Source organism: Amycolatopsis sp. NPDC045836 (assembly GCF_056431745.1).
Genome location: NZ_JBWKKF010000011.1, coordinates 283708 through 324609, shown reverse-complemented (window position 1 = coordinate 324609; position 40902 = coordinate 283708). Strand labels below are relative to the sequence as shown.

Annotated in this window: 44 protein-coding genes (1 of these 44 only partly in view); 23 read left to right on the top strand and 21 right to left on the bottom strand. The window is 70.8% G+C overall.

All coding sequences use genetic code 11. The features are described 5' to 3' along the window. From AC07EG_RS23085 to AC07EG_RS23045, 9 genes are all read right to left on the bottom strand, one after another. The coding region (locus AC07EG_RS23085; protein ID WP_478255228.1) for an ATP-binding cassette domain-containing protein at positions 1–152 on the bottom strand (152 nt) is incomplete at its 3' end. Positions 153–331: 179 nt separating this feature from the next. After that, complete coding sequence (locus tag AC07EG_RS23080; protein WP_478255217.1) at positions 332–1069, bottom strand: TetR/AcrR family transcriptional regulator C-terminal domain-containing protein; 738 nt, start codon at positions 1067–1069, stop codon at positions 332–334. Positions 1070–1396: 327 nt separating this feature from the next. After that, the gene (locus AC07EG_RS23075; protein ID WP_478255216.1) at positions 1397–1624 is read right to left on the bottom strand and encodes a hypothetical protein; all 228 of its coding nucleotides are present in this window, start codon (positions 1622–1624) and stop codon (positions 1397–1399) included. Next, on the bottom strand, positions 1618–2160 hold the full coding sequence (locus AC07EG_RS23070) for a hypothetical protein (RefSeq protein WP_478255215.1): 543 nt from the start codon (positions 2158–2160) through the stop codon (positions 1618–1620). Before AC07EG_RS23070 ends, AC07EG_RS23075 begins: the two co-directional genes overlap by 7 nt. Positions 2161–2276: 116 nt before the next feature. Continuing rightward, complete coding sequence (locus AC07EG_RS23065) at positions 2277–2444, bottom strand: hypothetical protein (protein ID WP_478255214.1); 168 nt, start codon at positions 2442–2444, stop codon at positions 2277–2279. A 340-nt stretch (positions 2445–2784) separates the two neighbouring features. Then, complete coding sequence (locus AC07EG_RS23060) at positions 2785–5259, bottom strand: Tn3 family transposase (protein WP_478255213.1); 2475 nt, start codon at positions 5257–5259, stop codon at positions 2785–2787. Further along, positions 5217–5414 carry a DUF4158 domain-containing protein gene (locus AC07EG_RS23055; protein ID WP_478255212.1) on the bottom strand — a complete coding sequence of 66 codons (198 nt, stop codon included), beginning with the start codon at positions 5412–5414 and terminating at the stop codon, positions 5217–5219. The genes AC07EG_RS23060 and AC07EG_RS23055 overlap by 43 nt, the downstream gene beginning before the upstream one ends. Before the next feature lie 188 nt (positions 5415–5602). Next, complete coding sequence (locus AC07EG_RS23050; RefSeq protein WP_478255211.1) at positions 5603–6823, bottom strand: tyrosine-type recombinase/integrase; 1221 nt, start codon at positions 6821–6823, stop codon at positions 5603–5605. A 199-nt stretch (positions 6824–7022) separates the two neighbouring features. Further along, entirely contained in the window at positions 7023–7484 is a 462-nt protein-coding gene (locus AC07EG_RS23045; RefSeq protein WP_478255210.1) for an ester cyclase, read from the bottom strand. A gap of 87 nt (positions 7485–7571) precedes the next feature. On the opposite strand from AC07EG_RS23045, the gene AC07EG_RS23040 reads away from it, so the two are divergent. The 13 genes from AC07EG_RS23040 (at position 7572) to AC07EG_RS22980 (ending at position 20231) form a co-directional block, all read left to right on the top strand. Further along, complete coding sequence (locus AC07EG_RS23040) at positions 7572–8039, top strand: MarR family winged helix-turn-helix transcriptional regulator (protein WP_478255209.1); 468 nt, start codon at positions 7572–7574, stop codon at positions 8037–8039. A gap of 335 nt (positions 8040–8374) precedes the next feature. Next, positions 8375–8932, top strand: a complete 558-nt coding sequence (locus AC07EG_RS23035) for a peptidase inhibitor family I36 protein (RefSeq protein ID WP_478255208.1) — start codon at positions 8375–8377, stop codon at positions 8930–8932. 192 nt (positions 8933–9124) lie between these two features. Continuing rightward, a complete protein-coding gene (locus tag AC07EG_RS23030; protein WP_478255207.1) occupies positions 9125–9520 on the top strand; it encodes a MerR family transcriptional regulator in 396 nt (131 codons plus the stop codon). Between the two features lie 106 nt (positions 9521–9626). Continuing rightward, positions 9627–10550 (top strand): NADP-dependent oxidoreductase, encoded by a 924-nt coding sequence (locus AC07EG_RS23025; RefSeq protein WP_478255206.1) that lies wholly within the window; start codon positions 9627–9629, stop codon positions 10548–10550. A 493-nt stretch (positions 10551–11043) separates the two neighbouring features. Further along, a complete protein-coding gene (locus tag AC07EG_RS23020; protein WP_478255205.1) occupies positions 11044–11979 on the top strand; it encodes a response regulator receiver protein in 936 nt (311 codons plus the stop codon). Between the two features lie 660 nt (positions 11980–12639). Beyond that, positions 12640–14088 carry a class II 3-deoxy-7-phosphoheptulonate synthase gene (locus AC07EG_RS23015; protein WP_478255227.1) on the top strand — a complete coding sequence of 483 codons (1449 nt, stop codon included), beginning with the start codon at positions 12640–12642 and terminating at the stop codon, positions 14086–14088. Continuing rightward, a complete protein-coding gene (locus AC07EG_RS23010; protein ID WP_478255204.1) occupies positions 14085–14381 on the top strand; it encodes a Dabb family protein in 297 nt (98 codons plus the stop codon). Before AC07EG_RS23015 ends, AC07EG_RS23010 begins: the two co-directional genes overlap by 4 nt. Positions 14382–14412: 31 nt before the next feature. Further along, complete coding sequence (locus AC07EG_RS23005; RefSeq protein ID WP_478255203.1) at positions 14413–15846, top strand: phenylacetate--CoA ligase family protein; 1434 nt, start codon at positions 14413–14415, stop codon at positions 15844–15846. Next, positions 15843–16856 (top strand): aminotransferase class IV, encoded by a 1014-nt coding sequence (locus tag AC07EG_RS23000; protein ID WP_478255202.1) that lies wholly within the window; start codon positions 15843–15845, stop codon positions 16854–16856. The genes AC07EG_RS23005 and AC07EG_RS23000 overlap by 4 nt, the downstream gene beginning before the upstream one ends. Beyond that, the gene (locus tag AC07EG_RS22995; protein ID WP_478255201.1) at positions 16856–17509 is read left to right on the top strand and encodes a hypothetical protein; all 654 of its coding nucleotides are present in this window, start codon (positions 16856–16858) and stop codon (positions 17507–17509) included. The genes AC07EG_RS23000 and AC07EG_RS22995 overlap by 1 nt, the downstream gene beginning before the upstream one ends. Continuing rightward, positions 17509–18501 carry an ornithine cyclodeaminase family protein gene (locus AC07EG_RS22990; RefSeq protein WP_478255200.1) on the top strand — a complete coding sequence of 331 codons (993 nt, stop codon included), beginning with the start codon at positions 17509–17511 and terminating at the stop codon, positions 18499–18501. The genes AC07EG_RS22995 and AC07EG_RS22990 overlap by 1 nt, the downstream gene beginning before the upstream one ends. Continuing rightward, positions 18498–18932 carry a DUF1330 domain-containing protein gene (locus AC07EG_RS22985; RefSeq protein ID WP_478255199.1) on the top strand — a complete coding sequence of 145 codons (435 nt, stop codon included), beginning with the start codon at positions 18498–18500 and terminating at the stop codon, positions 18930–18932. The genes AC07EG_RS22990 and AC07EG_RS22985 overlap by 4 nt, the downstream gene beginning before the upstream one ends. A gap of 36 nt (positions 18933–18968) precedes the next feature. After that, the gene (locus tag AC07EG_RS22980; RefSeq protein ID WP_478255198.1) at positions 18969–20231 is read left to right on the top strand and encodes a glycine cleavage T C-terminal barrel domain-containing protein; all 1263 of its coding nucleotides are present in this window, start codon (positions 18969–18971) and stop codon (positions 20229–20231) included. Between the two features lie 63 nt (positions 20232–20294). On the opposite strand, the gene AC07EG_RS22975 is transcribed toward AC07EG_RS22980, so the two are convergent. Next, the gene (locus AC07EG_RS22975; protein ID WP_478255197.1) at positions 20295–20936 is read right to left on the bottom strand and encodes a putative GNAT family N-acetyltransferase; all 642 of its coding nucleotides are present in this window, start codon (positions 20934–20936) and stop codon (positions 20295–20297) included. Between the two features lie 117 nt (positions 20937–21053). Further along, on the bottom strand, positions 21054–21278 hold the full coding sequence (locus AC07EG_RS22970; RefSeq protein ID WP_478255196.1) for a hypothetical protein: 225 nt from the start codon (positions 21276–21278) through the stop codon (positions 21054–21056). Between the two features lie 452 nt (positions 21279–21730). Here AC07EG_RS22970 and AC07EG_RS22965 point away from each other — a divergent pair, with 452 nt between their 5' ends. Further along, positions 21731–22309 carry a hypothetical protein gene (locus tag AC07EG_RS22965; protein ID WP_478255195.1) on the top strand — a complete coding sequence of 193 codons (579 nt, stop codon included), beginning with the start codon at positions 21731–21733 and terminating at the stop codon, positions 22307–22309. Next, a complete protein-coding gene (locus tag AC07EG_RS22960; RefSeq protein WP_478255194.1) occupies positions 22306–22851 on the top strand; it encodes a CGNR zinc finger domain-containing protein in 546 nt (181 codons plus the stop codon). The genes AC07EG_RS22965 and AC07EG_RS22960 overlap by 4 nt, the downstream gene beginning before the upstream one ends. Before the next feature lie 4 nt (positions 22852–22855). On the opposite strand, the gene AC07EG_RS22955 is transcribed toward AC07EG_RS22960, so the two are convergent. The 5 genes from AC07EG_RS22955 to AC07EG_RS22935 all read right to left on the bottom strand — a co-directional run bounded on the left by AC07EG_RS22955 (position 22856) and on the right by AC07EG_RS22935 (position 27543). Continuing rightward, entirely contained in the window at positions 22856–23101 is a 246-nt protein-coding gene (locus AC07EG_RS22955) for an HAD hydrolase-like protein (protein ID WP_478255226.1), read from the bottom strand. Positions 23102–23494: 393 nt separating this feature from the next. Continuing rightward, on the bottom strand, positions 23495–24667 hold the full coding sequence (gene yidD / locus AC07EG_RS22950; RefSeq protein WP_478255193.1) for a membrane protein insertion efficiency factor YidD: 1173 nt from the start codon (positions 24665–24667) through the stop codon (positions 23495–23497). Then, positions 24664–24987: a hypothetical protein gene (locus AC07EG_RS22945; protein WP_478255192.1), complete on the bottom strand. Its 324-nt coding sequence runs from the start codon at positions 24985–24987 to the stop codon at positions 24664–24666. Before AC07EG_RS22945 ends, yidD begins: the two co-directional genes overlap by 4 nt. Positions 24988–25795: 808 nt before the next feature. Then, entirely contained in the window at positions 25796–26713 is a 918-nt protein-coding gene (locus AC07EG_RS22940; protein ID WP_478255191.1) for a hypothetical protein, read from the bottom strand. Between the two features lie 485 nt (positions 26714–27198). Next, positions 27199–27543, bottom strand: a complete 345-nt coding sequence (locus AC07EG_RS22935; RefSeq protein WP_478255190.1) for a VOC family protein — start codon at positions 27541–27543, stop codon at positions 27199–27201. 184 nt (positions 27544–27727) lie between these two features. Here AC07EG_RS22935 and AC07EG_RS22930 point away from each other — a divergent pair, with 184 nt between their 5' ends. The 5 genes from AC07EG_RS22930 to ligA all read left to right on the top strand — a co-directional run bounded on the left by AC07EG_RS22930 (position 27728) and on the right by ligA (position 33927). Beyond that, positions 27728–28621, top strand: a complete 894-nt coding sequence (locus AC07EG_RS22930) for a LysR family transcriptional regulator (protein WP_478255189.1) — start codon at positions 27728–27730, stop codon at positions 28619–28621. Between the two features lie 91 nt (positions 28622–28712). Continuing rightward, positions 28713–30725 carry an FGLLP motif-containing membrane protein gene (locus AC07EG_RS22925; RefSeq protein WP_478255188.1) on the top strand — a complete coding sequence of 671 codons (2013 nt, stop codon included), beginning with the start codon at positions 28713–28715 and terminating at the stop codon, positions 30723–30725. Between the two features lie 143 nt (positions 30726–30868). After that, positions 30869–31357 (top strand): pentapeptide repeat-containing protein, encoded by a 489-nt coding sequence (locus AC07EG_RS22920; protein WP_478255225.1) that lies wholly within the window; start codon positions 30869–30871, stop codon positions 31355–31357. A gap of 159 nt (positions 31358–31516) precedes the next feature. Then, the gene (locus tag AC07EG_RS22915; protein WP_478255224.1) at positions 31517–31894 is read left to right on the top strand and encodes a hypothetical protein; all 378 of its coding nucleotides are present in this window, start codon (positions 31517–31519) and stop codon (positions 31892–31894) included. A gap of 47 nt (positions 31895–31941) precedes the next feature. Further along, positions 31942–33927 carry an NAD-dependent DNA ligase LigA gene (gene ligA, locus AC07EG_RS22910; RefSeq protein WP_478255187.1) on the top strand — a complete coding sequence of 662 codons (1986 nt, stop codon included), beginning with the start codon at positions 31942–31944 and terminating at the stop codon, positions 33925–33927. Here the strand turns inward: ligA and AC07EG_RS22905 are convergent. Together AC07EG_RS22905 and AC07EG_RS22900 are read right to left on the bottom strand one after the other, a co-directional pair. After that, positions 33924–35777 (bottom strand): DUF6541 family protein, encoded by a 1854-nt coding sequence (locus tag AC07EG_RS22905; protein ID WP_478255186.1) that lies wholly within the window; start codon positions 35775–35777, stop codon positions 33924–33926. The genes ligA and AC07EG_RS22905 overlap by 4 nt on opposite strands. 86 nt (positions 35778–35863) lie before the next feature. Next, the gene (locus AC07EG_RS22900) at positions 35864–36238 is read right to left on the bottom strand and encodes a VOC family protein (protein WP_478255185.1); all 375 of its coding nucleotides are present in this window, start codon (positions 36236–36238) and stop codon (positions 35864–35866) included. Between the two features lie 80 nt (positions 36239–36318). Between AC07EG_RS22900 and AC07EG_RS22895 the strand changes: the two genes are divergently transcribed. Then, a complete protein-coding gene (locus tag AC07EG_RS22895; RefSeq protein WP_478255184.1) occupies positions 36319–36777 on the top strand; it encodes a MarR family winged helix-turn-helix transcriptional regulator in 459 nt (152 codons plus the stop codon). On the opposite strand, the gene AC07EG_RS22890 is transcribed toward AC07EG_RS22895, so the two are convergent. From AC07EG_RS22890 to AC07EG_RS22880, 3 genes are read right to left on the bottom strand one after another with little or no spacing between them, the layout of a single operon-like run. Continuing rightward, positions 36774–37007 (bottom strand): hypothetical protein, encoded by a 234-nt coding sequence (locus AC07EG_RS22890; RefSeq protein WP_478255183.1) that lies wholly within the window; start codon positions 37005–37007, stop codon positions 36774–36776. The genes AC07EG_RS22895 and AC07EG_RS22890 overlap by 4 nt on opposite strands. Positions 37008–37044: 37 nt before the next feature. Beyond that, positions 37045–37686, bottom strand: a complete 642-nt coding sequence (locus AC07EG_RS22885) for an 8-oxoguanine DNA glycosylase OGG fold protein (RefSeq protein WP_478255182.1) — start codon at positions 37684–37686, stop codon at positions 37045–37047. 36 nt (positions 37687–37722) lie between these two features. Beyond that, on the bottom strand, positions 37723–39099 hold the full coding sequence (locus AC07EG_RS22880) for an APC family permease (RefSeq protein WP_478255181.1): 1377 nt from the start codon (positions 39097–39099) through the stop codon (positions 37723–37725). Between the two features lie 130 nt (positions 39100–39229). Here AC07EG_RS22880 and AC07EG_RS22875 point away from each other — a divergent pair, with 130 nt between their 5' ends. Beyond that, complete coding sequence (locus AC07EG_RS22875; RefSeq protein WP_478255180.1) at positions 39230–39841, top strand: TetR/AcrR family transcriptional regulator; 612 nt, start codon at positions 39230–39232, stop codon at positions 39839–39841. Then, a protein-coding gene (locus AC07EG_RS22870; RefSeq protein WP_478255179.1) for a DmpA family aminopeptidase crosses the window boundary here: on the top strand, positions 39838–40902 show its 5' portion. Its footprint extends 18 nt past the window's final position; the window shows 1065 of its 1083 coding nt (coding positions 1–1065); its start codon is at positions 39838–39840; its stop codon lies beyond the right edge, outside the window. The genes AC07EG_RS22875 and AC07EG_RS22870 overlap by 4 nt, the downstream gene beginning before the upstream one ends.

Below are 40902 nucleotides of genomic sequence, written 5' to 3'. Positions count from 1 at the left end.
GCCGCGCAGTGCAGCAGCGTGCTCTTGCCCGAGCCGGACGGGCCCATCACCGCGGTGAAGGACCCCTTCGGCAGTTCCAGGCTGACCCCGGCCAGCGCCGTCACCGCCCCGGGCCCGGTCCCGTAGGTCTTGCCCACCTGCTCCAGCACCACCGGCGCCGGTGTGCTCGATGTCGTCGCTGTGGTCGATGTCGCCGCGGTCACGCCGCCTCCCCGATCTGTTCATACCATGAACAGTTATTACTGTACACAGATGCCGTGGATGGCGGTAGCCAGGTGACCGGAAGGTCGAAATCCGACTGCGGGGCCGCAGGGCTGCGCGGGATGCGGGGTCAGCCGCCGGGAGCGCGGGCGGCCAGTTGTTCGAGGCCGGCCAGGATGCCGCTCAGCCCGAACTCGAAGTCCTCGTCGGCCACGGATTGGTGCTGCTGGTACAAGCCCGCGGAGAACAAGGAGGCCACCCGAGGCAGCCGGGCGGTGAACCGCTCGGTCCCGACCAGCTCGACCAGGGCCGCCGGCGCGGGGAAGATGCTGTCGGGCCGGGTCAGCTCACGTGCGGCGCCCGCCCGCGTGCGCACGAACCCGTCGAGCAGGCCGGCGGCCTGCAGCTGCTGCCGCTCCTCCAGCCCGCTGGGCGCCAGCCGGTCCAGCAGTTGCTCGAGCCACGCCAGCGAGTTCGGCGCGAACGGCACCCGCAGCCGCATTTCGCTGAGCCAGGGATGGCGCTCGTACCGGCACCTCAGGGCGCGGCACCAGGCCGCGGCCGCCTCTGTCCAGTCCTGCCCGGCGTCGATTCCGGCGGGCGCTCCGAGAGCATGGTCGTGCACGATGACATCGAGGTCGTCACGGGAATCGACGTAACGGTACAGCGCGTTGGGCGTGACCCCCAGCCGCTGGGCGATCCGCCCGAGCGACAGCGCCTTCACCCCTTCGGCATCGGCCAGCGCCACCGCCGAGGCGGCAATGCCCGCCAGGCTCAGCATCGCCTTCGGCCCCGGCCTGCTCACAGCGGCTTCGCCGCCCCACATCTGGCGCACTCCCCGCGGCAGCGAGGCGTCCGGAACCTCCATGTCCCTACCCTACCGCCACCGATAAGGATTGTGCAGATAAGGAACTGTTCATGAAGCCCACAGATACGGGCGTAACATCGGCGGACAAACTGGGGGATCTGATGGACTTGCGCGAGGTGAGCACCTTCCTGGTGCTGCCGAGGAGCTGTGCTTCGGGAATATCGCGGCGCGGCTGCACCTGACCCCCGGCCGGGTGAGCCAGACGCTCTGGGCGCTCGAACGCGAGGCGGTTTGCGCCATTCCGGCAGATTCGGGGGCGAACGGGGTAAGTGATCAGTTCACAATGAGTCGCTCGCAGTTGCGGCCCCTCGCCGGCGAACTGCAGGCCTACCTCTTCGGTGGAATCCCCGCCGCTTCCCGCAACCGGGCTTCGTCGTACCGGCGCAGCATCGCCTGCGGGACGATCACTTCGCGAAGCCAGAGGAAACCGGCAACGTCGGCATTGGCCACCAGCGACCGCGTCCGAGGCCCGCCGTACGGTGCGATCATCTCCTCTAGCTCGGCGGTGGCCGGATCCTGCAACAGCGTCCGGCGCCACGACACTGCCGTCAGCAACTGCCCGGCCTCGTTCGCCAGCGGACCCAGCGTCGCGTGGTCGCGCCGGGCCCGGTGCTCGTGGGGCCAGTACGGCGCGCCCGTGTCGGACAAAACAGGTCGATGTCGGCCGCCTGCAGCAGCGGCGGCGCCTCGATCACGAAGTGCTGCCCGATCTCTTTCGAGATGCTCGGCTGCGGGCCGGACGGCAGGCCAGCCTGGAATGTGCTCCAGGGAAAGCGAATCCGTGCAAGGTGACGCACGCCGGTGGTGACCTCGGCGCCGGGAAACCAGCCCATCTGCGCGCCATCATGGAAGTGCCACGCGACGGTGTCCTGGACCAGCGAGACCGCATGGCCGTCCAAGCCGTACTTGAAACCGGACTCCACGTGTTCGGCATCCGGCCCGTGCACGCTGATCTTCACCCCGAGATTGATGTCGCGGTGCTTGAGGTAGAAGGACCTTCCGCTCGCCCAGACCCGGTAGCCGTAGCTGGCCACCCGAGTGTTCCTGTCGAACACCACGAACGCGATCGCGTTGTCCTTGGCACGTCCCATCTTCCCAGCCTACGAACGCGACCGCCGTGCTTCGCCGAAGCCGGGTGGCCGAAACCGACTCGGCAAGGCCTCCGCCGTGGAGCGGGTGCTCCGAAGGATGTTCACCGCGCGCTGTTTCACTCGCTCCCACACACCGCGGTCAGGTATTGCAGGACTTCCTCCCGGGCGGGGCAGCTGGCGCTCGCGCGCTCGGCGCTCAACGTCCGCAGCGCGTCCAGGTCGGCCGCAGTCACTGCGTTGACCAGGTGAATGCTGGCGGATCGCACTTCGTGGAACGTCGTCATGGGCGGTTCCCTTGGCGTGTCAGCGGCCGCGCCGGTCCGGGCGGGTGTAGTCGGTTGCGTCGAGCAGGCGGGCTACCAAGGCCGGCGGCGGACCGTACTCGCTGTAGCGCTCGAACAGCGTGGAGGCGCTCCTGCGCCTGGTCGAACACGCTCTTCGGAGCGCGAAGCGCTGAGTACGACCCACGCCACCGCTGCGTGATCGCGGCCCGACCAACCGCCGAGCTACCGCGACGCGACGGCGTGGAACCGCGCCGTGACGTCCACACCGAGCCCGAGACCGGTGGTGATCCTGATCAGGCGCCCGTTGATGTGCGCGGAGTACCGGCCGGCCGTTTCGAGTTCAGCGGCCGGTACTCCGCGCGCCTGGAGCAGCGTGTAGGTGGTGCTGTCGAAGGTGAGTAGCACGGCGATGTCGAAGTCGAAGGAGCGGAACGCCGAGAACACCGCGCCCGCCCGAAGCGGTGGCGTGCCCGAACTTCAGCGACCCGGCCAGCCGCAGCAGGTCGTCCCAGTGCTCGGCGATCAGGTCGGTGTTCAGCTCGCGGGTCAGCAGCGGCCCGGTCAGCGGGAACGCCGACTCGGCCGCCGATTTCGGGCTTGTCCGGTACAGGGTGATCTTGCCCAGGTCCCGGATACGCGGCGACAGCTGAAGCCCGAGCAGGTCGAACAACCCGAAATTGACCAGCGTGACCCCGTGCGTGTCGGTTGCGTGCTCGGTGATCGGAATGTCGGTGGCGTTGCCGAGGATCTCGTCCAGGACGTAATGCGCCTCGCGTTTCGTCGCGACGATGATCTTCGTGCCGTAGGTGGTGTGCTGGTCGGTCACGTGCGTGTACGTCGACAGGCCCTCGTGCGCGAAATACCTGATCAACGCCCTAGCGGTGACCGACTTCCCGCGCGTCGGGAACCGCTGGCCGTCTGAAGAGGACAGGGTGCCGGTGCCGAAGACCGGGGTCAGCGGCAGGCGCTGGTGGTGGCCGATGAGCGCGAGGTTCGCCGCCCGCAACGTCTCCTCCCGCACGTACCACTCGGCGGTCCAGGCCAAGATGTCGTAAGAGATCCCGCACGCATCCGCCATCCGCGTCAAGCCGAGGTTGGTGGACTGGGCGAGCAGCACCGCGATCAGGTTCCGCTTCAACTCGCTCGTGCGGGCCTGCTTTCCGCCAGCGTGGTTGAAACAGTCCAGGAACCCGGTGCGCTTGTCCATCTCGATCAGCAGCGACACGATCGGCGCGAACGGCAGCATCTCGATCAGCTCCGCCTTCAACGCCAGCGCCTCGCCTGGCACGTCCTCAGCTGACAGCGGGGAGATCACCAGATCCCCGTCGGCGTCCAGGCGGACCGGGCCGTCGCCGTGGGCGAGCGTGGCCTCCAGCTCGCCCAGCGCGGCGTGCAACTCGCCTTCCGCGTCGGCCAGGCCCTGGTCGGCGTCGGCGGGTTTTCCGACCAGGCGGCAGAATTCCGCTCGTTGGTTGGCCCACTTGTCCTCGGTGAGCAGGTAGGCGGCCGGGTCGGAGTAGCGGCGGCTTCCCGGCACGAACACGTCGCCGGTGCGCAGCCCGTCCCGCAACGCCAGCAGCACAACCAGCTCCCAGTAGTGCCGGTACGCCGTCGCGCTGCCGTTCGCGGCCGAGGTCTCCAGGTAGCCGCGCCAGCGCGCCGGGACGAACCCGGTCGGCGCGTCGTCGGGGACCTTGCGGGCGCCGGTGGCGTTCAGCTCCCGCAGGATCGTCACGGCTTCCAACAGCTCGGCCGCGGCGGTGCCGCCGGCGAAGGTCACCGCGTCGAGGACCTGCGGGGTGAACTGGCGCAGGTACCCGTACGAGCCGTCCAAAGCGGCGAGGTGGCCGTGATCGCGCGGCAGCGGCGGCAACGCCGACGATTGGGCAGAGCGCAGCCGGTCCCAGCCGATCCGTTCGCCGCGGATCAGGCCGCCGACGTCCTCGTCCGGCACCGCGGGGTCGGCGACGATGGCCAGGATCGCGTCCAACAGCTCCTGGCGGTTCTCCCCGGACTTCGCGCGTTCGGCCAGGTAGTCCCGCATCTTGTGCGCGGCCTTGCTCTCCCGCGCCGAGACCGCCTGGTCGAACAGCTGCACCACCTCGTCCAGGACCTCCGTCGCCGACTGCGCCAGCAGCGTCAGCAGGATTGGATACCGGCGCTCCGGCTCCCGCCGCTGCAACGCCTGCGCGGTCAGGCGGCGGCCCACCGTGGCCAGGAACCGACGCCGTTCCGCCGGCAGCACCGACAGGTCCAGGGTGTGCGCGTCCATGCCCCGCAGGAACTCCAGCTTCGCGATCTCGGCCTTCACCGCCGCGGGCGAGGCCTCCACAGGACCCTTCCCCAGCCACCGCAGCCGGGTCATCCCGATCTCGGAATCGGTCACCAGCAGCCCGTCCAGCCCGGCGCGGCGGGCGTCGGTGAACTCGTGCGCCAGCCGGTCGAAGGTCTCCTGCCGCGCGACCTCGCGGGCGTGGGCGACCCGCTGGACCACCGTCACCGGGCCCGGCCGGATCACCCGCGCCGAGATCAGGAACTCGCACGCCAGCCGGAACAGCAGCGTCGGCGAGTCGTGCTCCAGCGCCCGCGCCAGCAGGAACTCGTCCAGCTCCTTCAGCTCCATCGTGGTTGGCGCCCGCCATCCCAGATACTGCGCCGCCAGCCGAAGATGCTCGGTGCGGGTCTTCGCCCGACGCCCGTACGAGCGGATCGCGGCCGGATCCACTTTCAGCTGCTCAGCCAGCCGCACCAACGCCGCCTGCGGCGCGGCCGTTACCTCGTCCGGCACGAACCCCAGCCACGGCAACGAGCACACCGCCACCGCCAGGCCGAGCCGGTCCGCCGCGCCACGGCCCGACCAGGGTCGACGAACGCAACGTCCGCCGGGGCGAGCGTGAAGAACCGGAACAAGTCCTCCCGGCCGATCTCCGGAAACCGCCGCAGCCCCTCCAGCTCCTCGTCCGTGAACACCGGAGCAACCACCCGGCAACTCCCACCAGAGCCTCAAGATCCCCTGGTCAGGAGCCTACTCAGCCATATCCGCCCGAAATGTCCCGGATACCACGGCGACCCCTACTACCGCCGCGACGAGGCGAACATCGCCCGTCTCCTGGAGACCCTGCGCGACGTGTTCTAGTTCTCCCGGCAACCAGCCGTGGTCAGCCGCTGGCCGGGTACCAGGCGTCGGCGACCAGGTCGACCGCGCTGCGCGCCGGGTCGCGGGCGGCGTGGTCGTAGACACCGCTGGTGGTGTCGATGCTGGCGTGGCCGACGTCGGCCTGCACGTGTTCGAGCGAGGCGCCCGCCTCCACCGCGGCCGTCACGTAGAAGTGGCGCAGCGCGTGCGGGTGCATCATCTCGGCCACCCCGGCCAGTTCCGCACCGGCACCGGCCGCGACCCGGCGCAGCAGCTGCCAGATCGCCTGCCGGGCGAACCGGCGGCCGCTGCGGGTCACCAGCAGCGGCGCGTCCGACGGCGAGCCACCGCGGCTGGTGCCCGCGATGACCGCGGTTCCCGTCCCGTTCGCGCGCAGCGCGAGGTACTGCAGCAGGGCGTTTTCCGCCGGCACGCTCAGGTACACGACGCGGACCTTCCCGCCCTTGCCCCGCACCCGCAACGCCCGCCGCCCCCGGGTGACGTGCAGATCCGCATCATCCAGCCCGCACAGCTCGCTGACCCGCAACCCCAGGGTGAACAGGGTGACGATCGCGGCGGCACGGGCGGTGTCGCAGGCGCTGGCACCCCGTCGCGGCGCGGCCGCCGCCCGGTGCAGGGCCGCGACCTGGCGGGTGGTCAAGGTGATCGTCGCCGACGTGCTCGCCGCGGCGGCCGTCAGCCCCAGCCGGCGCCGGTCGAGCGCCGCCGGATTCGCCGCCACGATGCCCGCATCGGCCAGGGAGGCGTACATCGTTTTCACCGTGGCGAGCATCCGGTCCCGCGTCGAGGGCGCGGCGCCCGCCTCCGCCAACTCCTGCAACCAGGTCTTGACGTGGGCCGAGGAAGCTGCCGCCGGATCCACTCCACGGGCGGCGCACCAGCGCAGCCAGTGCCAGTCCCGCAACCGGCCACGCCCCGCCGGCGGCGGCCCCGCCCGCCCGGGCGGATCGGACGCGGGTTTCACCATCACGGCCTCGGCGTAACGGGCCAGTGCCTCCGCCCACCGATCCCGGCCGGGCCCGGGGGAGCCCGGCGGCACCCACGCCTCGATGTCGGCGGCGGTGACCGGAAGACCGAGCCCCTCGGCGTAGGTGCGGCGGGTCTGACGGTTGCCGTACCCGGTCAACCACTCGGCGATGCCCGCCAGCAGCCCGGCCGGATCCGCGACCCCCGGCCAGACCTGTACCTCGAGCCCCTGGTCCTGGGCGGTCGCGATGATCACCTCGCCACCGTAGCGATTCGCCGCCCGTCACGCAGATCGTCACCGTGACGAAACGAGGTGACCAGCTGGATACCAGCAACGAATCACCTAATGTGACGCGCAGCAAAGTGAACTCAATAGACGCAGTCGCGCGGCCCAGCGACGACTTCGAAGATGACGGGGAGGAGCGGTACCCGGCAAGCGCGTTCGGTCGTGCCCGTCAGCGGTGGGCGGGACCGTTGGGGCCGGAGATGGCGCCGAGCTGGGACAGGCCGTCGAGGATGTCGGTGCAGGTCCAGTACTCGACGAACCGGCCGTCGCGGACGCGCAGGATGTCGTTGCCGCTGAAGGAGATCTTCGTGCCGGTGGGGGCGGTGGCCCGGGGGATGCCACCGGCGTAGGTGGCGCGCATGGTCCAGCGGGCGGAGATCAGGTCGCCGTCGACGATCGGGCCCAGGTCGACGGTGATGGTGATGTCGCCGAAGGCGGCCATGGTCTGCTCGATCTCGGGCAGCAGGCGGTCGGGGCCGGTGGTGGCCTCGGAGTCACTGCCGTCCGGGCGGGCCTGGTGGACGACGAAGCCGGGGTCGAGGATCTCTTCGGCGTGGCTGAAGTCGCCGCGCCAGATCTCGCTCCAACGGCCGTAGAGGGCGCGCGGCTGCTCGGGGGTGTGGGTGGTCATGGGTTCTCCCAAGGGGACGTGCTAGAAAGTATCTGCATCACACATTATCTGCGCGACGCAGATATCGTAGGACACGAGGGTGATCCCATGTCAAACCGGAACCGTGAGGAGCTGGTCAAGGCGGTCGTCATGACGGCCCGGCGCCACCACGCCGCCTACACCCTGTTCAACCAGGCCATGGCCGAACACCTCGGCCTGCACCCCACCGACCTCCAGTGCGTCAGCCTGCTCTCCCTGGAGCCCGGGCCCCGCACCACGGGTGAGATCGCGGAGCTGACCGGGCTGACCTCCGGATCAGCCACCCGCCTGGTTGACCGCCTCCAGAAAGCCGGTCTCGCCGAACGCCACCCGGACCCCCGTGACCGGCGCAAGATGCTCGTCACCCTCACCCGTGGCCGCGTCCCCGAGATCGAAGCCGCCTGGGACACCCCCGGCAAAGCCTTCGACCAGGCGCTGGAGGACTTCACCGACGATGAGCTCACCGTGATCGAGCGATACCTGCGGCGCACCACCGACGTCGGCACCGCCCAGACCGCACGCCTGCGCGCCGACTGACCCGGCAACCGCCCGGTCACCCTTCGGCAGCTCGACGCCGCAGGGTGCCGGACGATCTCCGAACGCCATGTCGGTGTCCATCCGCTCCACCTCGCGTGCGTACCGCTCAGAGCCGCGCTGGGCTACTCGATCGGCTCGCTCACCCCGCTGCAACAACGCGTATTCCGCTTTGGCGAGTCGGTTCGGCCCTTGCCGAGACCGGCGCGACCGGTCCCATCACCGGATGAAAGCGCTTTCGCTGCCTGTGCCGACCGTGAAAGTGCGGTGAAAGCTCCCGCCCCCACCATTGCCGGTGAACGAGTTAGCGCGTTCCACCCAGCCAGAAAGGGCATAGAATGAAGCGAATTCGCGCCAGGGCGGCGAGAATCACCGGCGCATTGGCCGCAGTGGGAGCTTTCCTCCTCATGGCCGCTGGAGGCGCGCAAGCCTCGGCCACGGACTCGAGCCTCCAGGCGGACATCGCACAGGCGCTCGAGCGGACGCCGGGTGGTGTGCAGATCAGTGCGAACCAGGTGGCCTGGCAGAACGGGAAGGTGGTGCTCACCATTCCGCTGCCCGGCGAGAAGTTCGCCCGTGGAGCGGCAGAACCCGTGTCAGCGCTGGGCACGAGGAACTGCCCATACACCTGGGTCTGCCTCTACGACGGCGAGGCTTACGAGGGGCGTCGGCTCCAGTTCAGCGACTGCAACGAATTCAACGACCTCAGCAGCTGGGACTTCAACGACAAGATGACGTCTTGGCACAACAACCAGACCTCGGGCACCAAGGCCCGGTTCTACAACTGGTCAAACGGCCAGTGGGTGCTGATCTACACCACCCCGGGGGCGGAATCATGGGACGCCCTCGTCTCCGCCGGCATCAACAACAAGATGGACGGCATCAGAGCCTGCTGAGTCAGCCCAGCCGGTCCGCGCGCCGCGGACCGGCTGCCCAGCCGTTCCTGCCGACATCCCGGCGAACTCCGATGCGCAGCAGCGCTTGGTTGTGACGGCGTGGACCGACCGCGGATGGGAGCGGCGGCGGGCGAGGCGGCAGGAGTCGGCTAGCGGTCTGGACCTGGAGCACGCGGGCGTAGGCTCTCAGGAATGCGGATCGGCGAGCTGTCCAAGCGCACGGGCGTGAGTCCGCGCTCACTGCGGTACTACGAAAAGCAGGGCCTGCTGACCAGTTCACGTTCCGACACGGGGCAGCGGCACTATTCCGATGCCGCGGTCCAGCGCGTGTCGCTCATCCGACAGCTGTTCGACGCGGGTATGTCCAGCCGGGTGATCGCGACTGTGCTGCCGTGTGTGGACCTCCCCGGTGACCTCGACGTCGCCGAGGAGACGTTCACGGCGATGACGCGCGAGCGCGACCGGATCGACGCCGAGATCGCGCACCTGGTCGAGACCCGGGATGCGCTCGACGTGCTGATCAAGGCCAACAGCCGGCACCGGGCGGAGCTGTCCACGGCCCCGGAGTCGGTGGCGCGGTCGGCTTGATGCTGTGACCTGCACCTCAGCCGGTTGCCTCTGACATCAATGTCAGAGGTGAGGATGGCGACAGCGCCCGGAATCACCGGGCCGGTCACCCGGGAGGCGGCAGAAAATGGGACAGGCGTGGGGTTTCGGCAGGTATGGCGGGCCCGAGGTGCAGGAGTTCTTCGATCGTCCCGATCCCGTCCCCGGTCGCGGCGAGGTGCTGATCCGGGTCACCGTGGCCGGTGTGAACCCCCTCGACCACCTCCTGCGCTCGGGGCTGGTCCCCGGGCTCGACGGCGGGCGTCCGTTCCCCCGCGTGCTGGGCATGGAGGCAGCGGGAACCGTTCTCGCCCGGGGTGAGGACGTCGACGGGCTCGAAGTGGGTGACGCGGTCTTTGGCTTCGCGCTCACCGGTGGCGGCACCTACGCCGAGACGACGGTGCTGTCCGCGCCGAACACCGCCCGCATTCCGGCGGGCCTGTCCGCGACCGTGGCGGCAACGCTCCCCGTGGCCGGGACGACCGCGGTGGACGTGCTCGACCAGCTCGGCCTCCCAGCCGGCGCCACGGTCCTGGTCAACGGGGTCGGGGGCGGGGTCGGCCTCGCCGTCGCCCGGCTGGCCGCCGCGCGCGAGCTGCGGGTGATCGGCACCGGGAGCACCGCCAAGCGCGAGCACGCCGAGGCCATCGGGGTGCGATTCATCGACTACACCGCCGAGAACGTCGTCGCCGCGGCACGCGAGCTGGTTCCGGACGGCTTCGACGGGGTCGTCGACCTGGCCGGAGGCAGCTCGCTGCGGACGGTCGCTCCGCTGGCCCGGGATCCCCGCAACATCATCGCCGTGGGGGATATGTCTGTGCCCGATCTCGGTGGGCGCTTCGTCGAGCGCCGCCTCGACCGGGAGAACCTGGAGCGGTCCGCCCGGCTGGCTCTCGACGGAGTCCTCGCACCCGTGATCACCGCGGTCCACCCGCTCTCCGACGCCCCGGCCGCCCTCGCCACCGTCGAGAACGGTCACGCCTCGGGCAAGGTCGTTGTCAAGGTGGCATGAGAGGTGCCCGGCCGCCGACCGCCCACAACCCGATCACCTGCGCGACCGCGGTCTTGAGGTTGTCGTAGCGGATCTGCCCCACAGGATGCGGGGGGCATCTGTCCGCCGCCCCCGCATCTGCCCAGATCGGCCACCGACCTTCCGGCTGCTCATCACAAGTTACAGCTGAGCGAACACTCTGCGTCATCATCTTCGATCCGAACTTAACTCAGCTACAAAATGTATCTTCTGTAGCTGAGTTAGGTTTTAGTTATAGATACAGCAACCTGAGTTAATGGTTGATAAACCTCTAACGTAGACTCCAGGAGTGGCGGAGAACCCGGGAACGGATGTGGAAGATCGAGGGCCTGAGCAGGCGCGATGCGGATTCCGGCGGTGTCGGCAGCCGCTGCCTCCGCCGGGCCCGCGTGGGGGACGGCCCTATGAGTTCTGCCCGGACCGGACGTGGCCGGGCGGGAAGAGCTGCAAGCAACTGGCGGCCGCCGAACAGGCGTTGCGGGAAGCCCTGGGTGAGGACGCCGTGCCGGCGGCCGCGCTGAGCGACGCGGGGGAGGCCTTCAGCAACGCGGCGACCGCGGTGCTCGGCCCCCTGCGCACCTTGAGCGACACGCTCGACGCCGTCACCACGCACCTGCGGGACGAGGTCGCGGCTGCCGTGGACCAGGCCGAGGCCGCCCGGCAGGCGGCGGAGGAAGCCATCCGGCAACGCGACGCCGCGCTGGTGCGAGCCGCCGAGGCCGAGCACGCCGCCGAGGCTGCGGCCGAAACGGCTCGGGCGGCCGAACAGGCGCGGGTCCTGGCCGAGGCCACCGCAGCCGAGGCCATCGAGGCCCGCTCGGCCGCGCAACTGGCTCAGGCGAAGGCGGAATCAGCTACCGCGGTGATCACCGAACGGGCAGCGGAAGCCGCCGAGCAGGCTGCGGCGCAGCGCGCCCGCGTCGACGAGCTGACCGCCACGCTGTCCGCGCGCGGAGAGGAACTGGCGACGCGGACGGCGGAACGAGACGCCGCCCGGACCGCTCTGCGCGACTCGCAAGAGCAGGGCAAGATCTGGGAACGGCTGCTCGACACGCAGAAGAGCGAACTGACCGCGGAGCTGGAAGCGGTCGGGGGACAGCTGCGCGAACAGGAAACCCGCTACCACGATCTCCGCGCCGCGCACGAGACTCATCAGACCGAATCCCGCGCGCACCTGGCCAACCTCCAGGCCGAGCTGACCACCACGCGCGGGCAGCTCGACACCACCCAGCTGCAGCTCGCCCAGTCGCAGGCACAGCACGAGCAGGTCACCGGGTTGCTCTCCCGGGTCCGGCAACGCGCGCTCGCCGCGGCCGCGGAGTCCCCGACACCGCTGCGGGACGACCTGCTGACCATCCTGCTCGGCGACGAGCCCCCGGGCCCAGCAGCTCCGGCGGGTGAGCGCTCCTGATGCAAGGGGCAGCACAACGCGCCATCGGCTTCTCGCTCGGTGGGTAGCGGTTGACGTCGTGGGTTTATGCGAGCGCCGGTAGGGCGTAGGCAAGGTCGGTCCCCGGCGGCACGAACTCGCCGATACGGTTGGGACTTATTGCCCCATCTGGCTCTTCTTGAGCAGAAATGCTGCCGCACTACGCGTACCGCCGAGGACTCCGCGCCTCTACCACAACGAGAACCCCGCGGCCACAAGCAAATCGGCCGCGGTGATCCCGATCTTGGTGAGACCGGCTCATTGTTGCCCACCCCTCCGGTGATCAATTTTCGAATCACCTGAATGTCGTCGCAGGCAACGAGAATTCACCGAGGGCGGGCAACCTGAACACGCTTCGTGGCGATCATGAAGAAGCGGATCGGTCGTTTTGGCCCCACCGAGACAACGTCGTGTGGCGCCAGTCTCGACGGCACCCTCGTGTGGTGCTAGCCTCGACGAGGTGGCCAGGCCGCGACAATTCATCGTTGAATTATTGCAGCCCCGCGCTCAGTGACCATGGGGGGAACTTTGCAAGTCACTTATGATGCTGCAAACAACAATGTGGCCAACGGCGGTATCGAACACACGGACTCCATAAATAGTACAATTGATGGGGAACGCCGGAAACCGCCGGTCCGCGAGGTGCGCTGGCCGATCGACGTTCCGGTCGAAGCTCTGGGGTTGCCGTCGCTGCCCGACCACTTCCGCAAGCAGCTGGACGAGGCGTTGGCTCGCCCAGCCGACCAGCAGCCGGAGTGGCCCGACGCCGAGGCGGTGGCCGACGTCCGCACGATCCTCGAACACGTGCCGCCGATCACGGTGCCCGCCGAGGTCGACCGGTTGTCCGGACAACTGGGCGCGGTGGCGCGGGGTGAGGCTTTCCTGCTCCAGGGCGGGGACTGCGCCGAGACCTTCGCCGACAACACCGAACCCCATGTGCGCGGCAACATCCGCACGCTGCTGCAAATGGCCGTCGTGCTGACCTACGGGGCGTCGACGCCGGTGGTGAAGATCGGGCGAATCGCTGGGCAATACGCCAAACCGCGGTCCTCCCCGGTCGACTCGCTGGGACTGCCGTCCTACCGCGGCGACATGGTCAATTCCCTGGGCGGCCCGGCCGAGCGCCGGATTCCCGACCCCGGGCGCATGGTCCGCGCCTACGCCAACGCCGCCGCCACGATGAACCTGGCGCGTGCCTTGACCAACGGCGGAATGGCCAGCCTGCACGAGGTCCACGACTGGAACCGGGAGTTCGTGCGCACCAGCGCCGCCGGCGAGCGCTACGAGGCCGTCGCCACCGAAATCGACCGGGCGCTGCGGTTCATGTCCTCCTGCGGGGTCACCGACCGGTCGCTGCTCTCCACCGAGATCTTCGCCGGGCACGAGGCGCTGGTGCTCGACTACGAGCGAGCGCTGCTGCGGCTGGATTCCCGGCGGAACACCGCGCAGCACACCCGGCTGTACAGCCTCGGCGCGCACTTCCTCTGGATCGGGGAGCGCACCCGGGCGCTCGGCGGTGCCCACATCGCTTTCGCGGAACTGCTGGCCAATCCGATCGGGCTGAAGCTCGGCCCGTCCACCACACCGGAGCAGGCGGTCGAGTACGTCGAGCGCCTCGACCCCCGCAACGAACCCGGCCGCCTGACGTTGACCGCGCGCATGGGCGCGAGGCAGGTGCGGGACGTGCTGCCCGCGATCGTGGAGAAGGTCACCGCCTCCGGGCACCAGGTGATCTGGCAGTGCGATCCGATGCACGGCAACACCTATGAGGCCACCACGGGGTACAAGACGCGCCACTTCGACCAGGTTCTCGACGAGGTGCAGGGTTTCTTCGAGGTCCACCGGCACCTGGGCACCCATCCCGGCGGCATCCACGTCGAACTCACCGGCGAGGACGTCACCGAATGCCTCGGCGGCGCGCAGGCGATCTCCGACGCCGACCTTTCCGGACGCTATGAGACGGCCTGTGATCCCCGGTTGAACACCCAGCAGGCCCTCGAACTCGCCTTCCTCGTCGCCGAGATGCTGCAAGCACGTGTCGCGGCAGGAGAATCCGCCTTCGCCGCGTCGCGGGAGACCGGGCGCGAATGAAGATCAAGCACATCGTGCTGTTCACCTTGAAAGAAGGCATCAGCACGGACGACGACCGCGTTCGGGAGGCCGCCGACTTCTCCGCCTCCCACGCCCGGCACATCCCCGACATCCAGAGCTGGGAAACGGGATTCGACACGTCCCGCCGCGACATCTCTGCGGACTTCGCCATCGTCGGCACCTTCGCCGACGCCGAATCCGTCGCCCGGTACCTCGATCACCCCCACCATCGCACGGGCGTGGCGAAATGGCGCGAGATCGCCCACTGGACAGTCGTCGACCTCACTGTTTGACACGCGATTCAACAGGCAGAAAGCCGAAATCATGTTCGAACTGCTGAATTCCGAAATACGAGTATTCGCTGAGCAGACCCTGTCCAGGCACCTCGCCTTCGAGCGGTCGGAGTGGAGTGACGCGAGTCTTGCCATGCACCAGCTGACCCAGCTTCGCGAGACCGTCTCGCACGTCGTCGACGGCTCGCCGTTCTACCGGCGCCACCTCGGCCCCGCCCTCGCCGGCCGGCAGGCCCACGAACTCGACCTCGACAGCATCCAGCGCCTCCCGTTCACCACGAAGGACGATCTGCGTACCCACGGGCTCGACGTGCTCTCCCGGCCGGTCAGCAGCGCCTGGATCTTCTACGAGACCACGGGGACCACCGGCCGGGCGACGCCCTGCCCGCGGGACAACGTCGACAGCACGCTCAGCAACACCGCGCTCACCGTCAACTACGCGGACGTCCTCGCCCGGCATCCCCGCCAGCAGATCATCGGCGTGCTGGGGCCGACCGAACTCCACTCGACCGGGGACGCGTTCGGTGAGGTCTTCCGCAACCTCGGGCAGTGCGTCGTCAAGATGTGGCCGCACTCGCCGGTGGTCGGTTTCCAGCGCGCGCTCGAGGTGATGGGCGAGATCGGGGTGACCGCCCTGGTCTGCACCCCCGGGATGGCGATGTCCCTCGCCCGTGCCGCGATCGAGCGGGGACGCCGCCCGGAGCAGGACTTCGACCTGGATTTCCTCATGGTCGTCGGGGAACTGGCCAGTCCCGCACTGCTGGCGAACATCGGCTCGATCTGGTCCACGACCGTCTACAACTGCATGTACGCCTCGCAGGAGGCCAGCATCATGGCCGCGGTCCGCGGCGACGGGAAACTGCACACCGTTCCGCTGAACAACTTCTACGAGGTGGTCGACCCCCGGACGGGAGAACGGGTGGAACCGGGCGAGTCGGGTGAGCGGGTCGGCGAACTCGTCGTGACACACCTGTTCCAAGGGTGCAAACCCCTGGTCCGCTACCGCACCGGGGACCTGGTCCGGCTCGAACCGGCCGCCGCGGGTGAAGCCTATCCCTCCGAGATCATGACCCCGCTGGGGCGGACTCGGGACGTCACGCGCATCGGATCGGAGATCTACCCGGCCTATGAGCTCGAACAAGCGATCCTCTCGGACGTGACGGGCTGCTACGGGTACCAGATCGTGGTCGACACCGAGGACGGCGCCGACACCGTCCGGGTCGTCCTCGAATTCATCGACGAGCGCGCAGCGGTGGATTTCGACGCCGCCGCCTATCGTCGGCGACTCGCCGAGGCCCTGGGCCTGGAGCCCTCGGTCGAAGTGGGTTCCCTGGGGACCATCGCGACCACGGGGGCGATGGTGAGCTGGAAGGCCTCGCGGATGCACGACAAGCGGGTCCCGGACGACCCGGAGCGGCTCGCGGCCCTGGCCATCGCCGACCAGCGAGACAGCGCACGCCGATGACCTCGACCGCCATCCCCGCCCCGGTTCCCGATCCGCTGCTGGGCCCCGGTTCGCCGGTGTCGTGCTGCTGGGTGGACGGGCGCTGGACCACCGTGCCGCAGGCCGGACTGACCGTGGCGACCCAGGCCCTGCACTACGGCACCGGGGTTTTCGAGGGCATCCGCTCGTACTGGAACGCGCAGCGGAACGTGTCCTACCTGCTCCGGCTGGGCGAGCACGTCGACCGTTTCCTGCGTGGTTGCCGGCTCCTGCGGATCGATCCGCAGGTCTCGGCGGCCGAGCTGCGTGACGTGATCGTGGCCCTGGTCGAACGCAGCGGGTTCCGCGGCGACCTCTACATCCGCCCGCTCGCGCTGAAGTCGCGGCTCGCTCCCGGAACCCCCTTCGGCGTGGGGCTCTCGGGCGTCGAGGACCTCGTCGCCGTGTACGCGGTCCCGATGCCCTCGCGAGCGACCCTGCGGGCGGTCAGCTGCTCGATCTCGTCCTGGCGCCGCGTGCCCAGCGCGGCGGTGCCGCCGCAGGCCAAGCTGACCGGCTCCTACGTCAACGTCGCGCTGGCTGTCGACGAGGCCAGGTCGGCCGGTTTCGACGAAGCGATCATGCTCAACACGGGGGGCACAGTTGCCGAGGCGAGCACCTCCAACGTGTTCGCCCTGCACGGGAACGCGTTGACGACACCCTCGCGTGATTCGGACATCCTGCCCGGCATCACCCGGGACTGCGTCCTCGAGCTGACACGGGCGTATTCGGCTGCCGAGATCCGGGAGGCGCCGCTGCCGGTGCCCGACCTGCTGATGGCCGACGAGGTCTTCCTCAGCGGAACCGGCGGCGAACTGGTCGCCGTGACCAGCATCAGCGGGCGCGCCATCGGCACCGGCGCACCCGGTCCCTTCACCGCGGAACTGTTCACCCGCTACCGGGCCGCGGCCCAGGGCACCGACGACGCGCTCGCGCACTGGAACACCGCGGTCCCGGCCGACCGCGCACACACCGACCAGAAGGACCCGTGATGCCCACAGTCGCAGCCCCTGTCATCGATCTGGCGTTACCGCACCCCCGCGGTGACTCGTCCCGGGGAATCGCGACCCTCGGACCGGCCGGCACCAGCAGCGAGCAGTCCGCCTGGTTCCTGCGCGACTACCTCGGCCTCGGGTGGCGCGATCGCCGCCCCTCGGCGCGGCCGGTGACGCTGTACCCCCGGTACGAGGACGCGGCACAGGCCGTCATCGCGGGCGAGAGCGAGTTGCTGCTCGTCGCGAACGCCTACCACGGTGTGTCCAACTTCTACATGTCGGCGGAGCTGCGGTTCGCCGGGGCGTACCTGTTCGACACCCCGCTCTACGGCATCGCCACCCGCGACGGCGTGCTCCCCGGCGGCACCATCTCCATCGCGAGCCACCCGGCCCCGATCCCGCTCATCGAGCAACTGCTCGCCGGGACCGGGACCACGGCCTGGAACGTGGTGCGGCACGATTCGACCAGCGCGGCCGCCCGTGCCGCGGCCGAAGGTGCGGTGGCGGCCGCGTTGACCACCGCCCCGGCCGCCGCGCTGCACGGACTGGAGTTCGTGACCCGCACCCGGACGATCCGGATGCTGTGGTCGGTCTTCACCGCTGCCGAGCGCCCCACCGGGAACCTGTTCGCGCAGGGGAGTGGCGGCTAGTGCGAGTGCTGTCGAAGGACGACGTCGAACGCCTGCTGCCCATGCCCGAAGCCATCGACACCGTCCAGCGCGTTTTCCTGGCCACCGGGACCCCCGTCCTCGTCGAGCCGGTGCGGACCGTGGTTCGCGTACCCGGTCAGGCGGGGATCCTGGCCAGCATGCCCGCCTTCCTCGATGGCGGGTTCGGGCTCAAGACCGTCGTCGTGAACCCGGGTAACGCAGCGCGCGGGCTCGAGACCCACCAGGGCGTGGTGATCACCTTCGACGACGTCACCGGGGTGCCGAGCGCGGTCATCGAGGCGGGTTCGCTCACCGCGATCCGCACCGCGGCCGCCTCCGCGGTCGCCACGCGCGCACTGGCCAAGGCCCGCACCGGACGGATCGCGGTGCTGGGCACCGGTCTGCAGGCCCGGCTCCACCTGCGGGCTGTCGCCGCGGTCCACGACGTTTCCTCCGCCGCGGTCTGGGGCCGGGACCCGCACAAGGCCGAGGAGGTGGCGTCCTGGGCTCGGCAGGACCTCGGGCTGCCCGTCGAGGCGTGCACCACGGTCCGCGCGGCCACGCACGACGCCGACGTGGTCTCCACCGTGACCAGCACGCGCGAACCCATTCTCGCCGCCGCGGACCTGCGGGCCGGGGCTCACGTGAACGCCGTCGGGGCCTGCTTCCCCGACGCCCGCGAGCTCTCGACGGACCTCGTCGAACGAGCGCGCCTCGTCATCGACCGGCGCGAGGCCGCCCGGACCGAGGCCGGCGACCTGTTGCTCGCCGCCGCCGAACTGGGGCCGGTGCTCGACCGCGCGGTCGAACTCGGGGAAGTCCTGCGCGGGGAGCACGCGGGGCGCGAAGCCGACGACGACATCACGGTGTTCGAATCGCTCGGATTCGCGGCGCTGGACGTCGCGACCGGCCGGTGCCTCGCGCGCCGGGCGGTCGCGCGGGGCTTCGGCACCGACCTCGCGCTCGACGCCGGGTCAGGTCGATCCAGGTGACCGAGGTCCGGCCGTCGAAGGTCCCCGCCGATGTTCGAACAGCCAAGGCCCGAAAGCCGAAAGATCTGGAGGAACCCGGAGATATGACCAGCGAAGCGTCTTCTGCATCCACCGCCCCCTACTACCTGATCTTTGACGCCGATGTCCACGACCTCGACCGCTTCCGGGCCTACAAGGAACTGGCGCTGCCCCTGCTCGAGGACGCCGGTGGCCGGTTCATCGTCCAAGGTGGGGCTTCCCAGGTGTACGAGGGGGACTGGAACCCGCCGCGAATCGCCATCATGGAATTTCCTTCGCGGCAGGCATGGGAGGACTTCTACTCCAGTGAGGCGTACGAAAAGATCAAGGGAATGCGCCACCAGGCGAGCACCGGAAGCCTGCTCGGAGTCGAGGGGCTGGCTCAGGCGGACGAAAAATCCTCGAACGATTGATGTTGTCAGAGTCGGGTAGCACGGGAGGCGATCAGTGTGACGAACGAGTCGGCCAATCAGGAGAATCCGAACTTCCCCTCGGTGGACCAGTCGGACAGAACAGTCCCGATCAACCTGCGTCAAACGGGTCGGCCGGACATCAAGCTCCTGATATCGACGCGCGCTCGGAAGTCGCCGTATTGGCACCTGGCGGTCGAGGCGGGCTGCTGGCGCGCAGAGGTGTACAACCGCATGTACCTGCCCAGGGGGTACGCCACCAGCGAGGGGGATGGCCGGGCCGCCTCCGACTACGAGGCGCTGACGCGCCGGGTGACGTTGTGGGACATCGCCGCCGCGCGGCAGATCCGGGTGCAGGGACGCGAGGCCACCGAGTTCGTCAACTACGTCGTGACCAGGGACGTCACGCGCCTGGCGCCCATGCGGGCGGCGTACGCGGTGCTCTGCGACTCCGATGGCCGGATGATCAACGATCCGCTGCTGCTGAAGATCTCCCCCGAAGAGTACTGGTTCAGCATTTCCGACTCGGAGCTTTCGCTGTGGCTGAAGGGGGTGAACGTCGGCAAGGGGTTCGACGTGCGGATCCAGGAGATCGACGTGTCGCCGGTCCAGATCCAGGGGGTGGAGGCGAACAAGTTGATGGTGGACCTCATCGGTGACGCGGCCTCCGAGATGCCCACGTTCGGGCTGTTGGAGACCGAGCTCGCCGGGCTGCCGGTGCTCGTTTCGCGGACCGGGTTCACCGGTGAAGCCGGCTATGAGGTCTACCTGAAGGATTCGAGCATTCACGCGGAGAAAATGTGGGACGCGATCCTGCAGGCGGGGGAGAAGTACGGGTTGACGGTAACCGGTCCCATCCAGCCCCACCGGATCACGTCGGGGATAATCGCGTGGGGTCAGGACGTCGACAACGAGATGGTCCCGTTCCAAGTCGGACTGGCGGCCCACATCCCTCGCAAGAAGGCGTCGGACTACATCGGCCGGGACGCTCTCGAGCGGATGCGGACCGAGATCGACGCCGGAAACCACCCGTACAAGCTCACGATGGTGGGGTTGAAGATGGAGGGGGAGCCGCTCGCGGACTACCTGTCCGACTTCTGGTTGGTGGCGCCTTCGCCGGACTCGGAGCCGGTGGGCTTCGTGACGTCCGCCGCTTACGCCCCGAAGCTCCAGACGAACGTTGCCTTGGCTCGCCTGCCGGTCGAACTCGCGACTCCGGGGACGCAGGTGTACGTGTCCCAGCCGACCGATGATTCGACGAGGAGCGTCCCAGCAGTGGTATCGGCTTTTCCGATCGAGTGAACCTGGGTGGCTGCACGTGAGGTGCCGGGTGCACCGATGAGCCCGGTTCTTCTCGTGCAGCCTTCAGAACCAGTGCAGGCGGTGCGGTGAGCGCTCGGCGCGGAACAGGGCATCGGCGAGGGCGGGCGCTGCTGGGCGGTGCGGGCGCACGCGCCCGGCGCGGAAGTCCGCCAGCTGCCAGCGCAGGAATCGCGCCAGGGCGGTGAAAGCGGCGTCACCGGTGGCGATGGTTTCGTCGACGGTCACCGTGTCGGGGTCGCCCACCGCGTAGCTCGCGTACCCGTCCGGGACACCTTCGGCGTCGCGGTGGACCGCGATGTAACGCGGCGCCGCGGTGACCGGCGGCTGTCCCGCGCGCAACGCCGCACCTCGACCGTGCCCGGGTCGCCGTCCGTTCCGCGCGCGGAGCGAGGTCGGCCTGACGGCGGGCACGGTCAGCCGCTGCGTGCAGGTCGCCGGTCCGTAGCCGAACCGGCCGTAGATCAGCACGGAGAGGAACTCGCCACGGGCTCGCCGGACGCCCACCGCGCTGACCCCGGCGGCCGGGACGCGGACTTCGCCGGGCAGCGTGAGTTCGAAGGAATACGCACCGGCGGTGCCGACGGGCCGCCCGTCCACCGGTGTTTCCGGGAAGCGCCCGAACGCGGCGTGGACCTTGCCGAAGAAGGCGCCGAGGTCCTGGTCGGTGGTGGCACGGATCTTCACGTCCACAGTGCACCGTCGGCTCGTGATCGCGGTCAAGCGGATCACGCCTGGCAACGAGTGGCGGGCCCGCCGGAACCGATCGTGGTGGAGGTTCCGGCGGGCCCGCACCATCGCGGGCTACTGCTTGATGTAGAGGTCCCACGACCAGTGCGACGCGGAGCAGAAGTAGTCCGACCACCGGCCATTCTGCTTGCCGAAGTAGCCGTTGATCTGGCAGTCGCCCTCTTCCGGCCAGCTGGACTCGTAGTGGTACCTCGGGTCGACGCCCGCGATGGCGGCCGGCGCGAACGCGATCGATGACGCTACCGCGCCCATGACGGCGGCTGCCGCGATCTTCTTCACCTGTGTAACCCCAGTTCTCTCTTGGAACACGTGCGCGCACAAACAACCATGGAACGGGCCCGCTTGTCCGCCGAACGGGAGAATTTCAGGGGTCGCTGACGCTTCGGGGGCAGAACGCCGCCTTCGAGCGAGGCCGGCCCACGGGCCGCCGCGTGGCCGGCGAGGCCGGGGGCAGGTCGGGTGGGAAGCGTAGACCGGCGGCCGCGGCGGTTCCCAGCGGACGTGTTGTTCGGCGCTATGCGGACCTCGGCCAGCTGCGAACCGCGGTGATCGCTCCAGGAGCCGAGGCCGAGGTTCCGGTCGCGGTCGGCCACACCACCGCTCCGGCGGGGTGACGCCCCAGTGCGCCAACCGCGCACCGGCGTCGCGCGCGTGTTGCCCGGCGCATCCACCCTCTACTTGTAACCCTTAACAAGCCGCAGTACGGTTACAGCGAATGCGGAGGAGGCGTGATGACCTCGCCTGAACTGGCGGTAAGGCCGTTGACGGAGCGCACCTGGGACGACTTCGAGGCGGTCATGGGCTCCCGCGGCGGTGCCCGCGGCTGCTGGTGCATGCACTGGCGGCTGAGCATCAACGAGTGGATGCAGAACAAGGGCGAGGGCAACCGGGCTGCCATGCGCTCGCTGGCCGAAGGGGCCACACCGCCGGGCGTGGTCGGCTATCTGGATGCCGAGCCGGTGGCGTGGTGCGCGTTCGGCGACCGCGCGTCCTTCCCGCGGATGCAGCGCTCGAAACTGCTGGCACCGGTGGACGACGAGCCCGTGGTCTCGCTCGCCTGCCTGCTGATCAAGAAGGGCCACCGGGGCGGGGGCCTGTCGGCGCCGCTGATCACCGCGGTGTGCGGCTACCTCGCCGAAACCTCGCGGACCCGGACGGTCGAGGCGTACCCCGTGGACCCGCCGAGCGGGCGCAAAGCGGGCCCGGACACGGCGATGACCGGCATCGCCAGCGCGTTCACCGCGGCCGGGTTCACCGAGGTCGCCCGGCCCAGGCACGACCGTCCCGTGATGCGGTTCCGGCTGCCGTGACCACGGTCTGGACCGAGGGGCACTTCATCGCCGGGAACGTCGCGCTCGACTTCGCCAACACGGTTTTCCGGCGCCGGCCGGAACTCGGCGCTGACCTGCTCACCGACACCGGGGCACTCGGCCGGTGGCTCGGCCGCACCCGCCTGCTCTCCGCCGACGGGCACCTCCCCGAAGCCGCATTGCCCGAAGCTCGAGCACTACGAGCGCTGCTGTGGACCGTTTTCGACGCGCAGAAGGACGGTCACGCGATTCCCGCGCGCGCCCTCAGCCGACTGCTCGACACCGCCCGCCGCGGCTCCGGGGACCTCGCACTGCACGCCGACGGGTCCATCGCCCCACAGGGCGCCGACGGCGCGTTCGCGGCCCTGGCCCTGAGCGCCACCAAGCTGCTTCTCGACCCGCCACCGCAGGGCGTGCGTGCTTGCGACCGATGCGGCTGGTTCTTCATCGACTCCTCGCGCGGGCGACGGCGGCGCTGGTGCAGCATGAAAACCTGCGGCAACCAAGCCAAAGTCGCCCGCCACCGCGCCGTTCGGCCGTGACGGGTCAGTTCGTGGCGACGCCGACCCACGGCTCACCGTCGAGCGCCGCGGCCACGGCTTCGGCGAGGCCGCCCACGATCGGGACCCCGAGCGGTGTCAGGTGGTCCATCGTGTGCAGGGCGTCGTCCCCGGCGTGGTAGAGCATGCACGCCACGCCGCATTCGCGGGCGGCGAGCGCGTCGTCCACGCTGTCGCCCACCAGCAGCACCCACGCCGGGTCGGTGCCGAGCCCGGCCCGGTGCCGACGCAGGGTGCAGGGCGATCGACTCCCGGCGGGTGCGGTAGGCCAGCTGGAACCGCTGGTCCAGCGCGGCCTGCTCCGCGGCGGTCAGGGAACGGCCGAGCAGCGCTTCGCAGAAGGCGGGGATCGGCTGGCGGTGCTTGGCCTGGTAGTCGGTCCGGGTGATCGGCGGCAGGCCGAGCTCGCGGAACGCCTCGATGGTCGCGTCGATGAGAGCCGGGCCGTCGGCGAACAACGTGCCGTTCCAGTCCCAGACGATGTGCTCCACGGTGGCCGATGCCGTTCTCCCGTCAGATCTCGATGCGGTCGGGGTCCGCGCGCCGGCCGGCCGGTGACCGGCGTCCCCATGACGAGCAGCGTGGCACGACCGCCCGCCAGCCGGACCGGTGCCGTGTGCGTGGCTCACAGGGTGATGCGCTGCCGTTGCCGTGCCGGGCGCACCAGGCAGGTGGGCACCGTGGCGTGCCGGGGTGCCGGATCGGGCACGGGATCCTGGCCGCGCGGGCTGGTCAGGCAGCGCCAGCGCCGGCGGGCGCCGAGCACGGTGCCGCGCAGGGCACCGTACCGGGTGATGACCTGCTGGGCGTAGTCGCTGCAACCGGGGATGAACCGGCAGCGGGCGGGCCACCGGGGGACCGGCAGCGCGCGGTACCAGCGCAGTCCCAGCAGCAGCAGGCGGGCGAGGCGGCGGGGCGGTGGTAGCGGGTGGGCGGGCCGGCGTTGCATACCGGCGACCCTGGCGCGACGGCGGCGGGCCTTCAGGCAGCGCAGGCCAAGGCGGGTACCGGTCAGCACCAGCAGGGCGCTGACCGGGAGCAGCGCGAGCGGCCAGACCGAACCAAGGGCGAACCCGCCCGCCGCGCAGAGGACACCGAGCAGGAACGTGCTCCACGCACTGACGAGCCGAGGCGCCGGAGGGGACTGGGACAGGCGGCGGCGCCGTGGGGCGCGCACGGCGAACAGCGGCGTGTTCGCGTGCAGTTGCGCGGCCACGCGCAGCAGCACCGCTTCACCGGGATCGCGCCGGCCGGGGTCGTGCAGCGGGCCGCGAGCGGTGTGGGCGCGGGTAGCGGCTTCGCTGATGCCGAGCGCGTCGGCGATTTCGGTGATGCTCCAGCGTTCGCACCAGCGCAGGTAGCTGACCTGGCTGCGGTGGTCGGGCAGTTCGCACACGGCGTGCCCGGTCACGATGGCGGCCAGGTCGACTTCGGTGACGCTGGGCCGGGCCACCGCGGCCGCGGTCCAGGTCACCGGCCGCGGCTTGCCGGGGTCCGAGTCGGTGCGCTGGTCGTCGGCCATCAGCTGCAGCTGGTGGCCGGCCACGGTGTAGAGCCAGGTGCGGGGCTGGCGGATGCGGCTCCAGCCGGTGGCGAAGGCGGCGTCGAACACCTTCTGCACCACGACGCTCTCCGCGCGCTCGGGCAGTTGCACGCGGTCGTGCAGAGCGGTGGCCCGGCTGCGGACGAACCGGCACAGCGGCTGGAACAGGTGGCTGTAGGCCTCGTCGAAGGTGCGGGGCTGGTAGGTCGGGCTGGGGGACACGAGCTGCTCCTCGGTGGTGGGGGGTGTGCTCACCAGGTGCGCCAGTTGCGCTGGCGCGGGACGGGGACGCCGGTGACCGGGTGCAGGTAGCGCAGGTAGCAGCTGCTGCACGGCACCCCGCGGTGCTCCCCGACGAACTCGAGGTCGGCGCGGTGCAGCACCGTCTCGCACATGGCGGTGGTGGTGCCGCTGGTGTCCACGGCCTCGGCCGCGGGGATGTAGTGGACCTCGCGATCGGTTTCACCGCAGGCCCGGCCGCTGGGCAGGGCGGTGCCGGCACGCAGGCGGACCGCGACCACGCGCGGGAAGTCGGTGCGCGGGCGGGGCACGAAGGAGGGGGAATCGGAGAACATGCGCGAAAGTTCCTCACTCGACCGTGTGCAGGTCGACTCGGTCCGCGCGCCGCGGTGTAATACTCACCGGTGCGCGGGAGATGTACCTCGTGCGAACGGGAGCGGGGCCGGCCACGGCCGACCCCGCAGTGGACCGGTTCTCGGGCCGGTCGTCAGCCGATCAGGGTCACGACCTGGTCAGCGACGGTGGCCAGCAGGGCTGTCGCGGTGACGATGAGCAGTGCGATCACCGCACATCCCTTGCTGGCCTCCTTCCGGTGCTTTCCGCCCATGCGGGCTCCTCCTTCCTCTTGAGCGCGGGCTGCGGTCGCGGCCCGCCGGCTCTCGCCGGGTGCGAGAGCCCGTCTTCGGCGGGCACCGGGGTGCCCTGGCGCGCCGGGCGAGGTCGTGGTGGTGCCGGAGTCGGCATGGGGGTTCTCCCGTCGTGAATTGCGAAGGGGATTGGCGAGTGCCGTCCAGAACATATTGGGCGGCGCGGTCCGCGGGGAAGAGCGAATTGCCCGGCCACGGCCAACGGCGCCGGTGCTGCGTTAAGCGGAAGCCGAACGGGAAAAGCGCGATCGGGGACTGATCAGCGGACTGAACGCCGAAGGGCTTTCGCTCGAAGTCGGCACAACACCGCGGAATTTCGGCTGATGCGGGAGTGAAACGCGGAGTATTCCAAGCCGTTTTGCCCTTCACTCCGCGAATCACTCCGCGGCCTCCAGGTCCACTCCCCGTTCACTCCGTGTTCATTCCCCATTCACTCCCGAAACGAGCAAAGAGCCCCGTACCGGGTCATCGGCACGGGGCTCTTGTGGGAGCTCGTTCAGGCGAGAATGTTGCCTGTGGGCTGGCGCAGTTGCTCGTAGATCAGATTGCGCACCTGTTCCGGGCTCAGCTGCGGGTACCGGGCGGCGATGCCCTCTTCGGCCAGCCGCCAGAGCGTGGATTCCTCCGGGGACGCGGTGGCGTTCCGCTTCAGGTCGCGGGCAGCCTCGCTCGCCCGGAGCCGGTCCTCGGCCTCGTGCAACTCGGCTTCCTGCTCGCCGACCCTCCGGTCCAGGGCCATCACCGCCCGATTGCTGGTCGCCAGGCAGATCTTGTACAGCTCGCGCTCTTCCTGCCAGCTTTCCCGCGTGTTGCCGGTGGCGGCGTCGTCGACGGGGCAGGTGGCCGCGGGGACCGGGGTGAGGTTCTCGATGGTCGTGCGGATCGTGACCGCGGAAACCACTGGTTCGGTGAGCCACTCGGGGCGCAGGACCCGGCCGGTGTAGCCGGGCGGGTCCTCGCCGTAGGCGTGGGCATAGGCTCCCGCCACCAGCGCCAGCAGCGGCTCCCGCCGGGCCGGCGGGTGGTAGGCGGTCAGCAGTTCCTGGATCTCCGGCCAGCTCGGCGGGCGGCGGGCGCCGCGGCCGAGGCAGTCGGCCAGCCGTTTGGTCAGGCTCGCCGTGTTGTGCCGCCGGGTCCAGTGCTTCTCGTCCCCGGCGTGGGCGGCCAGCAGGTTCTCGCTGACCTGCCGGAGCGTCCCGGTGCGCCCGGTGACGCCGAGCAGGACGACCAGCGCCAGCACGCGCTTGCCCGGGGACAGGTACGGATTGCTGAACTCCGCGGTCGAGGGCAAGCCGTCGACCGCGGCCCGCCCGCGTCGGCCACGTGACCGCGGCGCCCGCGGGGCGGGGATGGCAGGAAGGGTCGCGTCCTGGTCGCCGGACAGCGCCCCGGAAGTGCCCTCTGGACTGGGCATTCAGGTTGATCTTTCTACGCGGTCCCCTGCGCGGTGGTGATCCGCCGACCCCGGCCCCGATCCGGGTGGTCAACAGGGAAGCAGCCAACAGGTGTCGTCACACCGCCCGTCCGCATGCGGGCTTCATCCGCCTGGACCCTCCTCTCCCGAGTCGCTCGGAGCTGCGCCGTAATCTATCCGTTATCTGCTGGAAAAGTGAGCTTGAGCAGCAGTTTCGCTCAAATGGATCATTCGGCCCGGCAAACTCCTCCGGATGGGGAAACCAGTCACGCCCACAAGTGTGAGCTTCGGCCGCCGAAGCCACTGGAGCGGACGAATGCGGCGTAGGCCACCACCTGTCCGGAGCAGTTTCTGGGAAATGATCTTCAATCAATGCTGGGTACACCTTACAGAGAGCCAACAGTACGTGCACGGGCAAGCGCAACGCCCCCGGGCGCAGAAAGACGCGCCCCAGCCGTGGCTGGGGCGCGTGAGGTGGAGCCGAGCTACCGGGGGATCCCGTCGGTGAACACGATGCGGTTGCCCTCCGGGTCGGTCAGCGGCAGCACCCTGGTGCACGTGGCGTCCTGGACGCCTTCATGGGCGATCCCGGCCCGGTCGAGCGCGGCGAGGCGGTCGTCGAGCTCGGTTTCCGCCAGGACGACCGTGCCGCGCCCGGCGCGCCCGGGTTCGGCCCACACCTGCACCCCGGAGGTGCCGGTGAAGTGCCATTCGGCCAGGCCGTCCATCGGCCGCGCGTCGGGTGCGCGCCCGAACAGCCCGGAGTACCAGGCGATCGCGCCGTCGAGATCGGCCACGGTGAGCTGGGCGAGGATTCCCGCGATGGCCATCTGCCCGTCCTTTCTGTTGCGGTCACCGGTACGGACCGGGCGGACGGGCAGAACTCAGCGGAGCGAGGTCGTTCCACTGCCCGGCAACCCGCCGGTGGGGGCGAAGCGTTCGACGCACCCGCGACGACTCACCGGGTGTGGCCAATCGGCATCGCTGCGGAATCGGTGGCAGGTGGGGGCGAGCATGGAGCTGCGGCACTTCCGGTACTTCACGGCGGTCGCCGAACAGGGTGGGTTCACCAGGGCCGCGACCGCGCTGTACGTCTCCCAGCCGACCCTGAGCCAGCAGATCCGCGCGCTGGAGCGGGAACTCGGCGTGCCCCTGTTCGTGCGGGCGCCGGACGGGGTCCGGCTGACCCCCGCCGGTGAGATCTTCCACGAGCACGCCGGGGCGGTGCTGCGGATGGTGGACGAGGCCGCGCGTGCGACGCGGCGCGCCGGGGCCGAGCCGAGCGTGCTGCGGGTCGGGTGGAGCCCGCCGATCCCGCGGGCGCTGCACGTGCCGATCGCGAGCGCGTTCTCCGCGGCCCACCCCCACGTGCGGTTGTCGTGGCGGGAGACCACCCTGCCCGATCCGGAACGGCCACTGCTCGACGACGAGGTCGACGTCGCGCTGCTGCGGTTGCCGGTGGACCCCGAGCGGGTGCTGTGGGCGCCGATCGTCGCCGAACCGTGCGGGCTGGCGGTTCCGGTCGGGCACCCGTTGTGGGACCTCGACGCGGTGAGCGTCACCGACGTGCTCGGTGAGCCGATGCCGAACGTCGGGGCCGCCGTCCCGGAGGCCATGAAGCGCTGGTGGCTGCTGCCCGACGCGCGCAACGGCGAGTACCCGCGGGCGGTGGGCGAGCCGGTCAGCACCGTGACCGAGCTGGCGTTGTCGGTGGTCCTGAACGGCGTGGTCTGCCCGGCTCCCCACCTGTACGTCAAAACCGCCTCGATGCACGGGTTCCGCGCGCTGGAGTTGCGTGGCGGCCCGGATTCGTCCACCGGTGTCGCCCGGCGGCGGGACGACCAGCGCGCGCTGCCCCGCCAGTTCTGCGAGCTGGCCACCCGCATCGCGGCCGAACTGCCGCTATAGCCGCGGCCGATCGGCGCATAACCACCACGACTTCGACGTGGACCGGTCCGCGGCCCGATGCTCGTGGGGACACGACGGGAGTGCACCGACGATGCACCGCACCCTGGGACTCCTGGCCACCGGGCTGGGCGTCTTCCTGACCCTGACCGCGGCACCACCGAAAGCGGCCGACGACCGCTTCGCCTACTCGGGCAACCAGGCGGTCGGCGGCTGGTTCACCGTCGACGTGCTGGCGAACGACGACTTGGCGGGCACCGAGGCCGGCGCGGTCGAGCTGGTGTCCGGTCCGGACGACGGCACGGTGCAGCCGACCGCGGACCCGGTCGGCTTCCGCTGGCGGCCGGGGTCTTCGCTGACCGCGCAATGGACCTACCGCGTCGTCGACGCCGAGGGGAACCGGAGCGACACCGCGGCGGTGTCCGTGGGGGTGCGGCCCGGCCCGCTCCCGCGTGACGACGGCTTCCAGGCCACGACGGGCGTGCTGCTCAAGGTCCCCGCGCCCGGCGTGCTGGCGGGCGACACCCATCCGGCGGGAGCGCAGCTGCGGGCGGAAGCCAAGCCGGGCAACGGTTTCACCGCCAAGGGTGGCCGGGTCGTGCTGCAGCCGGACGGTTCGTTCGAGTACGCGCCACCGCCCGGCTTCACCGGCACGGACTCCTTCGCCTACCGGGTGGTGGACCCGCAGGACGACGCGGCCGAGGCGACCGTCACCATCGCGGTCCAGCCGAGACCGGCCGAGCCCGCGCACCCGCACCCGGGTGGTGACCGGCCGTCGGGCAAGGCGGAGATCACCACGCACCTGCACGGCTACCCGGCGGCCTGCCGATCCGGGCCCCTGCTCATCGGCGGCACGGAACTGGACACCTGGCTGGACGAAGCACGGCAGGGCTCGGGCGGGACCGGCTGGGAATTCATCGACCTGCACGCGTTCCTCCCGGACGGGCTGGCGCCCGGGGTGCGCGAGGTGGCGTTCCGGTGCGCCGGGACCACCCATCCCGCGGGCACCATGCGGCTGCCCGCCGGTCCCGGACTGACGACCTTCGAGCTGACCTGGACGGCGGAGGCCACCACGACCGCCCCGGAGACCACGGAACCACCACCGCCCGGGGAGGAGCCCGTTCCGGAACCGCGGGCACCACGCCCGCCCGGGCTCCCCGACATCCCCGTCCCCCACGAAGTCCTGACCGATCCGCGGTCACTGGCGGCGAGCGCGGCCCAGGCGGCCGCGATCATCGCGCTCGTGCTGCTGCTGGAGACGGCGTTCCCGGCGGACCTGGTCAACAAGGTCATCGAAAAGCTGCGGACCCGGCACGCGCGGGACCGGCTGAGGGCGGCGACCCCGCGGGTTCCCGGGTGGATCCGGGCGCTCGGCTACGCGGCGCTCGGCGGGGTGCTGCTGGTCTGGGCGGACGCCGGCATCAACGCCCGCACCTGGGACTGGGGTGTCGTGCTGCTGAAGGCGGCGGCGGGTGCGGTGGCGCTGCTGCTGGTCGTCACCGCCTACGAGAAGCCCAAGGACGCGCTGCTCACCGCGAGCCGTGGCCGCGGGTACCTGCGGGCGATGTGGCTGGGTTTCCTCCTCGCCGCGGTCCTGGCCACCCTGTCGCGGTTCCTGGACTCGCCGGTGCCCTACGTCTACGGCCTGGTGATCACCTTCATCGCCCTGGGTGCGGCGCCCCCGCCCCGGCAGGGACGGGCGACGCTGGGCGGCGGGATCGCCGTGCTGGTGACCTGCGCCGGGATCTGGGTGGCTTTCGCGCCCCTCGTGGTCGCCGGGCGGAACGCCGATCCGAAGTCGCTGGCCTACGGCGTCGCCCTCGCCGTCTGCGTGGTCCTGGCCGCGGGCATCCAGGTCGTGGTGTTCGGGCTGGTGCCGGTCGAGCCGCTGGACGGGTCCGCGCTGAAGGGCTGGAGCAGGGTCGCGTGGTGGTTGCTGTATGCGCCCGCGGTCTTCTTCTACGTCCACGTGGTCCTGGAGAGCGTGCATCCCGCCGTCGAGGAGGAGCCCGCGGGCGAGCGGATCTTCGTGGCGTCGTGCCTGTTCGTGGTCGCCGGTGGGGCGAGTTTGCTCCTGCGCCGGCTCAAGGCGGTGTCCAGGAGTTGAGTGCGGTCGGTAACTCCGGAGTGGGCCCGACGATGTTCACCGGGTGACGAGTTCTCCGGTGCCCAGCCCGAACGACCGCCCGCGCCGATGAAGCCACCGTCGGCGCGGGCGGTCGCCGCGTCACCGACCTCTACACCCAGGCCATCGAACAGCTCGGCTCAGGACCACGAGGAACACCGCCAGACCATCGTCAACGTGCTCTGCGCCTACCTGCGCACGCCGCTCGACCTCCGGCGGACGACCTCCGCGAACGCACCCAGGAACGGGAAGTCCGGCTCACCGCTCAGCGCGTCCCCGCCCGGCACCTGCGCCCCGACCCGGCCGCCACCCACTGGGCGGACCTCGACCTCGACCTGACCGGTGCCGACCTGATCGACTGCGACTTCTCCGCCTGCGCCGTCCGTGAAGTCAGCTTCCAGGGCACGGAGTTCACCGGGGAAGCCCGGTTCGACCGGGCCACCTTCACCGGCGCGGCTCGGTTCACCGGGGCGAGTTTCACCGGCGCTGCCTGGTTCGAACGGGCCGTCTTCCGCGATGCCGCTTGGTTCGACGGCGCGACTTTCACCGGCGACGCAGCTTTCGACGATGAGTGGATCCGGCTGGCGCTCCGGCCCCACGGTGACGACCGCTAGCGCGGCAGCCGTGCGCTTCGGCTGCGGCACCGAGGGGTGCCGGAAGCCGCCGGGCCGGCGCAGCGCCCAGCGGGTGCTCTTGGGGCCGTTCGCTCGATCCGGTGTCGAGGTGTGTCGAAGTGCCTGGCCCGCCGATCTCTGCAAGACACTGCGGCGGTGATGAACACGTCGATGGAGGACGCCGGGCGCTGCCTGCTGTCCGTGGCCTGGAACATGCACGGCGACCACCCACGGGAGTACCGCCGCGGTGAGGAGATCCGGGACCACCTCCGCCTCGTGTGCCGCACCACCGGGCACGCCGCCTGCGCCTGGGCCCGCGCGCACGGCACCGGCTCCGAAAAGGACTACCGGCCCCTGCTGCGGCTGGCCGACCTGGTCTTCGAGATCGACACGCTGCTGCTGCTGGTGACCAGCCGCCTGGTGCCGGACGCCGAACGCGAACTGCGCCGGTGGAACGAGATCGAGGAGCTGGTGGTCCGCGCCGAGCAGCTGGCCGAGCAGGCCACGCGCTTCCTCGCGGTCGACGCGACCTGCTGAGCCCGATCGCCCACGGATCGTCGGTGGTTCCGGGTAGGTTCTCTGTCGTGGACGCTCGGGAACGCATAGCGGAACTGGCTGATCAGGTCGTGGCGATGCGTGACGCCTACTACCGGGGCTCGCCGGTGGTGGCGGACGCGGAGTACGACGCGATCGAGGACGAGCTGCGTGCTCTGATCGCGGCGAACCCCGGCCTGGCCCCGGACCCGAATCCGCTGGAGCAGGTGGGGGCGCCGGCGGTGCTGCACGCCCCGATCCGGCACTCGCGGCCGATGTTGTCGCTGGAGAAGGCGACCAAGCCCGAGCAGGTCGCGGCCTTCTTCGACCGCTTCCCCGGGCAGCCGGTGGTGGTGATGCCGAAGCTGGACGGGCTGTCGCTGGCGCTGGTCTACGAGAACGGGCGCCTGACCAGGGCCATCACCCGCGGCGACGGCACCACCGGGGACGACGTGACCGTGCTGGTGCGGGCCCTGACCGACGGCATCCCGGACCGGGTGGACGCACCGGGCCGGGTCGAGGTGCGGGGCGAAGCGGTGATGCTGCGCTCCACCTTCGCCGCCTACAACGCCGAGCACCCGGACAAACCGCTGATCAACCCGCGCAACGCCGCCGCGGGCACGCTGCGGGCCAAGGACCCGGCCACCGTGGCCGGGCGCAACCTGCGGTTCTTCGCCTTCGACCTCTACGCCGAGGCCACCGAGTCCGACTTGGACAGTGCACTGCGGACGCTGGGGTTCACCGCCGCGGACATGCGCCACTGCACCGACGCCGAAGCGGCCCAGGCGGTGATCACCACGATCGAGCAGCAGCGCAACGACCTGGACTACGACCTCGACGGTGCCGTGCTGCGGCTGGCCGATCGCGACGCCTACGCCGCGGCGGGCACCCGGTCGGCGTCCCCGCGCGGGGCGCTGGCGTTCAAGTTCGCCGCCGAGGAGAAGACCACGGTGCTCTCCGATGTGGTCTGGGACGTGGGCAAGACCGGCAAGATCGCGCCGGTCGCCTGGCTGGAGCCGGTTTTTGTGGGTGGCACCACGGTCACCAGGGCGACGCTGGCCAACCAGGAGGTGATCCGCGCCCGCGGCATCAAGATCGGTGACACGGTGCTGGTGCGCCGCGCCGGGGACGTGATCCCGTTCGTGGCCGGGGTGCTCGACGAGTCGAAGCGCACCGGGGCCGAGCGGGAGATCGTGCCGCCCAGCGTGTGCCCGTCCTGCGGGCAGCCGCTGATCGAGCAGGGCAACAGCCGGGAACTGTTCTGCACCAACGTCGCCTGCCCGGCGCAGACGGTGCGGCGGTTGATCCACTGGGCCTCGCGGGCGGCCGCGGACATCGACGCCATCGGCAAGGTGTGGATCGAGCGGCTCGCCGAGGCCGGGATCCTGGAGCACCCGTCGGACTTCTACCGGCTGACCAAGGAGCGGTTGCTGGAGTTCGACCGCATCGGTGAGGTGTCGGCGACGCGGATGATCGAGTCGATCGACGCGAGCAGGCAGGTCGGCCTGCGCCGGGCGCTGATCGGGCTGTCGATCCCGATGGCCTCCGAGGGCACGGCCGCGCGGTTGTGCCGGGCGGGGTTCGCCTCGCTGGAGGAGGTCGCCGAGGCCGGGGTCGAGGGCCTGGTGGCGGTGGAGGACATCGGGCCGCAGGTCGCCGCTTCGCTGGTCGAGCACCTCACCCGGCTGCGGCCGGAGCTCGAGCGGTTGCGGGAGCGCGGGGTTTCGCTGGACGTGCGTGAGGAGGACCTGCCGCCGGTCGTGGCGGCGGGGGCGCCGCTGGCCGGGAAGACGGTGGTGATCACCGGCGCGATCAGCGACCCGCGGTCGGGGGAGAAGGTGCCGCGGCCGACGTTCCAGCGGTTGTGCGAGCAGGCGGGCGCGACGGCCGCGTCCTCGGTGTCGGCGAGTACGGACCTGCTGATCACCGGGGCCGGGGTGGGTGCGGCCAAGCTGACCAAGGCGGAGAAGTTCGAGGTCGAGGTGGTCGACCAGGAGGTGATCTGGCGCCAGCTGATCGACGCCGGCGTGGTCTAGCCGGTGAGCTGGTAGAGGCGGAAGCCGGGATTTTCGTAGATCAGCCGGAAGGGCGGCCGGTCCAGTTCTCGCAGGCCCGGGACGCGGTCCTTGCCGTAGAGCATGGGGGTGGTGACCACGGCGTATTCGATGCCGTGGGCGCGGACGAGGGCTTGGACCTGCGGATCGGTGGCGACCTCGTCGAATCGTTCGAGCAGGACCGCGCGGTCCGAGCCGGGTGGGTAGTTGCCGAAGTAGGGCACCACCGTCCGGCGGCCGACCAGGCCGTAGGTCCAGGTGGAGCCGTCGCCGTTGTCGTTCATCACGCCGGTGCCGGGTGGGACGAGTTCGGTGAGCCGCCGCATTCCGGTGGCGACGTCGGTGGTGATGGGGCCAGGGCGGTACACCTCGCGCACCCGGTCGCTGTTCACCGCGACGTAGCCGCCGGTGGCGCCCAGGTAACCGGTCACCAGCAGCACGCCCACCCGCCAGTCGCCGAGGCGGCGGCGGACCTCGTCGAGTAGGTGCCCGGCGGCGATCGCGCCGACCACGGGCAGCACGGCGGCGAGCCGGAAGCTGTCGTTCCACCAGGGTGCTGTCAGATATCTGGTCAGCCCGTGATCGGTGCTCACCGACAGCACGTACAGCCCGGCGAACACCACCGCGGCGGCGGTGGCCCAGCGCCAGGCCGGTACGCGCACCAGCAACAGCAGCCCGCCGAAGACCAGCACGGCCAGCACCCACTGCGCCGGGGGTGCCGCCTCGCCGGGTTGGGGGTCCACGCCGACCAGGGTGACCACGCGCAGCAACGCGGTTCCGGCGTCACTGCTCGCCGCCCAGAACGGCTGGAAGGCGGCCACCCGCGGGGTCACGGTCAGCAGGCCGCCGAGCTGGGGCAGCAACGCCAGCCCGCCGAGCCCGCCGAGCAGGCCCAACCTGGTCCAGTGCAACGGGAAGGTGGCCCGGTCGCGCAGGAGCAGCACCAGGATCCCGAACACGGTGAACACCACCGCCGCACTCGGGTGCACCACCAGCACACCGTGGGCGGCGAGCACGGCCATCGGCAGCACGCCGGTGTCGCCGTCCTTGAGCCAGCGCACCGCCAGGGCGAGCGCGGGGCCGACCAGGCACAGCGCCAGTGCGTAGGGGTAGAGGCCGCCGTAGCTCCACAGCAGGTAGGGCAGCGCGCTGAAGGTGGTGCTGACCGCGACGGCGGCGGCCACCGCACCCGGGCGCAGCCCCAGTCCGGCGGCGAACCCGGCGGTGCTCAGCGGCACCAGCAGCGTGGCGACCGCGACGACGAGTCCGTTGAGCACGTTGGGCGGTGGCTGGCCGGTGCCGCTGTGGACCAGCGCGCCGATCAGGTGGAACCCGTTGGGGTAGAAGAAGTCCGGGTGGTCCTCGGCGATCGCGGACAGGGCGCCCTGGCTCGGTGCGCCGGAGTCGGCGATGTGGCGGACGGCGTTGCCGTGGAAGCTCATGTCCCAGATCTGCGACGCCGCGTCCATCCCGCGCATGCCCAGCGCCAGCACGACGGCGCCGACCGCCGCGGCGACCAGCACCGCGGCGCCGATGGCGGCGAACCCGGCGCGCCGCCAGGTGCCCGGTTCGGGGTTCTCCCCGCCGGGCAGCCATCGCCGGGCTGCGGCCGCCAGGCCGACCACCGCGGCGAGGAAGGTCAGGCAGGTCCACGGCCGCCACGGCACGCCGAGCCAGCCGAACAGGGGCCCGGCCAGTCCGGCCAGCCCGAAGGTGATCGCCGGGGCTGCCCCGAGCACCGCCCAGCCGGTGCGCCGCACCGCCGTGGCCACCGCGAGCCCGGGCAACCAGAGCACGCCGACCACGACCACCAGCAGCAGCACGGTCGCCATGTGAGCACGCTAGAACCCGGGCTGCCGCGGCACAGCGCCCGTTCGTGCCACCGGGCAGGCCGGAAAAGTGCCCACCGTGCAGGGTTTCAGGCCGCCGGGCCGTGGGCGGTGAGCACATAGCCTCCGGGTCCGGTGAAGGAGAACACCGGGCCGAACGGGCTGTCCCTGAGCGGGGTCAGGACCTCGACGCCGCCCGCGGTGAGCTGGTCGTGCAGGGCCTGGGCGTCGGGTGTGGAGAACCACAGCGCGACGCCGAGGCCGGGGCGTCCGGCGTCGAGGTCGGTGCCGGGCAGGGGTTCGCGCACCGCGATCGGGCAGGGCCGGGTGCCGAACACGACCGCTCCTGGCGGGGCGGCGGGCGTGCGGACCAGCCCGAGGTGCTCTTCGCAGAAACGGGCGGCGGCTTCGACGTCGCGCACCTGCAAGGCGATGAAGTCGGGGCCGTCGATGGTCGCGGGCATGGTGTGCTCCTCAAGGTGAATGTCAGGAATTTGACATACTCGAACCTAGGGCAGCTGCGCCCGGATGTCAAAATGCCGACATGGAGGACAGGCGAGTGGCACCCCCGCACCCGGCCGCCGACGTGCTCGACCACGTGGGTTACCGGCTCAAGCGCGCGCACGCCGCCCTGCGCGGCGCCATGGACCGCGCGCTGCGTGAGCACGGCCTGACCGTGCCGCAGTACGCCTGCCTCGAGGTGCTCGACGCCCGGCCCGGGCTGTCCAACGCCGAACTCGCCCGCGCCACCTTCGTCACCCGCCAGTCGGCGAACGTGGTCATGCGTGGCCTGCAGGAGGCGGGGCTGATCGAGCGGCCCGACACCGTCGAGTCCGGCCGGGCCCGCCCGACCACGCTCACCGCCGAGGGGCGGCGGGTGCTGCGGGCAACGCAGGAAACCGTCTACGCCATCGAAGCCCGCATGGTCCGCGCGATCCCCGAACGGCGCCTGGCCGCGCTGCTGGCGGATTTCGACCGCATCGCCGACGCGCTCGACGGCTAACCGGCGCTGACGCAGAACCCACCCGGGGCGTCGGCGAGCGCGGCTCTGATCGCGGGCTGGCCGGTGAACTCGTCGCGGATGCGCTCGGTGCGGAAGGCGATCTCGAAGGCCCAGCCGCCCCGGCACCGCCGCCAGGACCACGACACCGCCCGGTCGGCGATCGCCGTGGCGAAGAACGCCTGCGCGTGCTCACGACGCCAGGCGCTCGCCGGTCTGGCGCCGTCGAGCACTTCGATGCGCAGTCAGGGATCCGCCACGCCGTCGAGCCTAGCGGCCGCGGAACAGCGCCCGTTCGAGTTCGTCGGCGGCGCACCGGTGTTCGCGGGCCCAGCGGGCGAGCAGGTCGCAGTAGCGCTGGTAGGTGCTCGCCGGCCAGGGACCGCTGGGGTGCAGCGACTTCCAGTCGGTGGCCTTGACCAGTGCGGTGGCCACGACGCGGTCGAGGATGAGGCACGGGTGCGCCGGGGCGCCACCGCCGGCGAAGTAGAGGAACTTGGTGAAGAACGACGGCCCGAAGCCGGGAATGGCGTTGCGGCCACCCGGTCGCAGCAGTTCGTAGGCGGCGGTGGGGTCCAGCCGGGAGGCTTCCGCGGCCGCGCGCAGCACGGTTTCGGCGTGCGGCAGGTTCTCGCCGATGCTGTCGAGGCGGCGGGCGTTGTTGCGCAGGTACGACCCCGACCCCCAAGCCAGGGTCCGCCACAGCAGGGTGAAGACGTTGTCGGCGGGTGCCCAGACGTCGGCGCGGGTCAGGGCCGGTCCCTCGGGCGGGGTGCCGGGCAGGCCGCGGCTGGCGATCGCCTCGCGCCACCAGTGCGTGCGGATGGTGATCCGGTGCCGATCGACGCTGTCCTGGCGTGGCTGAGCGGGCGTGGCCCAGCTCGGCAGCGCGAGCGGGGCGAGGTCTGTCATCGGCATACAGCGTGAGTCGCGGGGCGTGCCCGGTCGTTACTCGCGGGCAGGCACCTCTTCGGCGACCGGTTCGCTGAGCTGCCAGGCACCGCGACGCCGCCGCATCAGCAGGTAATAGCCCACGGCGAGCAGGGCGATGCCTGCGGTGACGAGCAGGCTCGGCCTGCCGACCTCGGGGTCGCGCGCGTTCTGGTACAGCACGAAAGCGAGCGCGGCCAGGGCCAGCACCGGCGCGAGCGGGAACCACGGCATGCGGTAGCGGGCGTGGGCGGTGGCACCCGAGCGCCGCCCGGCGATGGCGCCGAGGCACAGCGCCGCGTACACCACCACGATGGCGGTGCTGGTGAGCACCAGCAGCACCCGTTCGTCGGCGAAGCACAGCGCGGCGGCGACCACGCCGGTGCCGATGGTGGCCACCCACGGGGTGCCGAAACGGGGGTGCACCCTGGCCAGCGCGCGGTTGACCGGGGCGGGCCAGGCCCGGTCTCGGCCGCTGCTGAAGACCAGCCGGGAGCTGATCAGCACGATGGCCAGCACCGCGTTGACGATGGCCAGGGCCACGGCCAGGCTGATGACCGTGTCGAGCGTGGTCCCGCCGCGTTCGGAGACGAACTGCGACATCATGTTCGGCGCGGCGAACAACGCGCCGAGGTCGGGGGAACCGAGCAGCACCGCGGTCACCGGGACCAGTTCGGCGAGCACGGTGATGCCCAGTGCCAGCAGGATCGCGCGGGCGACCCCGCGGCCGGCGTCCTGGGTCTCCTCGCCGAAGTAGACCGCCGAGCCGTAGCCGTTGTAGGCGAAGATGGCCACCGAGGTGGCGACCACGATGGCACCCAGCGTGGCGGGTCCGCCGTCGGCGGCGACCGGCTGGGTGAGCAGGTCGGTGAACGGCCGGGCGGGGGCGAGCAGGCCCAGCGCGCTGACCACGGCCAGCGCGAGCAGTTCGATGGCCAGGAAGACGCCGGTGACCCAGGCGTTGAGCTTGATGTCGAACACCGCGACCAGGCCGGCCAGCACGCAGGTCACCGCGGCGGCCACCGGCGCGGACAGGCCGGGGATCAGCACCCCGAGATAGGTGCCGACGCCGAGCGCGATCACCGCGACGATGAGCACCTGGGTGACGATCATGATGCCGAGCACGACGAATCCCGGCAGCCGGCCCAGGGTGCGGGCGGTGATCGCGTATTCGCCGCCGGCCAGCGGGAACGCCGAGGCCAGTTCGGCGTAGACGAAGGCCATGAACACCCCCACCACGCCCGCGCCGACGAAGCTGAGGAAGGCGCCGGAACCGGCTCCGGAGAGCACCCCCGGCGCGATCACGAAGACCGAGGAGGCCGGGCTGATCGCGGACAGCGTGATGAGCAGGGTGCCCAGGGTGCGAAGCCCTCGGCGGAGTGCGGGAGCGGCCACGTCGACCTCCAGCTGTCACGTTCTTCGAAGGAACTTCAAAGAACTGATGACCCGACATCAAAGGCTCTCGCCAGCGACCCGTCAAGGGCCGGGCTTGCGTTTTCTGAACGTCCTTTGAAGAATGACGGGCATGGCGAGACCGAGCAGGGCACCCGCGCGGCGGGCCGAACTGGTGGCGGTGGCGCGGCGGGCGGTGCTCGACCGGGGGGTGCTGGACCTGCGGCTGCGGGACATCGCCGACGGCGCGGGCATGTCCTCGGCGTCGGTGCTGTACTACTTCCCGAGCCTGGCCGAGTTGCTGCAGGAGGTGCAGCGGGAGGCGGTCGAGCGGTTCTGCGAGGCACGCGAGCGCGCGGCGGGCGGGCACCTCAGTCCGCCCGCGCGGTTGCGGGCGATGATCGGCAGCGGCCTGCCGACCGGCCCGGACGACGAACTGTGCGTGCTGCTCTACGAACTGGGCACCATCGCCCGCCGCGACCCGGCCTACGCCGCCCGGCACATCACGCTCTACGAACGCCAGGTCCGCGCCTACACCGCCATCCTCGAAGCCGGTGCCGCGACCGGGGTGTTCGACCTGGCCGACGAGCCGGTGGTGCTCGCGCGCAACCTCGTGGCCCTCGAAGACGGCTACGGCCTGCACCTGACCCAGGCGGTGTCACCGCTGGCGACCGCGACCGCCGAGGCGATGCTGCTGTCCTACGCCCGCACCGCGACCCGCTGTGCTCTGGCGGAACTGCCGTGACCCGCGCCCGTGACCTGCTTCCCCACCTGCCCGGGACACCGGGGCCGCACAACGCGATCACCGACGTGCCCGGGGTGGAGGTCGGCTGCACCACGCTGATCGAGGGCGAGTCGGTGCGCACCGGGGTGACCGCGGTGCTGCCGCGTGGCCGGGACGGGTTCGACGTGCCGTGCGCGGCGGGAACGTTTTCGCTCAACGGCAACGGGGAGATGACCGGCACGGCGTGGCTGGCCGAGACCGGGTCGCTGTCGCTGCCGGTGCTGCTGACCAACACCCACGCGGTGGGGCCGTGCCACCGCGGGGTGATCGACTGGGTGGTGCGCGAGCGCCCCGGTGCCGCGGCGGAGTGGCTGCTGCCGGTGGTCGCCGAGACCTGGGACGGTTACCTCAACGACGTCAACGCGTCAACCGTCCACACCGGACACGCGGTGGCCGCGATCGACGCGGCCCGGCCGGGTCCGGTGGCCGAGGGCTCGGTCGGCGGGGGCACCGGGATGACCTGCTACGGCTTCAAGGGCGGGACCGGCACGGCCTCGCGCGTGCTGACCCACGGCGGTGAGCGCTACACCGTAGGCGTGCTGGTGCAGGCGAACTTCGGCAGCCGCGCGGAACTGAGCATCGCCGGGGTGCCGCTCGGGCGGACCCTGGCCGGTGACGACCCGATGGCCGACACCGCCTGGCTCGCCCCGCCGGGGGCGGGCTCGGTCATCGTGCTGGTGGGCACCGACGCGCCGTTGCTGCCGGGGCAGTGCGCGGCGCTGGCACGCCGGGTGCCGCTCGGCCTGGCACGCACCGGCACCACCGGCTCGCACTTCTCCGGTGACCTGTTCCTGGCGTTCAGCACGGCCAACGCCGGTGCGCTGACCAGTCGTTTCCCGCGCCCGGACGACGCGGACTACGAAAGCCTGACCTTCGTGCCGTGGGGCCGGATCGACCCGTTCTTCGAGGCGGTGGTGCAGGCGGTGGAGGAGGCGGTGCTCGGCGCGCTCGTGGCGAACCGCGAGATGTCCGGCTACCGGGGCCGCCGCGTGCCCGCCCTGCCCCACGACTGGGCGCAACCC

Coding starts and splice junctions, on each gene's coding strand:
- AC07EG_RS23080 (WP_478255217.1), bottom strand. CDS start 1,069: ATGGAGGTTCCGGACGCCTCGCTGCCGCGGGGAGTGCGCCAGATGTGG.
- AC07EG_RS23070 (WP_478255215.1), bottom strand. CDS start 2,160: ATGGGACGTGCCAAGGACAACGCGATCGCGTTCGTGGTGTTCGACAGG.
- AC07EG_RS23065 (WP_478255214.1), bottom strand. CDS start 2,444: ATGACGACGTTCCACGAAGTGCGATCCGCCAGCATTCACCTGGTCAAC.
- AC07EG_RS23045 (WP_478255210.1), bottom strand. CDS start 7,484: ATGACCACCCACACCCCCGAGCAGCCGCGCGCCCTCTACGGCCGTTGG.
- AC07EG_RS23040 (WP_478255209.1), top strand. CDS start 7,572: ATGTCAAACCGGAACCGTGAGGAGCTGGTCAAGGCGGTCGTCATGACG.
- AC07EG_RS23035 (WP_478255208.1), top strand. CDS start 8,375: ATGAAGCGAATTCGCGCCAGGGCGGCGAGAATCACCGGCGCATTGGCC.
- AC07EG_RS23030 (WP_478255207.1), top strand. CDS start 9,125: ATGCGGATCGGCGAGCTGTCCAAGCGCACGGGCGTGAGTCCGCGCTCA.
- AC07EG_RS23025 (WP_478255206.1), top strand. CDS start 9,627: ATGGGACAGGCGTGGGGTTTCGGCAGGTATGGCGGGCCCGAGGTGCAG.
- AC07EG_RS23010 (WP_478255204.1), top strand. CDS start 14,085: ATGAAGATCAAGCACATCGTGCTGTTCACCTTGAAAGAAGGCATCAGC.
- AC07EG_RS23005 (WP_478255203.1), top strand. CDS start 14,413: ATGTTCGAACTGCTGAATTCCGAAATACGAGTATTCGCTGAGCAGACC.
- AC07EG_RS23000 (WP_478255202.1), top strand. CDS start 15,843: ATGACCTCGACCGCCATCCCCGCCCCGGTTCCCGATCCGCTGCTGGGC.
- AC07EG_RS22995 (WP_478255201.1), top strand. CDS start 16,856: ATGCCCACAGTCGCAGCCCCTGTCATCGATCTGGCGTTACCGCACCCC.
- AC07EG_RS22965 (WP_478255195.1), top strand. CDS start 21,731: ATGACCTCGCCTGAACTGGCGGTAAGGCCGTTGACGGAGCGCACCTGG.
- AC07EG_RS22945 (WP_478255192.1), bottom strand. CDS start 24,987: ATGTTCTCCGATTCCCCCTCCTTCGTGCCCCGCCCGCGCACCGACTTC.
- AC07EG_RS22940 (WP_478255191.1), bottom strand. CDS start 26,713: ATGCCCAGTCCAGAGGGCACTTCCGGGGCGCTGTCCGGCGACCAGGAC.
- AC07EG_RS22935 (WP_478255190.1), bottom strand. CDS start 27,543: ATGGCCATCGCGGGAATCCTCGCCCAGCTCACCGTGGCCGATCTCGAC.
- AC07EG_RS22930 (WP_478255189.1), top strand. CDS start 27,728: ATGGAGCTGCGGCACTTCCGGTACTTCACGGCGGTCGCCGAACAGGGT.
- AC07EG_RS22925 (WP_478255188.1), top strand. CDS start 28,713: ATGCACCGCACCCTGGGACTCCTGGCCACCGGGCTGGGCGTCTTCCTG.
- AC07EG_RS22915 (WP_478255224.1), top strand. CDS start 31,517: ATGAACACGTCGATGGAGGACGCCGGGCGCTGCCTGCTGTCCGTGGCC.
- AC07EG_RS22905 (WP_478255186.1), bottom strand. CDS start 35,777: ATGGCGACCGTGCTGCTGCTGGTGGTCGTGGTCGGCGTGCTCTGGTTG.
- AC07EG_RS22900 (WP_478255185.1), bottom strand. CDS start 36,238: ATGCCCGCGACCATCGACGGCCCCGACTTCATCGCCTTGCAGGTGCGC.
- AC07EG_RS22895 (WP_478255184.1), top strand. CDS start 36,319: ATGGAGGACAGGCGAGTGGCACCCCCGCACCCGGCCGCCGACGTGCTC.
- AC07EG_RS22885 (WP_478255182.1), bottom strand. CDS start 37,686: ATGACAGACCTCGCCCCGCTCGCGCTGCCGAGCTGGGCCACGCCCGCT.
- AC07EG_RS22875 (WP_478255180.1), top strand. CDS start 39,230: ATGGCGAGACCGAGCAGGGCACCCGCGCGGCGGGCCGAACTGGTGGCG.